Source organism: Saccharospirillum sp. MSK14-1, from assembly GCF_003054965.1.
Taxonomy (GTDB): domain Bacteria; phylum Pseudomonadota; class Gammaproteobacteria; order Pseudomonadales; family Natronospirillaceae; genus Saccharospirillum.
Window position 1 is genome coordinate 969,316 of the sequence record NZ_MIES01000026.1, and the last position, 57,671, is coordinate 1,026,986.

Below are 57,671 nucleotides of genomic sequence, written 5' to 3' on the forward strand. Positions count from 1 at the left end.
GCGTAATTGGCAGATGGTGATAAGGAACGCCATGCCAGTCGGCCAGGTGTTGCAGGTCCGGGTGATTGGAAATAATCAGCGGAATTTCGATGGCCAGTTCGCCGGTGCGATAGCGGTACAAAAGATCGTTCAGGCAGTGATCGTATTTCGATACCAAAATGGCAACGCGGGTACGATGCTCGGGTTCGGTGATCTGCCAGTCCATGTCAAAATCGGCCGCGCGGCTGCTAAACAGTTCACGCAGTTTTTGCAGCGAATCATCGCCTTTTTCCGGACGAAATTCGACGCGAATACTGAAGCTGTTAGTAGCGCGATCATCGAATGAGTTCATCGCTACTACATAGTTTTCAGTTTCCGCGAGACTGCGGGTCACCACATCGACTGTGCCCAAGCGGCTGGGGCATTGGGCGGTCAAAATCCAGAGTTTTTCTTTGCTGTTCATGCGTGTTCGCTCAGGCCGAATTCCTGGCCGGCATCCACCAGCCAACGCCAAATGTAGTCGGCAAAGCTGCGCCGCACGACCAGCTCCCATTCGTCGTCGCCAAGGCGGCTGATAATGGCCTGTGATTTAGCAAAAACCGTCGAGACCACTTTGCCAGCGGGGAAGTTGCGATCGTGCACATCGTAAGGGCAGCTTTTCATCAAGACAGCACGAGCGTTGGCGCCACTTAAGCGAACCAGGGTTTGGCCGCCACTGACATTAATGACCGCATAGTGACCACTGAGATTTTCGCGCAGCGCGGTTTCCATGGTGAAGGCGGCGTTAGCCGGGCCTGTGAGCAGCCATTCATCAGGCGCAATCCAGCGCAATCTCCAGTCGTTATTGGCCTCGCTTTGCAAGTTGCCAGGCAGCGCCAGACCGGTGGCTTTTGCCACGCCTTGAACAAAGCTGGCATCGTCGGTATTGCCACGAATAACAAGCTGTGTCGCCAGCGCGTTTTCTTGCAACTGCAGACCGTCACCACGCAGCGCGCTGTGTTGATACAGCGGGCTACGTGCAAGAACGTCAGCCGTTGGCAGTTGATCCATGACGGCAGTGAAGGTGTCAGACATTCTGGCGGTCTCCCTTGGGATCGAGGAAAATCGTGCTGCAGATTTCAGCTTCCACAACTTGGCCATTCGATAACGGATAGTAGATGGTGTCGCCATTGCGATTCAGGCCGTCCTTGATCAGGCCCATGGCGATTGAACGACCCAGGTTAGCGCTGTAATAGCTGGAGGTCACGTGACCCAGCATGGCCATCGGCAGTGGCTGTTTCGGATCGTCCACCGCCTGTGCGCCTTCGGGCAGCACCACTTTTGGATCTTTGGTTTTCAGACCCACTAACTGCTTCCGACCTTCGCGTACACAGTCTTCACGCTTCATGCCGCGTTTGCCAATAAAGCTGAAGGGTTTGTCTTCTTTCACGGCCCAGCCGTGATTCAGATCGTACGGATGTACGGATCCATCGGTGTCTTGACCGGCAATAATAAAGCCTTTCTCCGCACGCAAAATGTGCATGCTTTCTGTGCCGTACGGCGTCAGGTTGTATTTCTCACCGTGCTCGAACAATTTCTCCCAAACGTGCAGACCGTAGTTCGCCTGAACGTTGATCTCGTACGACAGCTCACCGGTAAAGGAAATGCGGAAGACGCGTGCGGGTACACCGGCCACGGTGCCCTGGCGCCAGTCCATAAACTTGAAGCTGTCTTTATCGAGGTCGATGTCATCGCACAATTCGGCCAACAGCTTGCGTGCGTTGGGACCGGCAATGGTCATCGTCGCCCAGTGGTCGGTGACGGTGTTCATAAACACCTCAAGCTCGGGCCACTCGGTTTGATGATACAGCTCCAGCCATTCCAGCACGCCTGCCGCGCCGCCGGTGGTGGTGGTCATCAGGAAATGATTTTCGCCCAGGCAGGAGGTGACACCGTCGTCGAATACCATGCCGTCTTCGTGGCACATTAAGCCATAGCGACATTTGCCGACCGCCAGCTTGGCCCAGGCATTGGTGTAGATGCGGCCGATAAATTCGCGCGCGTCTTTGCCCTGAATATCGATTTTGCCGAGTGTCGATGCATCGAGAATGCCGATGCTTTCGCGCGTCGCCAGACATTCACGATCGAGTGCCTGCTGCATGGTTTCACCCGCTTTGGGGTAATACCAGGGGCGCTTCCACTGGCCGACGTTTTCAAACTCGGCGCCATGCTGTACATGCCAGTCGTGCATGGCGGTGTAACGTTCCGGCTCGAACAGTTCGCCGCAATGACGACCGACGACAGCACCGAAAGTCACCGGCGTGTAATTGGGTCGGAAAATGGTGGTGCCGGTGTCGGGAATGCTCTGGCCCAACGACTTGGCAGCAATCGCCATGCCGTTGATGTTACCCAGCTTGCCCTGGTCGGTACCGAAACCCATGGCGGTGTAACGCTTCACGTGTTCAATCGATTCAAAGCCTTCACGCGTCGCCAGTTCGATGGCGGCAGCGGTGACGTCGTTTTGCAAATCGACAAACTGTTTCGGCGCGCGACTGTTCGGTTGCGTATGCGGAATGCTGTACAGCGCCATGGCTTTTGCTTCTGGCCAGCTGTCGACTTCTGGTGTGGTGGCCGGTGTGGCATCGAAACCCGCCAGCTTGGCCGCTTCGGCACCCTGTTCGGCGCCATCGCGCAGGCAGGCGACGAGGTCGTAACTGCCTTTGACGGCGCCGGCGGTTTTCATTTGCTGCAGCGTTTCGCCGGGCACAAATCCGAGAACGTCGTCGTTCCACACCGGACGGCTGCCGGTATGCGCCGACAGATGCACGACGGGACTCCAGCCACCCGAAGAGGCAATTAAGTCACAGCTGAGCGTGCGGCTGGCGCCAGCCACAGCCGAACCATCGGCATTCAGCGACGCGACAACAGCACCGGTGACCTTTTTGCTGCCACGCGCTTCAATAACGCCGTGACCCAATAGCACGGCAATGCCGCGACGCTTGGCTTCTTCCTGGTAGTGACCGCTCACATCGGCGCGGCTATCGACAATAGCTACCACGTCGCGACCGGCATCTTGCCAATCAAAAGCGGTGCGGTAGGCGTAATCGTTGGCGGTCATCAGCACCAGTTTATTACCAGGCGCGACGGCGTAACGATTGAGGTAGGTGGAAACGGCGGAGGCCAGCATGCAACCGGGCAGGTCGTTGTTGGCAAACACCAGCGGACGTTCGTGTGCACCGGTTGCCAACACCACCCAGCGAGCGCGAACCCGATGCAGGCGCTGACGACTCATGCCTTCCGGCGCGCGGTCGGCAATATGATCGGTACGGCGTTCGTGAATGGTCAGAAAATTATGATCGTGATAGCCGTTAACGGTTGAGCGCGGCAACAATAAAACATTATCGCGGCCGGCCAGTTCCGCCAAGGTATCGGCAACCCACTGCGTCGCCGGTTTGCCACCCATCAGATCGCGACTGTGCAATAAAGAGCCGCCCATTTCCGATTGTTCGTCGGCCAGAATCACACGGGCACCCGAGCGGGCTGCCGACAAGGCCGCAGCTAAACCGGCAGCGCCAGCACCGACGATCAACACATCCGCGTGCTGGTTTAAATGATCGTATTGATCGACGTCTTCAGCGCGCGGTGAGCGACCAAAGCCAGCCGCTTTACGGATGTATTTCTCGTACAGTTTCCAGCCGAAACGCGGAAACATAAAGGTCTTGTAGTAGAAACCCGGCGGCAGCAAAGAACCAAAGACCTTGCCGACCATGCCGAGCGCATCCGTGTTCAATGACGGCCAACCGGATGTCGGTTGCGCGACCAGACCATCGAACAATTCCTGCTGGGTCGCACGCACGTTGGGCACCTGGGTGGCTTCGGTGGCACCCAGTTGCAAAATGGCATTGGGCTCTTCGGCACCGGCGGCAACGATGCCGCGACGACGACCGTATTTAAAACTGCGGCCGACCAGATCGACACCGTTGGCGAGCATGGCTGAAGCCAACGTATCACCCTGGAAACCGCTGTAACGGCGACCGTTGAATTCAAACTGCATCGGCTGATCGCGATCGATGCGACCACCGGAGTTGAGACGATTAGGCTGTGTCATAGGGCGTCTCTCACGACTGGGACGTCACGCTGGGTTGTTCACCCAGGCGATAGGTTTCGAGGATGGCGTAAGTCTGGGTATCGCGGGTGATGTTAAAAAATTTGCGACAGCCAGCGGCGTGTACCCAGAGTTCATGGTGGATGCCTCTGGGGTTAGCGCGGAAGTACAAAAAGTTTCCCCACTCTTCGTCGGTGCACGCATCCGGGTCCAGCGGCCGGGCAATGTGTGCCTGGCCTTTGGCGTGGAACTCTTCCTCTTCGCGGTGTTCATCGCAATAAGGGCAATGGATATAAAACATCGATGCGCTCCTGAATCAGTGGGCAACGCCAGCGGCGCCGTGCTCGTCAACCAGAGCACCGTTGTGGAAACGGAACATGGAAAACGGTTTGGCCAAGGCGTTGGCTTCACCCTTAGCGAGGGTTTCGGCAAACACATGACCGGAACCCGGCGTGGCTTTAAAACCACCGGTGCCCCAACCGCAGTTGAAAAACAGATTGCCGATGGGCGTGTCGGAAATAATCGGACAGGCATCGGGCGTGGTGTCGACAATGCCACCCCATTGACGATTCATGCGCACCCGGCTGAAAATCGGGAACATCTCAACAATGGCCTGCAAGGTGTGTTCGATGGTCGGGTAGGAACCGCGCTGGCCGTAACCGTTATAGCCATCGATGCCGGCACCGATGACCAGGTCGCCTTTGTCGGACTGGGAAATATAACCGTGCACCTGATTCGACATCACCACTGTATCCAGAATCGGTCGGATCGGTTCCGATACCAACGCTTGCAGTGGATGCGATTCGACCGGTAATTCAAAGCCGGCCATCTTGGCGACGACACCGGAATTACCGGCGACCACACAACCGATGCGATCGGCGTGAATTTCGCCGTATTGTTTGGTGTTAACGCCAACGGCATTGCCGTTTTGCATCAGAATGTCGTCCACTTCGCATTGCTGAATCAGATCAACCCCCAGCGCATCGGCGGCGCGAGCAAAACCCCAGGCAACGGCATCGTGTCGGGCGACACCGGCGCGTGGTTGCCAGGAAGCGCCGAGAATTGGGTAACGCGCGCGGCTGGTGCAATCCATGATCGGCACGATTTTTTGCACGCCAGCGGTATCGAGCGCGACGCTGTCGATGCCGTTCAGTCGGTTAGCGTTAACGCGGCGCTCAATGTCCCGCATGTCTTGCAGGGTATGACCCAGATTGAGCACGCCGCGTTGAGAAAACATCAGGTTGTAGTTCAGATCCTGCGCCAGACCTTCCCACAATTTCATGGCGTGCTCGTACAAAAAGGCCGCTTCGTCCCACAAATAGTTCGAGCGCACGATGGTGGTGTTACGGGCTGTATTACCGCCACCGAGGTAACCCTTTTCGATCACCGCGACGTTGGTGACCTTATGCACCTTGGCCAGGTAATAAGCGGTTGCCAAACCGTGGCCGCCGCCACCCACAATGATGACGTCGTAGTGTTTTTTCGGTTTGGGGTTGCGCCAAACCCGTTGCCAGTTTTCGTGATGACTCAGGGCGTGTTTGAGCAATCCGAAGCCGGAATACTTCTGCATGATCTCGGGTCCTCTCCAGTGGCCGCTTGTCGACCCTAGCGGCTTGGTTAATGGGTAACAAGCCAAGCGGCAGGGTCGACGCAGTTTGAAGCGATGGTAGGCGGGCGCGCCGGTGACCAACTGCTTGGCGACGACACCCGAGTGTTGATTTGCGACAAGCCCCAAAAGACGAGGCCTGCGATTGGGATTGAGTTCAGCACTCGATGACGTTCACCGCCAGGCCACCGCGCGAGGTTTCTTTGTATTTATCGAGCATGTCGCGGCCGGTATCGCGCATGGTGCGAATCACTTTATCGAGCGACACAAAGTGCTCACCGTTGCCACGCATCGCCATCACCGCCGCGTTAATGGCTTTGACCGCACCGATGGCGTTGCGCTCAATGCACGGCACCTGCACCAGTCCGCCGATCGGGTCGCAGGTCAGGCCCAAATGATGTTCCATGCCGATTTCCGCAGCGTTTTCCACCTGTTCGGGCGTCGCCCCTGTCGCAGCGGCCAGGCCAGCGGCGGCCATGGCGCAGGCCGAACCCACCTCGCCCTGGCAGCCGACTTCGGCGCCGGATATCGAGGCGTTTTCTTTAAACAGAATGCCGATGGCGGCGGCGGTGAGCAGAAAACGAATCACACCTTCTTCGTCGGCGTTCGGGCACCAATGCCAGTAATAATGCAGTACCGCTGGAATGATGCCGGCAGCACCATTGGTGGGTGCCGTGACCATACGGCCACCGGCGGCATTTTCTTCATTCACCGCCAGGGCATAAAGATTAACCCAGTCCATGGCGCTCAAGGACGGCGAAATCAGATCGAGCCGGTCGTGCGCGGTTAAGGAGGCGTACAACACCGCCGCGCGCCGTTTCACTTTCAGTCCGCCGGGTAAAACGCCTTCGTTATGAATGCCGTTCTGCACGCATTCCTGCATCACCTGCCAGATGTGCAGAATACCGTCACGCACCTCGCTTTCACTGCGCCAGGCTTGCTCGTTGGCGAGCATGATTTGGGCGATGCTCAGTTGATGGGTGCGGCACAATTGCAGCAGATCATCGCCCGTCTTGAAGCGGTAAGGCAGCGGTGTTGTATCTTCGACAATGCGATCGGCGCCGGCGGCATCTTCGTCCACCACAAAGCCACCTCCCACGGAATAGTAGGTGCGCTCGCGCACGCAGTTGCCGTCCACATCGAAGGCAAAAAACGTCATGCCGTTGGGGTGATACGGCAGCGTCTCGCGTTTGTGATAGGTGAGGTCGTTGCGCTCGTTAAAGGCGATGGCGTGTTCGCCTCCGAGCCGTAACTCACCCTGTTCACGAATGCTGTCCGTGCGCGGGCCGACAATGGTCGGGTCGATTTGATCGGGCAGGTGACCTTCCAGTCCCATCAATACCGCAGGCCCGGTGCCATGGCCTTTGCCAGTGGCGCCGAGTGAGCCATACAGCTGGATGTCGATGCGTTGCACGCGTGTCAGATCGCCCGAGGCGGTCAGTCCTTCGGCAAAACGATAGGCGGCTGCCATCGGTCCGACGGTGTGCGAGCTGGACGGGCCGATGCCGATTTTCAACATGTCGAACAGGCTGATGGCCATGGCGGGTTCTCCGGATTTCGTTTGGGTTGGGTGATGGTCAGGTGGTGGAAATCCGCGCTGGCTGAGCGCGCCGTTTGTTAGAGGTCGGCGTGAACCCTTCCCTGGGGCCTTGGCCGCAGCATCCATGCTGCGGACATCCTCTAACAAACGGCGCGCTCATCCAGCGCTTACCATGGTGGCTTGAGCTAACTGTTCAGCCGTACGCCGGGAAATCTCGGCACAGCTGGCTGACTTTGGTGCGCACGTCGGCAATGGTGGCGCTGGCGTCACCGGCTTGCATGGCATCGAGAATGTCGGCTATCCAGCCGGCCAGTTCGGCCGACTCGGCTTGCTGCAAACCGCGGGTGGTGATCACCGGCGAGCCGATGCGCAAACCAGAGGTCACGAACGGCGACTGTGGGTCGTTCGGGACGGCGTTCTTATTCACGGTGATGTGCGCGTCGCCCAAGGCGGCATCGGCGTCTTTACCGGTCAGGCCTTGTTTGACCAGGCTGAGCAGGAACAGATGGTTGTCGGTACCGCCGGAGACCACGTCGTAACCGCGCTTCACAAAGACGTCGGCCATGGCCTGAGCGTTGCGTACCACCTGATGTTGGTAATCGCGAAAATCGCTTTCGGCGGCTTCTTTAAAAGCGACCGCTTTGGCGGCAATCACGTGCATCAACGGGCCGCCCTGACCAGCCGGGAAGACTGCTGAATTCAGTTTTTTTTCCAGTTCCGGCTGGCCTTTGGTCAGAATCAAACCGCCGCGTGGGCCGCGCAACGTTTTGTGCGTGGTGGTGGTAACGACATGAGCATGCGGAATCGGACTGGGGTAAGCACCCGCGGCGACCAGACCGGCGACGTGTGCCATGTCGACCATCAAATACGCGCCAACGAAGTCGGCAATCTGACGGAAGCGCGCCCAGTCAACGATGCGTGAGTAAGCCGAGAAGCCAGCAACGATCATCGCCGGTTTGTGTTCTTTGGCCAGGGCTTCGACCTGGTCGTAATCGATTTCGCCGGTGCTTTCATCCAGACCATATTGAATGGCGTTGTAGAGCTTGCCGGAGAAACTGACGTGGGCGCCATGCGTCAGATGACCGCCGTGCGCTAGGCTCATGCCGAGCACCGTCGCGCCGGGTTCACACAGCGCCATGTAAACAGCGGCGTTGGCCTGGGAGCCAGAATGCGGTTGGACGTTGGCGTAGTCGGCACCGAACAGGGCTTTGGCGCGGTCGATGGCCAATTCTTCGACCACATCGACGTGCTCGCAACCGCCGTAATAGCGTTTGCCCGGGTAGCCTTCCGCGTACTTATTGGTCAAAGCCGTGCCCTGGGCTTCCATCACCAGCGGACTGGTGTAGTTTTCCGAGGCGATCAGCTCCAGGTGATCTTCCTGACGTTCGGTTTCGGCGGTGATCGCCGACCAAAGTGCGGGGTCGGTGTCGGCCAGTTTGCGAGTGCGGCTGAACATGAGCGGCGTCCTGTGATGTGTGCGTTGATGCCGCTCATCTTAGGGCCGCCCTGTTCTGGCTAACTGCTCTGGCACGACACCCGGGCGTTGATTTGCGACAGCCCGGGGTGTCGAAACAAGCGTCGGTCAACAAGAGCCGGTCAGTCTTTCAGGTTCTTCTGCATGGATGAGCTGTACCAGTCGAGGAAATTAATCACGCCGAATTCGAAGGTCTTCGAATAAGGGCCCGGCTGGTAGGCCAGTGAATTAATGCCGCGCTGGTTTTGCTCCGCCAGAGTGCGATCCTGCTGGTTGGTCTGATCCCAGACGTACCGCAGTTTGCCCGGTGCGTAGTCGTGGTTTTCGACCGCGTCTTTGTGCACCAGCCATTTGGTGGTGACCAGCGTTTTCTGCGCGGAAATCGGCAGCACCTGAAACACGATGGCGTGATCGCTTTGCATGTGGTTCCAAGAATTCGGCAGATGCAGAATGCGCAACGAACCCAGCGTTTGGTTTTCAATTCGGCCCATGTTGATGCGGCACGCAGGCTTGCCATCCATGGTCATCACCGCGGTGCCTTCTTTTAATGGCATGCGCACCAGACGATTGCGTAACCCGAATTCGACGTGCTTGTGGGGAATGCCCTCGGCATCCCACTCGGCGGCCTGGGTTTCACACAAGGCCAGAAATTCTGGTGTGGCACGCGGGTCGTTGGTGTCGTCCCATTCCAGCAAGGTGCGCAACAGTTCCGGGTGTGAACCGGAGCAGTGGTAGCACTCACGGTTGTTCTCAATCACCAGTTTCCAGTTGGCGTTTTCTTCCAGCGTGGATTCGACGGCAACCTTGGCGTTCTCCATGTCATAAGGTTCCATGTAGGTCGCCAAGGCTTGCAGGTAGTCGTCGATTTCCGGTGGTTCGCCTTCGGCCAGGCTGATGTAGATAAAGCCGCCAGCGGTTTTGCAATGCGCCGGTTTTAACCCGTGTTGGGTTTTATCGAAGTCGTCACCCATTTCGGTGCCCGCGAACAACAGCTGACCTTTTAAGTCGTAGGTCCACTGGTGATACGGGCAGACCAGGTTGGCGACCTTGCCTTTGTCGCCCGTGCACACCCGTGAACCGCGGTGGCGGCAAACGTTGTGAAAAGCGCGTACTTCGCCATCGCGGTCGCGCACAATCAAGACCGGGTTCTGGCCAATCTCGATGGTGATGTAGCAACCCGGGTCGGGCACTTCACAGGTCATCCCGGCGAACAGCCATTCCTTCAGAAAGATTTCTTCCATGTCGACACGGAACAGCAGTGGATCGTTATAGAGCTCTCTGGGCAATGACAGATAACGCGAACGCTCTTTAAGCAGGCTGTCCATGGCCTGGCGGGCTTCATCGATGTTGGAGTAGCTGAGGTTTAGCAGGTCAGTTTCGGTCATGAGTGCGCTTCCAGTTAAGGACAACAGTGCCTGAGCGTGGCCGTGGGTACCTAGGCATCTATTACCTGCTATCGGGTTCGGCCACTGTTAATAAGTGCGCTCATTCTCGATAAGGCATGGCCGGGGTAATTATCCAATCGCGACATTCAAGGTTTTTTTTTCGACGCGGCGCCGGGCGATGTCGCGGACAGGCCCGAGCAGTGGACGACTTGATCAACAGAATGTCGCAATTGGTTAACTCGTCGTTTTCGGTTTTGTCGAGAATGCGAACATTGACCGTCGCCGACGGCCTTTGCCTTGCCGGAGAAAAAACCAGATGACCAGTGAAGTGCAGAGCACAGAATCCTCCCTGGCCCCATTCAACCCACTCAATACCCGAGTGTGGGCGAATGGTCGTCACCAGGTTCGTTGTGTGCGGGTGATTAGAGAAACCGCAGATGTGAAGACCTTCTGCTTTAACGCCGAGCAACCGGTGATGTTCTTCTTCAAACCGGGCCAGTTCGTCACGCTGGAACTGGAGATTGAAGGCGAGCAAGTGATGCGCTCTTACACCATCTCCAGTTCTCCCTCAGTGCCGTACAGTTTTTCGATCACGGTAAAGCGTGTTCCTGGCGGTCACGTATCGAACTGGTTGCACGACAATTTAAAAGAGCAGGATGAGTTGGCGGTGCATGGCCCGGTCGGGAACTTCAACTGCATTGACTATCCGGCGGATAAAGTTCTGCTGTTATCCGGTGGCGTCGGCATAACGCCATTGATGTCGATGGCTCGCTGGTTTTTCGATACCAACACCGATGTCGATATGGCATTCGTGCACAGCGCCCGTACACCGGACGACATCATCTTTTGGCGCGAGCTGGAGCACATGTGTTCCCGGGTGCAAGGTTTTGAGCTGTCGGTGATCTGTGAGCGCAAAGACGTGGGTCAGGCCTGGAACGGTTATCGCGGTTACCTGGATCTGCCCAAGCTCGAAATGATTGCGCCGGACTTTATGAGTCGCCGCATTTTCTGCTGCGGTCCAACGCCTTATATGCGCACCATTAGGGCGCTTTTAAAAGACGTCGGCTTCGATATGGAGCGTTATCACGAAGAATCCTTCGGTGCGACACCAGAAGCGGTGACCGAAGAAGCGCTCGAACAAGCGGAGATTGCGGTCAAAGAAGCCGAAGAAATTAAAGAAGGTGATCTGTTCACCGTCGAGTTTATTAATTCCGGTATGAGCGTTCAGGTACCGCCGGGTGAGACGGTCCATGTGGCCGCCAGCCGCCTTGGTTTGAACATCCCCAAAGCCTGTGGTGTCGGTATTTGCGGCACCTGTAAGGTGATGAAGAAATCGGGCAAGGTCGACATTCAACACAACGGTGGTATTACCGAAGATGACCTGGCCGAAGGCTACATACTTTCCTGTTGCAGCACACCGCTGTCGGATTTGAGCATCGAAGGCTGAACGCATTAATGATTAATTGATGGGATGTTGAACAGCGTTAATGCATTGAATTCATCAGTGGGAACACAGCAGTAACAACCGCGCAAGCCGTGTGTCGTTTGTGGACGGTTTGCGTCCCCTTTGGTGACGTTTTTAGATAACTTCCCCGCCTGTGGCCGTCATACCATGGGCTCATCCGTCGCGGCTGTTTCTGGCCGAGGCCGGAGCTGTGCCGCCTGTCTAGCATGCGGCTTTCCGGGTAATTACCAAATAAAAAAATGGCCCGGGACTTGCTATGCGAAATCACAGTAGCGGCGCTGCCAAATGACGCTAACAGTCATCTGCGAAACGCCGGCTCCTACGTTCAATAGAGGCACCATGTGTAACCCGTGATGGGGTAACCGACCCGGCGTTATGGCTGTGGCGATCCCTGAGTTCAAACACCAAACAGTCGCATAAAACCGGCGACTGGGCTTACGAAGACAGAGGGGTAAGTCCATGAATGCAAATGCTGCAGCTCCCACTGGTGTGATGAGCACCGCGCCCTATCGCGTGGGTTTTCTGCTGATCGATAATTTCACCATGGTGGCGCTGGCTTCGGCCATCGATCCATTACGCATGGCCAATCAGTTGACCGGTCGCGAACTCTACACCTGGCGATTAATCTCTGCCGATGGAGGCATTACCAAGGCCAGTGACGGCATTGCCATCGCGCCCGATGGTTCGATTGCCGACGCCGATGCGTTCGATATCGTCATTGTCGTCGGTGGTGTCGACATTACCCGCTCTTACAAACCGGCTCAGGTCAGCTGGCTGCAATCTCAGGCGCACAAAAAAGTGCTGATGGGGGCGGTCTGTACCGGCGCTTATGTGCTGGCCGCCGCTGGTTTACTCGACGGCTATAACTGCAGTGCGCATTGGGAATGTCTGGCCTCGTTGCAGGAACGCTTTCCGCGGGTGAACTGCACCAATCATCTGTATTCACTCGATCGCGATCGCATGACCTGCACCGGTGGCGGCGTCCCGATGGACATGATGCTGTCAATGATCAGCCGTCAGCATGGCAAAGCGCTTACATCCGCTATTTGCGATATGTTCCTGTGCGACCGCGTACGCGCCGACAGCGAACAGCAACGTGCGCCGCTGCGGCGTCTGTTGACCAGCGCTCAGCCTAAGCTGGCGGAAGTCACCGAGCTGATGGAATCCAACATCGAAGAGCCCATTGAGCTGGAAGAGCTGGCGGCCTATGTGGGGATTTCCCGTCGCCAGTTGGAACGCCTGTTCCTGAAACACCTTAACTGCACACCGTCGCGTTATTACCTGAAACTGCGTCTGGACCGTGCCCGTCAACTGCTCAAACAAACCAGCTGCTCGATCATTGAAGTGGCCGCCATGTGTGGCTTTGTTTCAGCGCCGCACTTCAGTCGTTGCTACCGTAAATACATCGGCGTGTCGCCCAAAGAAGAGCGCCTGGCAATCTGGGCGATTGGCCCATTGGAGTCCGCCACTGCCGACAGCAGCGTGGCTGAATTGCCGTCGTCTTCTGTCAATGCCTTGCGCTTGGCGCAGGCGGAGCCAACCTATGGGGCGGTTAATTTCGCGGCCAATCCATTGAAGCCGGAAACCGCACTGGCCGTTACGGGCTAGATTCAATCCTCCGCCTGCTGAGCCCGCCTTTATGGCGGGTTTTTTATGGCTGGGTGTTATTGAGGTGTGTTCGGGGTGAGCCAAGCGCCGCCATGCCGATTTTGGGTTTGCCGTTGTCGCTTCCAGTGACCCTGACCCCAAACACGCTGGATACACTGCCAGCCATACCCGTACTTTCAGTTGCCAGAGGTTCGCCATGACTGCTGCCACCCTGCACCAGGATTCCATCATTATCGACGGCCTGATCATCGCCAAATGGGGCCGTGAGCTGTTCGAAGACATGCACAAAGGTCAGCTGACTGCGGCCAACTGTACCGTTTCCGTCTGGGAAGATTTTCAGGCCACCGTCGACAATATTGTTCAGGTCAACCGCCTGATCGAAGACAACAGCGATCTGGTGATGAAAGTCGAAACCACCGCCGATATCCGGAAAGCCAAAGAGCTCGGTAAAACCGGCATCATTCTCGGCTTTCAAAATGCTCACGCCTTTGAAGACCGCCTCGGTTACGTGCAGATCTTTAAAGACCTGGGCGTTGGCGTGGTACAGATGTGCTACAACACCCAAAACCTGATCGGCACCGGCTGCTACGAGCGCGATGGCGGTTTGTCTGGTTTTGGCCGCGAAGTGGTCGCCGAAATGAACCGCGTTGGCATCATGTGCGACCTGTCGCACGTGGGCAGCAAAACATCCGAAGAAGTGATCCTCGAATCAAAAAAACCGGTCTGTTATTCACACTGCTTACCGTCCGGTTTGAAAGAACACCCGCGTAACAAGTCTGACGAAGAACTGAAGTTTATTGCTGATCATGGCGGCTTTGTTGGCGTCACTATGTTCACGCCGTTTTTGGCCAAAGGACCGGATGCCACCATCGACGATTACGTCGAAGCCATTGCCTATATTCTCGACATCGTTGGCGAAGACCAGATCGGCATCGGCACCGACTTTACCCAGGGCCAGGACAAAGCCTTCTTTGACTACCTGGTACACGACAAAGGCTACGCCCGCGAACTGACTCAGTTCGGCAAAATCGTTAACCCTGAAGGCATTCGCACCGTTGGTGAATTCCCCAACCTGACCGAAGCCTTGCTCCGTAATGGTTTCTCCGAGCAGGTTACGAAAAAAATCATGGGTGAAAACTGGCTGCGGGTTTTGGGTGACGTCTGGGGTGAGTCCTGATTCATCTCAGCGTCTTCCGTTAAGCGTCTCCCGTTATTAAGGAATTCAAATGTCTTACCATGCTCCTGAAATGCCCATCCAGGTCGACGACGAAACCGGCGTCTGGACGACCGATGCACTGCCGATGCTCTATGTGCCGCGGCATTTTTTTATTAACAATCATCAGGCGATTGAAGAAGAAATTGGTGCTGATCGTTACGCCGATATTCTTTACAAGGCTGGCTATAAATCTGCCTGGCACTGGTGTGAAAAAGAAGCCGAACTGCATGGTATGAAAGGCGCTGAAGTGTTCGAACACTATATGCGCCGACTGTCGCAACGCGGTTGGGGTTTGTTCAGCATTGAGCAACTCGATATCGCTGCCGGGACTGCCCAGGTGCGACTGGATCACTCAGCGTTTGTTTACTTCTACGGCAAGGTGGATCGCAAGGTTGATTATATGTTCACCGGTTGGTTCGCCGGTGCCATGGATCAGATCGCGCAAGCCGAAGGCCTGACGATAAAAACGCACGCCAAACAAACTCAGTGTGCCGCTGAAACAGGTGTCGATTACGGCCTGTTTGAAGTGACGCCCCTGTAACCTTTTTGAATCGCCATCAACCGGCTCAGTTCGCCCTGAGTCCGGTTCGCCGGGAGCCGTGTTATGTCCCAGTTTGAAAAACTGTTCACGCCGCTGAAGATCAATCAGCTCACCATTCGTAACCGAGTTGTCAGCACGGCTCATGCCGAGGTGTACGCCACCGATGGCGGCATGACGACCGATCGCTACGTTAAATACTACGAAGAAAAAGCCAAAGGCGGGTGTGGCCTATGCATCTGTGGCGGTTCCAGCGTGGTCTCAATCGACAGCCCGCAAAGCTGGTGGAGCTCGGTTAATTTATCGACTGATCGCATCATTCCGCACTTTCAGAATCTCGCCGATGCCGTTCATAAACACGGCGGCAAGATCATGATTCAGATTACTCACATGGGCCGTCGTTCACGCTGGGATGGTGAGAACTGGCCGAACCTGATGTCGCCTTCTGGTATTCGTGAGCCGGTCCATCGCGCCACCTGTAAGACCATCGAGGAAGAAGAAATCTGGCGGGTGATTGGTGACTTCGCTCAGGCGGCGCGCCGTGCCAAAGAAGGTGGCTTGGATGGCGTCGAACTGTCGGCTGTGCACCAGCATATGATCGATCAGTTTTGGTCACCGCGTGTAAACAAACGGACCGATCAGTGGGGCGGTACTTTTGAAAACCGCATGCGCTTTGGCATGGAAGTGTTGAAGGCCGTACGCGCCGAAGTCGGCCGGGATTTTGTTGTCGGGCTGCGCATCTGTGGTGACGAATTCCACCCTGATGGTCTGTCGCACGACGACATGAAAGAAATCGCCCAATATTACAACGCGACCGGACAGCTCGACTTCTTCGGTGTCGTCGGTTCCGGTTGCGATACCCACAATACGCTGGCGAACGTGATTCCCAATATGTCTTATCCGCCCGAGCCGTTTTTGCATTTGGCAGCCGGAATTAAGGAAGTGGTCGATGTACCGGTGATTCACGCCCAGAACATCAAAGACCCGAATCAGGCTGAGCGAATTCTGGAAGCCGGTTATGTCGATTTTGTGGGTATGACGCGTGCGCACATTGCCGACCCGCATTTTATCGCCAAGATCAAAATGGATCAGGTCGACCAAATTCGTCAGTGCGTTGGTGCCAACTATTGCATCGACCGTCAGTACCAGGGGCTGGATGTGTTGTGCATTCAGAATGCCGCGACCTCACGTGAATACATGGGTCTGCCGCACATCATTGAAAAAACCACCGGTCCGGTTCGCAAGGTGGTCGTTATCGGTGGTGGGCCGGGTGGTATGGAAGCAGCGCGGGTGGCCGCCGAACGTGGTCACAACGTTACTTTAATTGAAAAAGGCTCAGAGCTGGGTGGTCAAATTACCCTGGCAGCCAAAGCACCGCAGCGCGATCAAATTGCCGGTATTACGCGTTGGTATGCGCTGGAACTGGCCCGTTTGAATGTTGAGCTGCGCTTTGACACCGCCGCTGATGCCGCCTTGGTTCGCGATCTGAATCCGGATGTATGCATCCTGGCAACCGGTGGTACACCTTTCTTAGAACAGAATCCGGAATGGGGTTTTGACGAGGGACTGGTGGTTTCTACCTGGGATATTCTCAGCGGCGCTGTTGAACCGGGCGAAAACGTGCTGGTCTACGACACCATCTGTGAATTCTCCGGTATGTCGGCGGCCGATTATTTGGCCAGCAAAGGCAGCCTGGTGGAATTAGTTACCGATGACATCAAACCCGGTGTCGGCATCGGCGGCACGACCTTCCCAACCTATTACCGCAGCTTGTATGAGCGCGAAGTGGTGATGACGTCTGACATGATGTTGGAAAAAGTCTACGCCGAAGGCGACAAAAAAGTCGCGGTGCTGGAAAACGAATACACCGGTCAGAAAGAAGAGCGGGTGGTTGATCAGATCGTCGTTGAAAACGGCACGCGCCCCAACGAAGCGCTCTATTACGAACTGAAAGCCGACTCGGTCAATAAGGGCCAGATCGACGTGGAAGCCTTGTTCGACAGTGCGGCTCAGCCGGTTTTAAGCGAAGGCAAAGACGGCATGATTCTGTGGCGTCTGGGCGATTGCGTATCGCAACGCAACACCCACGCGGCCATCTATGATGCTTTGCGCTTGTGCAAAGATCTTTGAGTGAAGGCGCGACGCTGAACGGGAGACGGGTGACGCTGTTTTAGGTGTTGCGTCTTCCATCTCCCATCGAGCATCTCCCACTTGGAGCAAAGCGAGAAACCAATGCTTGATCGTGTGTTACCAACCTTACTTATAACGGCGTTATTACTGCTGCTGATCGGCGCCTTGCGTCGCATCAGCTTGTGGCGCGTCGGTCAGGCAGAGCCGGTTAATTTACTGGCCGGTTTGCTGGCCATGCCGCGTCGTTATCTGGTTGATCTGCATCATGTGGTCGACCGCGATAAAGCCATGTCGCGCACCCACGTCGCTACGGCCGGTGGCTACGTGTTGGCCATGCTGTTGATTCTGCCGGTCTATTTATTCGATCTGCGCAGTCCGTTTTTATTAGTGCCGCTGTTGTTTGCAACGGCCTTAATGTTTGTCGGTGCGCTTTTTGTAACGCGTCGCCGCATCAATCCGCCGGAGCGTTTATCCAAAGGCCCTTGGATGCGCTTGCCGAAAAACCTGCTGGCGTTCTCCGCGTCGTTTTTCTTACTCACCTTAATTGCATCCGGCTGGCTGCCTGAGAATGTTGGCGGCACGGTGTTAACCGTTGTCTTGCTAATTGGCGTGGCTTTTGGCCTGGCCGAGTTAATGTTCGGCATGGGCTGGGGCGGCCCGATGAAACACGCCTTTGCCGGTGCTTTGCATCTGGCGTTTCATCGTCGTCCGGAACGCTTTGGTGGCGGTCTTTCAACCGGTTTAAAAGCGGTGAATCTGGATGGCGCTTTAGGCGTTGCCGAACCCAAAGATTTTAAATGGAACCAGCTGCTCGGTTTTGATGCCTGTGTGCAGTGCGGTCGTTGTCAGGCAGTGTGTCCGGCCTTTGCGGCGGGCCAACCGCTGAACCCGAAGAAACTGATTCAGGATATGGTAGTTGGTTTGGCCGGTGGATCCGATGCCAGCTACGCCGGGACGCCATATCCGGGCAAGCCGGTGGGCGAAGCCCAGGGCGGGCCGGGGCAGGTGATTGTCGATGGCCTGGTCAGCGCCGAAACCCTGTGGTCGTGCACCACTTGCCGGGCGTGCGTAGAAGAGTGCCCGATGATGATCGAGCACGTCGATGCCATCGTCGATATGCGTCGGTATTTAACGCTCGAGCGTGGCGAAACACCGAACAAAGGTGCTGAGGTTCTGGAGAACCTGATCGCCACCGATAACCCCAACGGTTTCGATCCCGCCAGCCGCACTAACTGGTCAGCGGATTTGGATTTGCCGTTGATGGCAGAGAAACAAAAAACCGACGTTTTATTCTGGGTCAGCGACGGCGCTTTCGACATGCGCAGTCAACGAATTTTGCGTGCCTTCGTTAAAGTATTGCGCGCTGCGAATGTCGATGTCGCGGTGCTGGGCAATGAAGAAAAAGACAGCGGTGATGTTGCGCGTCGTCTTGGCGATGACGCGACGTTTCAATCCTTAGCAAAACAAAATATTGAAACGCTGAACCGTTACCAGTTTAACCGCATCGTCACCACCGATCCGCACGCCTTTCATGTACTGCGTAATGAGTACGGTGATCTGGGTGGTCACTATGAGGTGTTGCATCATTCGATGTTTATTAACGAATTGATCGAAAAAGGTCAGTTGAAACTCGATGGTTTTGACGGTGGAACCGTCACTTATCACGACCCGTGTTATCTGGGGCGTTATAACGGCGAGTACGAATCACCCCGGGCGGTATTGAACGCGCTCGGCATCGAAGTCAGCGAAATGCAGCGCTCGGGTTATCGTTCACGTTGCTGTGGCGGTGGCGGCGGTGCTCCAATTACCGACGTGCCCGGCGAACGCCGCATTGCCGATATGCGCGTCGACGATGCTCGTGACGTTCAGGCCGAAACCATTGCCGTGGCCTGTCAGCAATGCACCGCCATGCTCGAAGGCGTGGTGGAGCCACGACCGCAGATTCGCGATCTGGCTGAGTTGGTGGCCGACCATATTGTGGAGGTGCACTGATGGCCGATGTGATTCGTCGCGACCCGCGCATCGAACGCATAGCGCGTAATCGACTGCACCCACAACATGCGGCCGTCACCGCCGTTGGTGACGTGCGCGGCCCGACCGGTTTGCTGCGTAAGAATCCACACGCGGTGGGATTTATCGGCCCCAATGGCATCAAGCGCATTGATCGCAGTACCAAGGGGTCTGCCAATGTATTGATGCGTCGTACAGGTCAGCAGGCTGCAACACAAACCTTGGAGTTGCCCCTGCATACAGTCGAAACACCGGATTATTTAATCGCCGTGGTGGTCGACTTAGCCGCCGGTCGTTTAAGCGGTCACGACAAAGACGTGCTGGGACAGGCCCATCAACTGATGGCTGAATTAGATGGGCAGGGCGCCATTCTTGCCATTGCCTTTGGTGAAAGTCGCGATGTCGATTTTGGCGCTGCCGGTGCCGACCGCGTACTGCATCTTTCCGACTACACCGGCTATTGCCCGGAACAAAAACTCGCCGTGCTCGAAGCGATAGAAGCCGAACATGTGATTCGTTTTTGGCTGTTCCCCGATTCAGTACAGGGTGGCGCTGATTTAGGCCGACGACTCTCCGCCCGCTTGGACATTCGCGCGGCAACTCACGCCTGGCAGGTGGATGCCAACACCACGCTTTGCCGTGGTGGACGTGACCGCATCGATTGGCAACGGTCCACGCCGCGGTTGATCCTCTTGGCAGAAGAGTGCGCCATGCCCATCAGCGACTCCCGACACGAAGCCAGGCCGATTGCAGTGCCCGTTATTGAGTCAAGATTGACGCTGATAGAAGACCTGGGTCCGGTGGATGTCGACCCCAGCCAGATTGCACTGGGCGAAGCTGAATTTATTGTTTCGGCGGGCAACGGTGTTCGCGACTGGGATCAGTTCCATGAAGTTGCCCGCGCACTGGGGGCGACCGAAGGCGCCAGCCGCGTCGCCGTCGACGATGGCAATATGCCGAGATTCCGGCAGGTGGGCGCTACCGGTACCTGGGTGACGGCGCGGGTCTATATCGCCGTCGGTATTTCCGGAGCGATTCAACACCTGCAGGGCATTGGTCAATGCGACAAAGTCATCGCCATCAATATGGATCCGGGTTGCGATATGGTGAAGCGTGCGGATTTATCGGTGATTGGCGACAGCCAGGCTATTCTGGCGGAGCTATTAAATTTGCTGGGCGCAGACGAACAAGCGTCGCTTGCTGCAACGGAGGCGCGCCATGTCGCTTAATGCATCCTTGAAGGTGACGACGCTGATCAGCATCGGCCAGCATGAAAAATCCGGCCGCGAACAACGGGCCAGTCAGGATGCCCGCGCTGTTGAACTAGGTCTGAAACTGGTTGGTACTGACGTTAGATTATTGCATGTCGGCGCTGAGCAAAATATTGCGCTTAACCAATACCTGGGTATGGGCCTGCCCGAATTAACTCTGTTAGAAACAGCCGAAAATTCAGATGCGACGGCTGTGTTGTTGGATCATTTAAAAACAACGCCAACGGATATTCTGTTAACCGGAATCCGCGCTGAAAATGGTGAAGCTTCCGGCTTACTGCCCTATCAACTTGCCGAAAAACTCGGCTGGCCCATCGTCGACCGCATCGCCGATATTCAAAAAATTGCCGACGGTAAAGCCGAAGTTCTACAAGCCTTACCACGCGGCCAGCGCCGCCTGCTGCGCGTACCTCTGCCGTTCGTCGCCAGCGTCGACAACGCCGCAGCCACCCCTCGTCAATCCGCCTTCGGCGCCGCCCGTCGCGCCACCATCACCGAGCAAACCATTGATGCTCCGGTCGATGAAGCCCGCCAGGATTGGCAACAAAGCCCCGCCAAAGCCAAACCCAAACGCCTGAACGTCGTCAAAACCACCAATGCCGCCGACCGCTTCAAAGCCGCCACCGCCAAGCCACAAGGGCAGGGTGGGCAGGTGATGAAGGATGGGACGGATCGAGAGAAGGCCGAGGCGGTTATTCGCATGCTGAAAGAAGAAGGCATTCTGTCCAGTTCTGAATAGGTGTCGGATGTGTCCGTACTAGAGCTGTTTTCAGTGATATAAAGGGAGGGTTCATATAGCCGCCATATAGATGGGTTGATCAATGCTGCCTTGTTCAAACCATCAGATAACTAAGTTGGTTTTACAATGCCTTATATTGTTAATGCTGAGCGGCTTAGGCCTTAACTCGAGAGGCGATGACTGCATTCATGATTTCGATGCAACGAAGCCGGCGCCCAGAATAGTTTTCGATGATGTATATGTGCCCATTTTAGATGATTTCTTACAAGTGCTCGCAGGTTCAGAAAAATATAGTGATGAGACCTGCCCTTGAATAATGAGAGTCTATTCATGCGATGGAAAATTATGCGATCAGCTGCGGCCCTTGGTTTAGTTGTGCTTCAAAGTTTCGTTAATTCCTTCTCGGGTTCATTAAGTCCGATTGATACAAGTATTAATGGAATTGAGCTAGGAGACTCATCAAAGAAAGTTCTCAATGAATTTGGGGCGCCGGAAACAATATGGATTGCCAAAGACTATTTAGAAGCAGCAGCCCAGAACCATGATATGCATTTTATATATCCTGGAGTGGCGTTTTATTTTGAAGACGGCGTATTGGAGTGGTTTGAATTATTTTCTGATGGTTATTCAATTGAAAGTGGTTTAGAAGTCGGTTCAACATACAGTGATGAAGATTTTTTTCGTATTGAAGGAAGCGATTGTGGCGTCCAGGTTTATATTTCGGATGAGGTTGTCGAGAGGATCAAGGTTTTTTGTTTTTATTAGCTTTGATTCTGCAGTTAATAGGGCGCCCGCTTGGCTTACACGTCGACTTCTATATCCAAAATTCTGACAGTGGGTTAATTTAGTTCATAAGTTAGTGGTTTTATATTACTAAAGCGGATCGTGATCTAGCTTACTGGCTAAATGAGTTGTCTTTAATGGCTTGCTAACCAGTTATCTAGTGTCAAATCTTCGGTGAGCGGAGATTAAAGATGTTAATACACAAAAAAGTTGCTTACAAAAAACCGGATTGATAGACCTCGATTCCCGCAGGTGCAACCCCCAAACCTAACGTTTTATACAACCGGACCTGCGGAACTTCCTAAATACCGACCTGCCGATGGCGGTGCATCATGAGTTGATGGGTTTACGGGTTTGGATACCGCTCAGTTGCTGCGTGATCCTGGGCAGCAAATGAGGTATGGGTATGTATCAAGTCGGGCCTTAGTTTACACCGATCCTATGGGTTTATTTATTGCAAATGTTATTGGTGCAGCAGTTGGAGTAGCGTTAGACGCTGCCGTACAAGCTGTTGAAATAAATGTGACTAAAACAAGGGATAGTTTTAGTTTCAAGCAATCAGCTTTAGCAGCAGGAGCCGGGTTTGTTGGTGCAGGGGTTGGAACTTCCGCAGCGAAGTTAGCAACTTCGGTTGGGGGTTCATTTAGTGGCGTCGCATCACAAAGGGTTGCTGCGACAACAACTTTTTACACTGCAAATGCAGTTGGGAACGGGGCTATTTCTGCCGGTGCAGGCTACACTTCAGCTAGAGTGCAGGGACAGGATTACCCTGTTGATCGTGCACTTCGTGATGCGGCAGCCGGTGCAATACTAGGGACTATGGCTAATAAAGTTGTTCCTGCCAATAATGGAGTACTTGACGATACTTGGGGCGGAGTTAGCAGCAATATTGAAAAGGACTGGTACCGACCTACTCCCGGTGATGTATTCGCAGGTGCATTGGTTGCAGGTTCTGCGACGAGTAATGCGGCTGGAGTTACTTCAACAATTATTGGTTCAAATTCTGGTGGTAGCTGTCCTAAATGAAGCAAGAAATATTTAATAGAATCAAATCATTTATTATCCAAGCAGTTTTATGGGGCCTAGTACTTTTAGTGCTAGGCTATTTTTTTGATTTCGTTACAGTCGGTATGGTTGTAGTAATTTATATAGGGTGGTTTGCATTATTAGTTGTATCTATTCTTATTGTTCTAATAGGAAGGAGACCTTAGTTTTTTCTAACGCCTCCTTCTAGATCGCCAGGAAGTCGGCCAATGGCGTGAACGCGAAGACTGGGAAGAAGGCGACGAAACCTGGTCGGAATACCGTTCACTGACCGGCCTGCCGATGGACGACGGCATGGATGCCGGAGGTAGAACACTGTCGGGAACAGGTGTCGAATAAGATGGGTTGCCCTACGACCAAATCCTGCATCAGGAACTGGACGAACCTTATCGCTGGGAACTTAAAGCCGGCGGCATGCGCGGCACCGACCCTCGCCACCTGTTCCTCTATGGCGATCATATCGGCAGCACAGTGTAAGTACACGACGCCGATGGCAAAGGCGCATTGCGCCTGGGCTACAGCCCCTTCGGTAAGGTCTTCCTGAAACACAGCGACTACTACCACTGGTCGCCAGCCGACGGCAGCGCGTCAGCCCTGGAGCAGCTCGGCAACCTGATGCCCTACTAATACACCGGCCTCTACACCGAAGCGACCACCGGCTTGGTGCACTTGGATGCCCGCTGGTACAACCCCCAAACCCAGAGCTTTGTGCACCGGACTTGTATGTAAACAGGACACCTAACCTACTGTAGTAACACGGGTTTGCTGCTGGCTGACTTGTTACAGTGCCTACTCACGTTTAGCCTGCCTCTATCGGTATCAGTACAGTTGGTCGCCATCAATAATTACCCGGCAATCCAGTTGCTGTTACGCCACTGACCCAAATTCTACCGGCCAAAGAAGGAGCGCTCTCTTGCTGAACCCTGACAGCTGGACCCTGATGCAGGGGTTACTGGTCTTTGCTGGCTGCGCTCTGGTTATTGCTCTGGCCGGTACTCGTATTACCGGGGTGGTTGACCAACTGGCGGATCGTACCGGTATCGGTGAAGCGGCAGCGGGGGCGGTGTTACTTGGTTTTAGTACTTCTATTGGTGGGTCGGTTTTGTCGGTCACCGCGGCGTGGAACGGCAATGCGGATCTGGCGGTCAGTAACGCCTTGGGCGGTATTGCCGTGCAGACGTTCTTTCTGGCTGTCGCCGATATGGTTTACCGTCGAGCCAATCTGGAACACGCGGCGGCTTCGGTCCCTAACATGATTCAGAATGCGTTGCTGATCATGTTGCTGGCGTTAATTATGATGACGCCGCTGCTGCCCGAGTTCACTCTGTGGCACGTGCATATCGCTTCCCCATTGCTGTTTGTTTTTTATGTCTATGGGATTCATCTGGCGCAGAACGCCCATAACAAACCGATGTGGACGCCGACTCAAACGCGGGAAACGCGTGAAGACCAGCCGGACGATACCAGCCGTATGCCGTCAACGTGGCGGCTGTGGGTTGAGTTCACGCTTTTATTTGTGGTGCTCGGATTGGCGGGATGGACGCTCGAGCCGGCAGCGACTGTGATTGCAGCAAAGACTGGCTTAACCCAGACCGTTGTTGGCGTCATGCTAACGGCCATTTCTACGTCCATACCGGAATTGGTGACGTCGATAGCGGCGGTTAGACGAGGCGCCCTGACCCTGGCTGTTGGTGGCATTATCGGCGGTAACGCCTTTGATACCCTGTTTATGGCCGCCTCGGACATTGCCTATCGTGATGGCTCGATCTATCACACCATGACCCAGTCGGCTCAGCTTTGGGTTTCTTTGACGCTGCTGATGTCTGCGGTATTGATGATGGGTTTGCTCCGCCGCGAACGTGTGGGGCCGGGCAGAATTGGGGTTGAGAGTGTGGTGTTGATATTGCTTTACATCAGCGGCGCAGCGCTGCTGCTCAGTGCGCTCTAGCGGTCGGCCTGATCGACCGTCAATGCACGACTTAACCCAGATTCGCCACTCTTTCCCCAGCTCCAAAAGATGCAATCAATGTCTCCAAACGCTTCACCCGAGTCACTTCTCGCTTCGCACTCATTACCCAATAAATGGACTGTCGTCGATAAGACGGTGCCAGCGCCTCAAAAAACTCCCAGGCTTTTTGATTGGCTTTGAGGCGATCTTCGTAGTCTTTTGCCAGTTCTAAATTCATGGTTTCAACGGAGTAACCCTCAGCGTCTTTGCGAGCGTTAAACAGTCTTAGACCCTCGGGTTTCATCTCACCTTTTTTGATTAGTTCCTCAACCTTTTTAACATTAACCGCACTCCAGACGCTGCCTTCTTTTCTTGACGTAAAACGAATTTTATAGCGTTCTTCATCGACGGTTTTTCGAATGCCATCGATCCATCCAATGCACAGTGCGGCATCGACCGAATCGGACCAGGTGAGAGTGGCGCGGCCGGTGCTTTTCTTGAAATAGCCGACCCAGATTTCCGTTTCGCTTTGGTGGTGTTGTTCCAGCCATTGGCTGAATTCGTCCTGGCTGGCGAAGAAAATGGCGTCTTCCAAAGCGGGATTTCCTTATTAAAACAGAATGAAATAAATGGTTGAGGCGCTCTCTGCGAATGAGAGTGCCTCAACTTTTAGCGAGGGTTGTTGCGATGAGGGGTTAGTTTTTTGCCAACCAGCTAACGATGGTCTCGTTAGTCTCTTCGGGTTTTTCCTGGCTGATCCAGTGGCCGCAATCCAACGTCACCACGTCAACCTGGGGGACAGAATTCGCCAGTGTCGGCGAGGGCTGAACCATATCGCGAGCGCCGTAAATCATCAGCGCCGGTTTTTGGATGATGGGGTCGACATTGGCCAGCAAATGCCAGTTGCGGTCGAGGTTTCGGTACCAGTTGATGTTGCTGGTAAAGCCCGATTTTTCGAACGCTTTAACAAACACTGCCAGGTCTTCTTCATTCAATAACGGTTCACCGGCCGGGCTATCGGACTGAGCCAGATTACTCATCATATTGCCCGGTGCCGGGGCGGCCATAGGTTCGTTTTTGCGATAGAGGTTGCGCAGGAAGTTTTCGGTGTTGGCTTCCAGAATGGCATCGGCCACACCCGGCTTGCGGTTGAAGTCGACCATGTAGTAGTCGGGGCCGATGATGGCTTCGAGCATGTCGATCCAGGGCATCTCGCCACGGTCCATATAAGGCACGCTCAGATTGACGATCTTGCTGACGCGGCTCGGGTGCAATAACGCCAAGCCCCACACCACCATAGCGCCCCAGTCGTGACCAATAAAAGCGGCGTCTTTGTAGTCGTAGTGGTCGAGCAGAGCGACGAGATCGCCGGTCAGGTGTTCCAGGTCGTAAGCGGTGACGTCGCTTGGGCAGGAGGAGTTGCCAAAGCCGCGCTGGTTAGGAGCGATGACGTGGTAGCCCGCGGCGACCAACGCCGGGATTTGTTCTTTCCAGGTGTAAGCCAGTTCCGGCCAGCCGTGGCACAGCACGACGGGGTTACCGGCGTTTTCCTGGCCGGCTTCGAAAACTTCGAGTTCCACGCCATTAATAGAAACAAAAGTGGGTTTGGGGAAGTGGGTCGTATTGCTCATGGATGACTAGCTCTTGATGGTTGAGCCACGACTGTAATGCTCAATCAGGCCAGAAGCTGTCCTAATAAAAATCCACTCAGCCCAGCACTTCAAACGGTGGTCATGATGCCGGCCGATTCCGGTGATTGGCTGGTTTTCTCCGCCCTTGAAAATGGCCGTTTGCGGCGATGACGTTTACGGGAATAAAACGACGCTGGAATGTCGTTTGCGGAATCTTCGCGGCCACTCAACGTTCTAGTATGCAGCTTCGGTGTTTGATCCCGGCACCCGTTCAGGCTCGATACGCCGACAACAACAATAATGAAAGGAGATCACAACGATGAGTGTTCAATCATCCAATCGCGGTGTTGTTTACCAGGGTCCGGGCCAGGTCTCGGTCGAATCCATTGCGTTTCCAGAACTCGCTATCGGTAAGCGCCGGTGCGATCACGGCGTTATTTTGAAAGTGCTCACCACCAATATCTGCGGCTCCGATCAGCACATGGTGCGCGGTCGCACAACGGCGCCTCAGGGGCTGGTGCTGGGCCATGAAATTACCGGCCAGATCATCGAGTGCGGTCGTGATGTGGAGTTTCTGCAAGCCGGCGATATTGTCTCTGTGCCCTTTAATATTGCCTGCGGTCGTTGCCGTAACTGCAAGGAAGGTAAAACCGGTATTTGTCTGAACGTGAATCCGGCGCGTCCGGGTGCGGCCTATGGTTACGTTGATATGGGTGGCTGGGTCGGCGGTCAGACCGAATATGTGATGGTGCCTTATGCCGACTTTAACCTGTTGAAATTCCCCGACCCGAATCAGGCCATGGAAAAAATCCGCGACCTGACGTTGCTGTCCGATATTTTCCCGACCGGTTTTCACGGCTGTGTCACGGCCGGCGTCGGTCCGGGTTCGACGGTCTACATTGCTGGCGCGGGCCCGGTCGGTTTGGCCGCAGCGGCGGGTGCGCAATTGCTCGGCGCGGCCTGTGTGATCGTTGGCGATATGATCGACGAGCGTTTGGCGCAGGCGCGTAGTTTCGGCTGTGCCACCATCGACCTGAAACAGGACGCTGAACTGCCCGATATGCTGGAGCAGATTCTTGGTGAACCGGAGGTCGATTGTTTTGTCGATTGCGTGGGTTTCGAAGCGCACGCTTGCGGTCATCACCACCACGTCGAGCAACCGGCGACGGTGTTGAATTCGGCCATGCAGGTCACCCGTGCCGGTGGTGAGATTGGTATTCCGGGCTTGTACGTGACCGAAGACCCGGGCGCCGCTGAAGCCGCGGCGCAACAAGGTTCGCTGAGCATGCGCTTTGGGTTGGGTTGGGCGAAATCGCACTCGTTCCACACCGGTCAATGCCCGGTGATGAAGTATCACCGCGCCTTGATGCAGGCGATTTTGTTTGATCGGGTGAAGATCGCCGATGCTGTGAATGTGCAGATGATCAGTCTGGATCAGGCACCGCAAGGCTACGCCGATTTCGACGGCGGTGCGGCTAAGAAGTTTGTGATCGACCCGCACGGTTCAGTGGCTGCCTAACGCTGCAACCGGAGCATTCAGGCTGCGGTGGCACGCCTGGATGCTCAGCACCGACGCTATTCTGTCTATTTGCGGCTGGGGTCGGGCTTTGCCGAAGGCTTCGGACCACAATAGCGCCTTGCCTGATGCGTCGATGGCGTCGCACACTGTTGCGTTATCGGGAAGACGAACCGGCCAGCGTTACCGCCGGTTCCATAACAACAACGACCGTGCAGTTAAAAAAACGACTATGCCAAACGCCACACCGAATGCGTCCGCTGAAGCGGATCACACGCTGGACTGGTTGCCCGCCGAAGTGGCGGCGTTCAAAACCCAGCCCGGTCCGCTGCTGCCCCTGCTGCACCATATCCGTGATCGATTGGGGCATATCCCTCAGCGTGCGGTCGCCATCATTGCCGAGGGTTTGCAGATCACTCGCGCCGAAGTGCATGGCGTGATCAGTTTCTATCACGATTTCAACATCCAGCCGACGGGCCGCAACCGCCTGCAAATCTGTCGCGCTGAAGCCTGCCAGGCGCGTGATGGCCGGTCGCTGGAAGCCTATGCTCAGCAAACGCTGGGCATCGACTATCATCAAACCACCGCCGATGGCGAATTCACGCTGGAGCCCGTCTATTGCCTGGGCAATTGCGCGACCGGTCCGGCGGTACGATTGAACAATCACATTCATGGCCGGGTGACCAATAGTCGGCTGGATGCGTTACTGGACCAAGCGGCCACTCGTCCGCTGATCATTCAGGAGCCGGACGCATGACGCGCATTTTTATTCCGCGAGATACCACGGCTTTATCGCTAGGTGCCGATGACGTGGCAGCGGCCTTGTTGCGCAGTGGCGCCGAGTTCGAACTGGTGCGCAATGGCTCGCGCGGTTTGTTCTGGCTAGAGCCTTTGGTGGAAGTTGAAACCGCTAACGGTCGTGTCGCCTATGGCCCGGTGACGCCGGACGATATTCCGGCCTTACTCGACAGTGGTTTGCTGGAAGGTAACGCCGATCATCCATTGTATCTTGGCCCGATTGAGCAGCATCCTTACCTGAAAAATCAGCAACGTCTGACCTTTACCCGAGCGGGCATTACTGACCCGGTATCGCTGGACGATTACTGCCAGTTCGGTGGTTATGTCGGCTTGCGACAGGCGCTGGAGAAAACCGAACAACAGATCGTCGACGAGGTGAAAACCTCTGGCTTGCGCGGCCGGGGTGGGGCGGCTTTTCCTGCGGGTATTAAATGGCAGACAGTGCTGGACGCTGACGCCAGTCGCGAACACAGCCGCTTTTCCGGTCGCAAGTTTATTGTCTGCAACGCCGATGAGGGCGACTCCGGCACCTTCGCCGACCGACTGGTGATGGAAGCCGATCCGTTTATGCTGATCGAAGGCATGACCATCGCGGGTTTGGCGGTGGGGGCCGACACCGGCTTTATTTATCTGCGCTCGGAATACCCGGTCGCCTACGAGATTTTGAACGAAGCCATCGCCGTTGCCGAAGAGGCCGGTTATCTCGGCGACAACGTGTTGAATTCCGGTCGCGCGTTTCATCTGCAAGTACGGCTCGGCGCCGGGGCTTATATCTGTGGCGAAGAAACCTCCTTGCTGGAAAGCCTGGAAGGCAAACGTGGCCAGGTGCGAGTGAAGCCGCCGTTGCCAGCGCTGCATGGCGCTTTTGGTCAGCCGACGGTGGTCAATAATGTGCTCACCTTTGCCGCGGTGCCCTTTATTTTGGCCGAGGGCGGCCAGGCGTATGCCGACTATGGCATGGGGCGGTCGCGCGGGACCTTGCCGTTTCAGTTGGCCGGAAACATCGAGCGCGGTGGTCTGGTTGAACTGGCGTTTGGCGTCACGCTGCGTGAACTTCTGGAAGACTACGGCGGTGGTAGCGCCAGCGGCCGGCCGATGCGCGCGGTGCAGGTGGGCGGTCCGCTCGGTGCGTACATGCCGGAAAACCAGTGGGACACTCCGCTCGATTACGAAGCCTTTGCGGACGTCGGCGCGGTGGTTGGTCACGGCGGTATTGTTGTGTTCGACGACAGCGTCGACATGCTCGAACAGGCGCGGTTTGCCATGGAATTTTGCGCCGAAGAATCGTGCGGTAAATGCACACCCTGCCGCATCGGTTCAACGCGTGGTGTGGAAGTGATCGACCGCATTCGCGCCAACGACGAACGCGACAGAAACCTCATTTTGCTTCGCGATTTATGCGACACCCTTGAAGACGGTTCGCTTTGCGCCATGGGCGGTATGACGCCGAACCCAGTGCGCAGTGCACTCAATCATTTCCCTGACGACTTCTATTTGGAAGACAGTCACCGCAATTCTGCTCACCCGAAGCAGGAGGCCTGAACATGCTGCATATTTATGACCCGGGCACCCGTACCGATCGCGATATGGGCACGCCGCCGCCGGTGGCAACCGGTCAGAGCGTTGCGCTCACCATCGATGGGCAAACGATATCGGTGCCCGAAGGCACTTCAGTGATGCGCGCGGCGGCCATCGCCGGCATTCAGATTCCCAAACTCTGCGCCACCGATAACCTCGACGCTTTCGGGTCGTGCCGATTGTGCGCGGTGGAAATAGAAGGCTGGCGCGGCTTACCCGCGTCGTGCACCACGCCGGTGGCCGAGGGCATGAGCGTCACCACCCAGAACGAGCGCATCGCCAAACTGCGTCGCAACGTGATGGAACTCTATATCTCCGATCACCCGCTGGATTGCCTGACCTGCAGCGCCAATGGCGATTGCGAATTGCAGGATATGGCCGGGGCGGTTGGCCTGCGCGAAGTGCGTTATGGCTATGAAGGCGACAATCATCTCGATGCGGCCAAAGACACCAGCAACCCCTATTTCACTTTCGATGCCAGCAAATGCATCGTCTGTTCGCGCTGCGTGCGCGCCTGTGAAGAAGTGCAGGGCACCTTCGCGCTGACCATCGATGGCCGCGGTTTCGACTCGCACGTCTCTGCCAGTCAAAACGAAGAGTTTATGGATTCCGAATGCGTCTCCTGCGGCGCTTGCGTACAGGCGTGTCCAACCGCAACGCTGATGGAAAATTCGGTCATTGAACAAGGCCAGCCAGACCGTTCGGTCGTCACCACCTGCGCCTACTGCGGCGTGGGCTGTTCGTTCAAGGCTGAATTGAAAGGCAATACCGTGGTGCGCATGGTGCCGTTCAAAGATGGCCAGGCAAACCACGGTCATTCGTGTGTGAAAGGTCGTTTTGCGTTCGGGTATGCGACCCATCCGGACCGTCTGACCACACCGATGATCCGCGATCATATCGATGAACCTTGGCGCCCGGTCAGCTGGAACGATGCCATTCAGTTCGCCGCCGACCGCATCAAAGCCATCCAGGCCAAACACGGGCGCAACAGCGTGGGCGGCATTACCAGTTCGCGTTGCACCAATGAAGAAGCTTATTTAGTGCAGAAACTGGTGCGCACCGCCTTTGGCAACAACAACACCGACACCTGCGCGCGCGTCTGCCATTCGCCGACCGGTTATGGATTGAAACAAACCCTGGGCGAAAGCGCGGGAACTCAGACGTTCGATTCGGTGATGAAAGCCGATTGCATCATTGTGATTGGCGCGAACCCGACCGACGCCCATCCGGTGTTCGGTTCGCAATTGCGTCGTCGTCTGCGCCAGGGCGCGCAATTAATTGTCGCCGATCCACGCGCTATTGATTTGCTGAAAACTCCGCACGGCACCGAAGGTTTGCATTTGCCGTTGCGGCCGGGCACCAACGTCGCTTTGGTGAACGCCCTGGCGCACGTGGTGGTCAGTGAAGGGTTGGAAGATCGCGGCTTTATTGCTGAGCGTTGCGATGCCGATGAATACGCTGCGTGGAACGCTTTTATCCGCGAAGCACGCCATTCACCGGAAGCGACCGAAAGCATCACCGGCGTGCCAGCCGAGCGCGTGCGTGAAGCCGCGCGGCGCTATGCCAAAGCCGGTAATGGTGCCATCTATTATGGTTTGGGTGTGACCGAACACAGCCAGGGTTCGACCATGGTGATGGGCATTGCCAACCTGGCGCTGGCGACCGGCAACATTGGTCGCGAAGGCGTTGGCGTGAACCCATTGCGCGGTCAGAACAATGTGCAGGGCAGTTGCGACATGGGCAGTTTCCCGCATGAATTGCCGGGTTATCAGCATGTGTCGCAAGACGATTCGCGTCAGCGGTTTGAAGCCGCCTGGGGCGTTGCCATCGACCACGAGCCCGGCTTGCGCATTCCTAACATGTTCGACGCCGCCATCGATGGCAGTTTTAAGGGGCTATATGTTCAGGGCGAAGACATCGCTCAATCCGACCCCAATACCCAGCATGTTGAGCAGGCGCTCGGTTCACTCGAATGTCTGATCGTGCAGGATATTTTCCTGAACGAGACCGCCAAGTTTGCGCACGTTTTATTGCCCGGCTCGTCCTTCCTGGAAAAAGACGGCACCTTCACCAATGCGGAGCGGCGCATCAACCGCGTGCGCAAAGTGATGCCACCACTGGCCGGTAAAGGTGACTGGGAAATTACCCAGGATCTGGCCAATGCGCTGGGCTATGACATGGCGTATCAGCATCCGCAAGACATCATGGCCGAAATTGCCAGCCTGACGCCGAGTTTTAAAAACGTCACTTACCAAAAGCTCGACGAATTGGGCAGCATTCAATGGCCATGCAATGACGACCATCCGAGCGGCACGCCGATCATGCACGAGCAGGATTTTCCCATCGGCAAAGGTCGCTTTGTGGTTACCGATTATGTACCAACGACCGAACGCACTAACCGCCGTTTTCCGTTGTTGCTGACCACCGGTCGTATTCTCAGCCAATACAACGTTGGCGCTCAGACCCGACGCACCGAAAACCAAAACTGGCACGATCAGGACTGGTTCGAGATTCATCCGCACGACGCCACTGAGCGGGGCATTAACGACGGCGACTGGGTCGGCATTACCAGCCGCAGCGGCAACACCGTGCTGCAAGCCAAAGTCAGTGAGCGCATGCAACCGGGTGTGGTGTACACCACCTTCCACCACCCGGTCAGCGGTGCCAACGTGATCACCACCGATAACTCCGACTGGGCCACCAACTGCCCGGAATACAAAGTCACGGCGGTGCAGTGTGAGAAGGTAGCCAACCCCAGTGCCTGGCAGCAACGGCATCGCGAACACCATAAAAAACAGTGGGGTTTTTTGAAAACGGCTGTTGAGACCGACACGGCCGCTGTGAAATAACGATGGCGATTAAAGCTCTGAAAGAGACCGGCCACAGCGGCTATCGCATTGCGAAGGTCGCGGTGCGACGACGCGGTCAAACAGGCTGGCAGGAAACGCAGCAAGACGACAGCCTGGCCGAAGAGCTGCCCGTGGCGTTTAGTTACAACGGCCAGACGCACGCCGTGATGATGGCAACCCCGACCGATCTGGAAAACTTCGCGCTCGGGTTCAGCCTGAGCGAGGGCATTATCGAGCACACCAGCGAGCTCTATGATTTGAACATTGTTGATCATGGCGAACGCGGTATTGAACTCGACTTGCGCATTCATGGCACGCGTCTGGATGCATTAAAACAGCAGCGCCGAACGATGGCCGGGCCCAGTGGCTGTGGTTTGTGTGGTAAGGACTCGCTGGATCAGGTGATGCGCGATCTGCCGCAGGTAACTCCCAGGTCGTTACCGTCTGCTGAGGCGGTTGAAACTGCGTTAACTCAATTGCAATCGTATCAGCCGTTGCAGCAACTGACCGGTGCGATACACGCCGCCGCCTGGTGTGATGAGGCCGGACACATTCAGCAGGTGCGCGAAGACGTCGGTCGTCACAATGCGCTGGATAAATTATTGGGTGCGATTTACAGCGAAACCCTGAGCACCGACAGCGGGTTTTTATTGCTGTCGAGCCGCGCCAGTTTTGAATTAATTGCCAAAGCCGCACAGTGCGATTTGGGGGCCATGGTGACCGTCAGTGGCGCATCGAATTTGGCGGCGCAACAGGCAAAACGCTACGGCATCCGCTTGGTTGGTTTTGCCCGCGACGGGCGTCACCTGGTGTATTGCTGATGCAACAGCGTCGGTTTTAAAGCGAGTAAATTGTATGAGTCATCGCACCCAGAATTTGATCAAGATGATCAATCAGATCGCCGATCACACACCCTTGAAAGACGGCGACGAAAAAGCCGCCGAGGTGGTGGCCGCACACATCCAGAAATTTTGGGCACAACCGATGCGGGCGGATATCAAACATTACCTGGAAACCGATGGCAGCGAATTAAATGTGTTGGCGGCTAAAGCGGTGCGCTTGTTATAACGGTTGCTCTTTCAAAGCCTGTAAAAATGCCTGCCAATCTTCCGGTGTATTCACATTGAGTTGTTCATCGTCACTGAGCGACGCTTCCAGCCAATAACCGTCAAAGGTGGTCATTAACGCGCGAATCGATCTGGGCCCGTCCGACTGACTGAGCCAGGTTTCCAGCGTCTCGGTAATCCGCTCTGTGGCCGGTACGGCCAGTGGTAAAGGTGACCCCTGAAATGCCACCGGTACGCCTTTATCAGCAACGCACACCGCCAACTGACGCAACCGTCCAACCGGCAGGTTGGGCATGTCGACTGGCATCAGCAGCCAGAACTCAACGTTTGGCTGTTGTCGCAACGCACTGTGTAACCCGGCCAAAGGCCCTTGAAAATCGGGCCACTGATCCACGATGCCATCCGGCCCGCTGTGCCAGATCGGCAAATCCAGAGCGCGCAAGCGTTGGCGTTGCCAGTTCAGTAAGGTCGTGCCGGCTATCGCTAGCTGGGCTTTATCGCTGCCCATGCGGCGACTGCGGCCACCGGCGAGTAGCAATAGAGCGCCTGTCTTAATGTTCACGGCGTTGGCTCATTTCAATGGCGTTATTGGTTTGAAAATTACCGTTTGGTATGCCCTTCAACACCGGTGGGAGTTTGCTTTAAATTCAGTCTGTCTGGAAGCCGCTGAGCGCTCAGTGCCATTAAAAAATGAATGCTAACGCTGGTATGAATGAGCGGAGGCGGTAAGGTACTGGTGGGCGCTTGAATAATAGGGATGTCGACAGCATGGGCCGAGATCGTTTATCGAACAGTGACCCTCAAACGGCGATATGGCAACGAGGCGGGGTGCATTTTCTGATCCAGTTGCCGCCCACCTTTTACGTACTGTTCGTCACCTTGCCGTTTTCACACTTGCTCAGCGTCGTTCTGTTTTTGCTGGGTCTGTTTTTCTTTAATGCTCTCTACGTCGTGGTCCTTATAGAACGTCCAGGCGTCTTTAAAGAATATAGAAATGCACGATTGCTGGTGACGTATATCGTTATCGCCACCGCTATCTTGCTGCTTATCACCTGTGCACTGTGGCTGGCTGCTGTTGTGTGTAAATCGTCGGGGGCATTATGACAAGACGCTATAGAATAATTGGCAAAGTGGGGTTGTTGGCGCTGTTGATCGCACTGGCAGGGCCGGTACTGACCTACGCCAGTGATGACACCGCGCTGGTCAGGGCAGCGATAGAGCACTACGCCGCTGCGGTTCGAACGCACGATGTTGATGCCATCATGGCCCTGGTGCCAGAACGCGGGTTGTCAGACGCCGATCAATACATTGCTAAGGAAAGAATTGATTCGGCCCTGCAGGATGAGACGTCTTATTTGTCTCGAAACCTCTTTGCACGTGACCCCATAGAGTGTCGGCAAACGGGTGGTTTTGCGCCGGCTTCCGATGCAACTTACTTCGATCATCTGGACGATTTCAGCCAGATTAAAGTCACTCAACACGATGTCTTTGACTTTTACTCGATCGCCTTTCCGCGGCTGATGGTCGAGGGCTGTGAAATATGGCGCTTCTACACGGCGATCTTTGTTGAGGACGGTCGCGCCTATTTCCACAGCTATTTTGCCCGCTAGGGCGGCCATAGCGCCGTTCCCGATTGTCATAACTCCCTGAAATTGCGACACTTCTGCCTGAATTGCCGGGCGGGGCCCTGTTGGCCGCCCCGGGCTCTTGTCTTCTGAGGCGCGTGAATGACCGATCAAAGCACCGAATACACTGAAACCCTCTCGTTAAGCCAGTTCACCGAGAAGGCGTATCTGGACTATTCCATGTACGTCATTCTGGATCGGGCATTGCCGAACATCGGCGATGGTCTGAAACCGGTGCAGCGGCGCATTGTCTATGCAATGAGCGAGCTGGGCCTGCGTGCCTCGGCCAAGTATAAGAAGTCGGCGCGGACCGTCGGTGATGTGCTGGGTAAATACCATCCGCACGGCGACAGCGCCTGTTACGAAGCCATGGTGCTGATGGCGCAGTCGTTCTCTTACCGGTATCCGTTGGTGGACGGCCAGGGTAACTGGGGTTCGCCGGACGATCCCAAATCGTTCGCTGCCATGCGTTATACCGAATCGCGTCTGCACGCCCACGCGGCGTTGCTGCTCGAGGAACTCGGCCAGGGCACGGTCGATTGGGTGCCGAACTTCGATGGCACCATGGAAGAACCGGCGGTGCTGCCTGCGCGGTTGCCGCACATTCTGCTCAATGGCACCACCGGTATTGCGGTGGGTATGGCCACCGACATTCCGCCGCACAACATTCGCGAAGTGGCTGCGGCCTGTGTGCACCTGCTCGATGAGCCAAAAGCCTCGGTGCAGGATTTGATGCTGCACATCAAAGGCCCGGATTTCCCCACCGGTGGCGAGCTGATCAGCCCGCGCGAAGACATTCGCAAAATCTACGAAGGCGGTCGTGGCACGGTGAAGATGCGCGCCCGCTATCAGGTTGAAAACGGCGATATCGTCATTCATGAACTGCCGTACCAGGTGTCCGGTTCCAAGGTGATCGAGCAGATCGCCCAGCAGATGCAGAACAAAAAGCTGCCGATGGTCTCGGATTTGCGCGATGAGTCGGACCACGAAAATCCGACGCGTCTGGTCATCGAGCCGCGCTCGAATCGCATCGATGTCGATGATCTGATGAACCATCTGTTCGCCACCACCGACCTGGAAAAAACCATCCGCATCAACCTGAATATGATCGGCATCGATGGCCGGCCTCAGGTGAAATCGCTCGACCACATTCTGCGTGAGTGGCTGGAGTTCCGCACCACCACGGTGACGCGTCGTCTGCAGCACCGGCTCGATAAAATTCTGGCTCGGTTGCACATTCTTGATGGTTTGTTGATCGCTTATCTGAACATCGATGAAGTGATTCACATCATCCGCACCGAAGACGAGCCTAAGCAGGAAATGATCAAGCGTTTTGGTCTGAGCGAAATTCAGGCCGAAGCGATTCTGGAAATCCGCTTGCGCCAGTTGGCGAAGCTGGAAGAAATTAAAATTCGCGGTGAGCAGGATGAGCTGTCGGCCGAGCGTGATCGCATTGAGAAAACGCTGGGCTCCAAGGCGCGTCTGCGCACGCTGATTAAGAAAGAAATCCTCGCCGATGCCGACCAGTTTGGCGACGACCGCCGCACCCGCCTGATTGTGCGCGAAGAGGCCCAGGCCTTTAACGAAAATCAGATTCTGCCGTCTGAACCGGTCACCGTCGTGCTGTCGAAAAAAGGCTGGATTCGCGCCGCCAAAGGCCACGATATTGATCCGCAAGGCCTGAGCTACAAAGCCGGTGATGGTTTCGCCTTTGCCGGCCCGGGTAAGAGCAATCAGCCGACTGTGCTGCTCGATTCCACTGGCCGCACCTACACTTTGCCAACGCATACGCTGCCGTCGGCGCGCGGTCAGGGTGAACCGATTTCCAAGACGGTCAACCCGCCGCCGGGCGCCGAAATGAAAGGTTTGCTGATTGGTGAACCCGACAATCAATATCTGCTCGCGTCAGACGCAGGCTATGGTTTTGTGGGCAAACTGAGCGATCTGACCGGTAACAAGAAAGCCGGTAAAGCCGTGCTGACCTTGCCAGCCAACGCTCAGGTGTTGCCACCGTCGCCGATTGCTCAGTTGGCCAGCGACTACCTGGCGGCCGTCACCAACGAAGGCCGCTTGCTGGTGTTCCCGGTGCGTGACTTGCCGGAACTGGCTAAGGGCAAAGGCAACAAAATCATCAATGTGCCGGCCTCGCGTGCGGCTGAGCATGAAGAATATATGGTGTCGGTGGTGGTGCTCGGCGCCGATGACACCCTGGTCGTCCACTCGGGCAAACGCAAACTGAAACTCAAAGGTGCGGATCTTGAGCACTATCTGGGTGAGCGCGGTCGCCGGGGGAATAAGTTGCCGCGCGGGTTCCAGAGCGTGGCGAGTATGGATGTCGAACGCTAAGCTGAACGGGTGTCGCCCACGCGGTGCCCTCTAATTAGGCCGTCTTAACAGCATGGAGAAGGCGCAATGAGCCTGGACAGTCAGATTGCCAATTATTATGAAAAACTGGTGGTAGAAGACCTGCTGAAGCGCCCGGAAGCGCGTTCGCTCGATGAAGATACATTGGCCGATATAGCCTGTTTGGCGCTCAGTAATTTGCCCGCGCGCTATTATCGCCATTCGGTGGATATGGCGTTTTTCCTGACCGTCAGCGCGTTGGCGAAGATGGAAGACGAAACCCGCGCTGCGGTCAGCGATGCGCTGAATCGGGTGACCAGCGGCAGCCGGGACGCCGATTAACGCAACTGCTCATCGCACTGGTCGGGCATTCGCTCGGCCAGAAAATCAATAAAGGTCCGCACCTTGGACGACAGCAAACGCCGACTGGTGTAGACCGCATACAACTGGCCCGGTGTGGGTGAGTAAGCGGGCAATACCTCTTCCAGCCGACCGCTTTCCAACTCGCGCCGCGCCATTTCCCGCGGCAACAATGCCAAGCCCATGCCCGCCTGAGCGGCCGCCAGCAGAAGGTTTTCGTTGTTGCTGGTCAGTACCGGTTGTAACGGCGCCTTCACCTGACCTTCCGGCCCTTCCAGACTCCAAACGTCGCTTTGTTTGACCAATGAATAGGTCAGCGCATCGTGCTCGCTCAGTTGCTCGGCGTTGTTTGGGCGGCCGCGTTGGTCGAGATAACCCGGCGCGCCGACCAGCGTAAAGCCCAGCGTCGTTAAGGGTCGGGCAATCAGGTTGGGGCTTAAGTCATTGCTGGCGCGCAATGCCAGATCGAAGCCTTCTTCGACGATGTCGCTGAAGCGACCGCTGATGTCCAGATCAAAGGTCACTTCCGGGTACTGTCGTCGGTAATCCGCCAGCAGGCTGGTGAAACGCGTATTGGCCAGCCAGATGGGCGCGGTCAGTCGGATCGTGCCACTGGGTGTCACTGCTGAGCGACTGACGATGGCGTCCATTTCATCGAGGTCTTCCAGCAGCGTCTGACAGCGTTCGTAGTACAGCCGGCCCGACTCAGTCAGGCTCAGATGACGACTGTTGCGGTTCAGCAAGCGCGCGTTCAAGCGCTGTTCCAGATGCATGACGTGCTTGCTCGCCATCGCTTTCGACAGCCCCATTTGCCGTGCGGCCGCGGCATAGGTGCCGGCTTCGACCACGTTGGCGAAGACTTTCATGCTGGTCAGGGTATCCATAAAGGTTTCCTGTCAGGAAATATTGCGTACATTTTAGTGGTATTGATTGCTTTCTGGTAGCCGTCATATTGGCGAGCATCGAAACGATTAACTGGGCAACGCCAACCCTAGGCGGGCCAAAAGGAGCGTAATGATGTTGAAGATCGCCGTCATTCTGGGCAGTACTCGCCCAGGTCGTAATGCCAAAGCCGTCGCCGACTGGGTGTTGGCAGAAGCCAGCAAGCGCAGCGATGCGGAATTCAAACTGGTCGATATTGCCGACTTTAATCTGCCCCTGCTCGATGAGCCGGCGCCGGCCATGATGCAGCAGTACACTCAGGAACACACCAAAGTCTGGTCGGCGGAAATCGCCCAGTACGATGGCTATGTGTTTGTCACCCCCGAATACAACCACACCGTGCCGGGTGCGCTGAAAAATGCGCTCGATTACCTGAACGCCGAGTGGAACAACAAGGCCGCGGGTTTTGTCGGTTTCGGCAGTGCCGGTGGTGTTCGCGCCGTTGAACATCTGCGTCAGATCGCGTCAGAACTGCGCATGGCGCACGTACGCGATCAGGTGCAACTGAGCTTGTTTACCGATTTTGAAAACTTCAGCGACTTCAAACCGGCCGACATGCAGCTGGATGCGCTGACCGCCATGCTCAACGAGCTGGTGGCCTGGACGGGCGCCATGAAAACGCTGCGCGACTGAGGTTGATCAGGACCAGATTTGATCAGGCCCAAGCCTGACAGAGGGACGCTGCCATTGCGCAGCAAAGCCGGCCATGTGCCGGCTTTTTTATGCGATCGGTCCGCACCCGCCGGGCGCGAATTTGTTACACTGCGCGCCTTGTTCAAAGGAGCCGTTTTCATGTCCGATATCTTGCGCATCGCCACCCGTCAAAGCCCGCTTGCTCTGTGGCAGGCCGAATACGTGCAACAGGCTTTGGAGCGACTGCACAGTGATCTGAGCATTGAGTTGGTCAAGCTGACCACCCGCGGCGATCAGATTCTCGACCAGCCATTGGCCAAGGTCGGCGGTAAAGGGCTGTTCATTAAAGAACTGGAGCGCGCCATCGAAAACGGTGAGGCCGACATCGCTGTTCACTCCATGAAAGACGTGCCCATGGTGATGCCTGACGGCTTCGAATTGGCGGTCATCTGCGAACGCGAAGACCCGACCGACGCCTTTGTCTCCAATCACTACAAACACCTGAACGATTTGCCACAGGGCGCCATCGTTGGCACCTCCTCGCTGCGGCGCCAGTCGCAATTACTGGCGGCGCGACCGGATCTGGAAATCCGCTTCCTGCGCGGCAACGTGGGCACCCGTCTGGGCAAACTCGATAACGGCGATTACGACGCCATCGTGCTCGCCTCAGCGGGCTTGCGTCGTTTGGAACTGGACGATCGCATTCGTCATACCATCGATACCGATCTCAGTTTGCCGGCGGTTGGTCAGGGCGCGGTCGGCATTGAAATTCGCGCCGGTGATGACGCTGTGCGTGAGCGTTTACTGCCGCTGATGCACGCCGATACGCGCTTGCGTGTGACCGCAGAGCGCGCCATGAACCGTCGCCTGGAAGGCAGTTGCTCGGTGCCTATTGCGGGTTTTGCGGTGCTTGAGGGGGATCGTTTGCAAATGGAAGGCCGAGTCGGTCGCCCCGATGGCCAAACGCTGCTGCGCGCTCAGGGTGACATCGCCTTGGCGGCCACCGAAGCCGAGCGCCTGGATCAGGCGTCACAACTTGGCTTGTCGTTGGCCGAAGAACTCATTCAACAAGGCGCCGATGCCATTTTGGCGGAACTGGCGGACTGATGCGTCTGCTGTTGCCCAAGCCGGAAACCGACTGGTCGCGCTGGCGCGACGGTCTGGCGGGGTTGGACATCGACCTTCATCTGGTCGATCCGTGGCGACTGACGACGCTGGAAGAAACGCCCGCTCAGCGCAGCCTTTGGCTGGAGTTGGACCAGTTTTCTGGCGTCATTTGCGTCAGCCGTCGCGCTGCCGAGGCGTTGACCGACGCGCTCGATCGCTACTGGCCGATGCCGCCGGTGCGCTTGCACTGGTTGTGCAACGGCCCAGCCACCGCCTCGGTACTGGCCCAGGCCCACTTATCCGCCGAATTCCCGGTAACCGCCAACACCGCTGAAGCCGTTTTAACACTGCCATCCACGCGCGAGGTGGCCGGTCAGAAATGGCTGGTGGTGAAAGGTGAGGGCGGCCGTTCGGTGTTTGCGCAAACACTGCAAAGCAGAGGCGCGGACGTCACTGAGATGACCGTGTACCGGCGCGCTTTAAACCTTGACGTTATTGAGCAGCTGAGTGCGCAACGCGATCAGGCAGACGCTATGCTGGTGTCTTCTCTGACGCTCGCCGAAGGGCTGTTGGCGCACGATGCTGATTGGCGATCCTGGCGCGGGCGCTGGTTGTTCAGTTCGGCGCGACTGCTGGCCTGGGCGCAGGCGCAGGGAATCGATGGCGAAGACACCGGCGGCGCTGCCTTGGATGTTGTTGCTCGCTATTTGCAAGCAAACCTCTGAGGTGACGACTTACCACCGAACCTCGTACACTGTGCCAGTGCCCGGCCCAGCGGAGATTGAAGCGAGCCCATGACCGATCAAGACAAGCAGACAACGACCCCTGACACGCCCGAGTCAGGGGCGTCCAAACCTTCGGAAACTCAGGCTGCCTCAGCGCCGTCCAAAGCCAAGCCGCGTAAAGCGAGCAACAGCGCCACCGGCAAGCGCCGTGGTCGCGGCTGGCGCATTCTGCTGGTGCTGCTGATTGTGATCGGCCTGTTGGTAGCGGCGGGCTATTACTGGGGTCGGCCTTATTATCAGCAAGCGCTGGCACAGTGGTCCGCCTGGAGCAGTTTGCCGCAGCAGCAGGCCGGATTGGCCGCGGAAGTCTCTCGCCTGAACGACGAATTGAGCCGGGCCGAACAAGCGCGCGACACCCTGCGTAACGAATTAAATAATGCGCGCGTCGAGCTGGAGAAGATGGTGGTGGACACCGCCCAGCGACTGTCCCGGCGTGAAGATCTCGACGCCGATCAATGGCCATTGGAAGAAGCGCTGGCGTTATTGCGGTTGGCCGAACGCCGTCTGCAACTGGATGGCAATGCTCAGGTGGCGCTGAACCTGCTCGATGCGGCCGATCAGATTCTCGCGGATTTAACCGCCGCAGCGGTGTTGCCCGTGCGTCGGCAGATTGCCGATGATCGATTGGCGCTGCAGTCCATCGACGCGCCGGACATCAACGGGCTGTATTTCCGCCTGGATGCCATCGATGACCGTCTGGTCGCGCTGCAATGGACGCCAGCCCAGCGGTTAGCGCCGCAGGAACAATCGGAAACCGACGCAGAAACGTCACCCTGGGCGGCTTTCCGCAACAGCCTGGGCAGCCTGGTGACCATCAGCCGACTGGAGGTTGATCATCAGGCCTCGCCCTTGCTGGACGATTTTGAGCGCTGGCGCCAACACAGCCGCTTGTTGCTTGAAGAGGTTCAGTTGGCGGTGTTATCACGGGATCAGGCGCTCTTTGATGCGGCTCTGGATCAGCTCAGTGAGCAGTTGGAACCGATGCGTCAGGAAGTGACCATACAGCCGTTGCTCGATCAACTGGCTGAACTGAGCGGCACCGCGCTCAACCCGGACCTGCCTGACATCAACACCAGTGTGCAGGCGCTGGAAAATTATCTGAGCCGTGCAGCGCAGACGGAGGGTGAGCAATGAGCCGTCTGGTCATTAAAGTCATGCTCTGGTTTTTGTTATTACTGGCCGCCGGTGTGCTTGCGCATTTTATGGTGCGTCACCCCGGTTACGTCATGCTCGCCTGGGGGCAGTGGATGGTGGAAATCACCCTTTGGGCGGCGGTCGGTCTGTTGGTTGTTGGTGTGCTGGCGCTGTGGTTGGTGCTGCGTCTATGGCGCGGGGTGAACCCGGTGCGCTGGGTGCGGCGTTATCGCGATCACCGCGATCGCCGCGCCGCTCGGGTTGAAACCGAACGCGCCGTTCGTGCCTGGCTGACCGGTGATGACAACACCGCGCTGTCGGCGCTCAATAAGGTTGTGAAGGCTGGCGGGTCAGAGCGCTTGCCGCGGTTATTAACCTTGGTGCCCGATCGCAATAACCCCAGTTGGTCCGAGCGGTTGGCCGACTATATTGAAGCCGACCCGGGCATGGCGCTGGCCGCCTGGTCGCTGCAGGCCAATCAGCTGATTCAACACGGCAACAGCCAAGCGTTGGTCGATCTGGTGGAGCGTCAGCCGGAACTGGCAACGGTGCGTTTTATACAGCCACCGTATTGGCGCGCTCTGATCGATGAAGGTCAGGCCGACAAGGCGCTGCGTCGTATTGAAGCGGCGCCCACGCTCAACCCGGATGATCGTGAACAGTGGCAGCGCCTGGCCGGGCGTGCCCTGGTTGAGCAAGCCTATGCCGGCGGCGAAGCCAAGACGTCACTGCTCAAAGCGTTGCCGCGTGGCATGCGGCAGAAGCCGAGTGTGGTTGCAACCGAAGTGCGTTGCCTGGCGCGAAACGAGCGTCTGGCTGATGCCTATGACCGGTTGAAAAAAGCGCTCGAGCGCTCCCCGTCCGACGAGCTGTGGCAGTTGCTTGTCGAGCTGCCGTTTAACAACAGCGATGCGTTGCGGTTGGGGGAATCCATTCTTACCCGTGTGCGACAGCCGTCGGCGGTTGCCCAAACCGTGCTCGGTTTGCTCAGTGAGCGCGAAGCCTTGTGGGGCCAGGCCGAGAACTATTTGCAGGCCGCCTGGCAACAAGCACCCTCGGTTCAGGCGGGCCAGGCACTGGCTGCCTTGTACGAGCGACGGGGCGACAAAGACCGCGCGCTGACTCTCTATAAACAACTGGCAGCGCAAGCTGCAACATCTGGAGCCCGGACCCTTGGCTGAAACTCTCGACATCAATGCCAATGCTGATCGTCAGCAGCAATACACCGATCTGTTGCCGCAATTGCGCGGCCTGATCAGTGGTGAACCCAACCTGACCGCCAATTTGGCGAACCTGGCTGCTGCACTGCGCCAGAGCTTTGGGTTTTTCTGGGTGGGGTTCTATCTGGTGGATGGCGATGAACTGGTGCTCGGGCCGTTCCAGGGCGACATTGCTTGCACCCGCATCGGTTTCGGTCAGGGTGTGTGCGGCGCGGCCTGGCAGGAAGCCACCACTCAGTGGGTGCCGGATGTCGATGCGTTCCCGGGTCACATTGCCTGCAGCAGTCAGTCACGCTCGGAAGTTGTGGTTCCCGTGCTGGTCGACGACGAGGTCGTCGCCGTGCTGGACATCGACAGCGACCAACTGGATGACTTCACTGAGGCCGACGTTGAAGGCCTGCAAGCCATTGCCAGCCTGTGCAGTGAGCTGTTTTTAACTCCTGCAGTGTAACAACCTTGTTACATAAGGCCGGTAACCATCGTTACCGGCTGTTACCCTCCGCGACGATTCTCTCTGCCAGTAACCACACAATGCTGCGCCCGCCGACGATACCCGAACAGTGTGTCACTCACAGTAACACCGGTAACACTTAGCAAAGCCGCAGCGCTGTTAGCCTTTGTTACGCTCGGTTGCCTTTTTAGACGTGTCATTGACCTTCGCTGCAACTAGAGTCCCGGTGTTGGAAGGCGTATGTACCGAGTCCGAACGATGCCCTTTCCAAGCGGTGGACCGGCAATTCCGGTTCGGTTTGCCTCAAAAAAAAACTAGTCACAACAGCTAGTCACAACAACAACAGAAGGACTGAGCGATATGTTTAAGAAAACTCTGATGGCAATGGCTATGGGTGGCACCCTGGCTGCTGGCGCCCAAGCCGGTGAAATCGAAGTCATGCACTGGTGGACTTCCGGCGGTGAAGCGCGCGCTATTTCTGTATTGAAAGAAATGGTTGAAGACGAAGGCCACACCTGGATCGACTTCGCAGTCGCCGGTGGCGGTGGTGAAAACGCCTACACCGTTCTGCGTTCACGCGCTGTTTCTGGTAACCCGCCGGCAGCGGCTCAGATCAAAGGTCTGGAAATTCAGGAGTGGGGCGACCTCGGCTTCCTGGCGAACCTGGATGACGTGGCTGACGCTAACAACTGGGACGCGCAACTGCCGACCGTTGTTGCTGATTTCATGAAGCACGACGGCGAATACGTTGCGACTCCGGTTAACGTACACCGCGTCAACTGGATGTGGGCGAACCCGGCTGTATTTGAAAGCGCCGGTGTTGAAATCCCGACCACGATGGATGAGCTGTGGGAAGCGGCTGACGCTCTGAAAGCGGCTGGCGTTACTCCGATCGCTCACGGCGGTCAGGCTTGGCAGGACGCGACCACCTTCGAAAGCATCGTACTGGCAGTTGGCGGCGCGGACTTCTTCGAAGACGTTTTCGTTGAGCACGATCAGGACGCGCTGCAAAGCGACACCATGATCGAGTCTCTGGAACAGTTCAAACGCGTCAGCAACTACATCGACCAAGGCGCTCCGGGTCGTGACTGGAACGTGGCGACTGGCATGGTTATCCGTGGCGAAGCCGCTATGCAGTTCATGGGCGACTGGGCCAAGGGTGAATTCACTGCCGCTGGTCTGGAGCCGGGCTCTGACTACATCTGCGCCCCGTTCCCGGGCACTGAAGATGCGTTCACTTTCAACATCGACTCTCTGGCGATGTTTAAGCAGCCGAATGCTTCCAGCACTGAAGCGCAAATGGCGATGGCCGGTCTGGTTCTGTCGGATGAATTCCAGCAGACCTTCAACCTGAACAAAGGCTCTATCCCGGTTCGTACCGACATGGACATGAGCGCTTTCGACAGCTGCGCCGTTGAAGCCATGGACACCTTCAAGTCCACGGCTGCTAACGGTGGTCTGGTACCTTCCATGGCGCACGGTATGTCTACGACCTCCAGCGTTCAGGGTGCGATCTACGACACCGTGACTGAGTTCTTTAACTCTCGCAGCATGACTGCTGAGCAAGCGGCTACTCAGATGGCTCGCGCTATCCGCGCTGCTCAGTAAGTGACATAACACTGCCATAATGCAGTGATAAAAGGCGGCGCATCCGCGCCGCCTTTTTATACCCAGACTGTTTCAAAAAGGGCTCGGTCGGCCAGCACTGAACTGCGCCGGTGAACCACTTTTTGAATCTGCTTTGTGTGAACGGACGGAAGACTTATGTCGGTAACAAGCAAAAAGGGGTTGGACTACTGGCTTCCCAAGCTGGTGTTGTCGCCCACGGTGGCTATCGCCATCATCTTTATCTACGGCTTTATTATTTGGACCAGCGTGATTTCGCTGACCGATTCCACCATTTTGCCGCGCTATGACTTCGTTGGTTTCGAACAGTACGTCAAGCTGTTCCAAAACCCGCGCTGGTTATCGTCGCTGTGGAATTTGGTGGTATTCGGCACACTCTTCATTGGTGTTTGTATGGTCGTGGGTTTGGTACTCGCCATCCTGCTTGATCAACAGATTCGCGCTGAAGGTGCGCTGCGTACGGTGTATCTGTACCCGATGGCGCTGTCGTTCATCGTTACCGGTACCGTCTGGAAATGGTTGCTCAACCCGACGGTGGGTATTGAGCGCTTTATTCACAACCTCGGTTGGGAAAGCTTCCAGTTCGACTGGATTGTGAACCCGGATATGGCCATTTATACCGTGGTGATTGCCGGCGTCTGGCAATCCAGTGGTTTTGTTATGGCGATCTTCCTTGCCGGTTTGCGTGGTATTGATACCTCCATCATCAAGGCGGCCCAGCTCGACGGTGCCAGCCTGTTCTCGGTGTATTCGCGCATCATTATTCCGTCCATGCGTCCGGTGTTTTTCTCTGCTTTTATCATGCTGGCGCACCTGGCGATTAAGAGCTTCGACTTGATTGTCGCTCTGACCGGTGGCGGTCCGGGTAATGCCACGGACGTTCCGGCCATCTTTATGTACCAGTTCTCCTTCCAGCGTGGACGCCTGGGTATTGGTGCAGCGTCGGCGGTCATTATGTTGATGACCATCCTGGCCATTCTGATTCCTTATCTGTACTCCGAATTGAGGAAGCCAAAAGATGCGTGATACCAGCAAGCGTTACCAACCCGTTACCGGGCGCGCCATCCTCTACGGTGTCCTGATGATTGTGGCGGCTTATTATTTGTTGCCCCTGATTCTGATGATTCTGACGTCGGTGCGGTCGATGGAAGATATCCGTATGGGGCAATTAATTGCCTGGCCGGAATCGTTCAGCCTCGAAGCCTGGCGTCAGGCCTGGAGTGAAGTGCAGATCGGAGCGCGCAGCGAAACCGGTCTGAAACCTTACTTTATTAACTCCATTAAAATCGTGATTCCGGCGGTGGCGATTTCCACCATCCTGGGTGCGTTGAATGGTTATGTATTGAGCTTCTTCAAATTCCGCGGCAGCGATTTCTTCTTTGCTGCGTTGCTGCTGGGTTGTTTTGTTCCCTTCCAGGCGATTCTGTTGCCGCAGTCTCAGCTGCTGGGCTGGCTGAACCTGGGTGGCACCATTCCCGGTCTGGTGTTGACGCACGTGGCCTACGGGGTGAGTTTTACCACGCTCTTCTTCCGTAACTACTACGTCAACCTGCCGCACGAATTGGTGAAAGCCGCCAAGCTCGACGGCGCCGGTTTCTGGACCATTTTCTTCCGCATCATTCTGCCGATCTCGACGCCGATTCTGGTGGTTACCGTGATCTGGCAGTTCACTCAAATCTGGAATGACTTCCTGTTTGGGGTGGTGTTCTCTGACCCGTCATCGCAGCCGGTGACCGTTGGTCTGAACAACATGGTCAACAGCACCACCGGTGAGACGCGTTACAACGTGGACATGGCCGGCGCCATCATCGCTGCGCTGCCCACCATCATTGTCTATGTCGTTGCCGGCAAGTATTTCGTACGCGGCCTGACGGCCGGGTCTGTTAAAGGTTAATGGAGTTCCCTCATGGCTGAACTGAACATCAAGAACGTCAACAAAAGTTTTGGCACCACCGACGTGCTCAAGGGCATCAACCTGGATATCCAGGACGGTGAATTCATCATCCTGGTCGGCCCGTCTGGCTGTGGTAAATCGACGCTGCTGAACTGCATCGCCGGTCTGGAAGATGTCACCTCGGGCGACATCATGATCGGTGACGACAACGTCACCTACGCCGCGCCGAAAGATCGCGACATCGCCATGGTGTTCCAGAGCTACGCGCTCTACCCGAACATGAACGTGCGTAAGAACATCGCTTTCGGTCTGGAAATCCGCAAGATGCCGAAGGACGAGATCGCCGCCGAAGTTGAGCGCGTTGCCAAGTTGTTGCAAATCGAAAACCTGCTCGACCGCAAACCGTCGCAACTGTCCGGTGGTCAGCGTCAGCGTGTGGCCATGGGCCGTGCTTTGGCGCGTCGTCCGAAGACCTATTTGTTCGACGAACCACTGTCGAACCTGGACGCCAAACTGCGTGTTGAAATGCGCACCGAAATGAAAAAGCTGCACCAGCGTCTGGGCACCACCATCGTGTACGTAACACACGATCAGATCGAAGCCATGACCCTGGCCGATCGCATCGCTGTAATGAAAGACGGCATCGTTCAGCAGTTTGGTACGCCGCAGCAGGTGTATGACGATCCGGCGAACATCTTCGTGGCAGGTTTTATGGGCTCACCGTCCATGAACTTCCTGGAGTGCTCCGTGGTTAAAACAGCCGATGGCTTTGGCGTGCAGATCGAATCGCAAGGCAAAACCTTTGAGCTTGCGGCCGATCCGGCGCAGGCTGATTTGTCAGCTTACGAAGGCAAAAACGTGGTGTTGGGTATTCGCCCGGAACAGATCACTCACGTGATGCCGCACGTCGAATCCCAGCCGTTTGTTACCCGCGTGCCGGTGAAGATTGAAGTCACCGAGCCGACGGGCGCCGACACCCTGGTGCTGACCCACATTAACGGTCAGGAATGCGAATGCCGGGTTCACCCGACTGAAGCCGGCAATCCAGGTGAGCAAATGGACCTGTTGTTCAATATGAGTAAGGCCGTCTTCTTCGACGCTCAAACAGAAAACCGCATTTAAGCATCAACGAACACCGCTTCGGTGTTCGTGCCGAATGATAGGCAAACCCTTAGCGTGGCTTCTGGCCACGCTTTTTTTATGTCCGGGCTTTACAAAAAGTCGGCAAGTGAGTCAATAACTCGCTAGACTTTGAGGCTACAGGATGTGGGTAAACCGTACGGACAGGCATGACACAGAGGTCAGAACACGCGAATAACAGCGACCCACAGGGCGAGCTATCACCCTGGTTGAGGCAGTTGCCGCTGGTGGTGTACGAGGCTGTGCCGTCAGAACACAACCCGGATTTGTGGCGCTTGCTGAATGTGAGTGAGGCCATTGAAGATCTGACCGGTTACCCCGCTGCCGATTTTCTCGGCGATAAACCCCGCCATTTTCTCTACGAAATGATTCATCCGGATGATCGGGTCCGCATTGGTGCGGAATACGATCGCAGCCGTATTACCGAAAGCCCGATGAACCTGCACTATCGCATTCGGCACCGGCAGTATGGGTATCGTACGGTGGAAGAGCGTTCGTCGTTCAGGCGCGACGCCAACGGCACCATGCATTCCTATGGCGCCTTGCTGGACAGCAAACAGTCGCAGCGCACATCGCGTCGCCATTCGCGATTGGACACAGCGCTTGAGAGCCTGAATGCCGATGTTGCTGTCGCGACCGGTCAGGCATTTCTGGAGAGCTTATGTCGGCGCCTGGCGTACCTGCTGAATGTTCGACAGGTGGCCATTATGCGCGTGGTCGACGGTCAGAACCTGGAATCGCTGGCACGGGTTCACGATGGTCTGTTGATCGCGCCCTACACCGTGCTGACCGATAACACCGAATTGAGTGTGCTGCGGACCCAAAGCCGCGCTGAATTGAGTTTCGACGAAGCACTGGGCCATGGCCTGAGCAACCTGGATGACATCCGCCACGTCATCGTGATTCGCCTTGATAATCATCAGGGCGAATGGCTGGGGGCTCTGGTGCTGTGTCATGACGAGCCTTTTTCCACCAGTAAAACGTTGGATCGGGCGCTGGAACTCTATACCGATCGAGCCGTCACCGAAATCGAACGACTCGGGCTTGAACGGCAACTGCAGGAAAGTGACGCTCGTTACCGCGCCTTTTTTGATACAGCGGTGCAGCCGGCGCTGGTGATCAATCCTAAAGGCCGGGTGACGAATTTTAATCAGGCCGCGCGCCGATTGTTTGAAGTGGGTGACAGCAGCGATCTGCAACTCATCGACCTGTTGCCCAAGCACCAACCGGATGGTCGCAGTTCACTCTACGGTCTGCTGCGGCTGGTGAAAGAAGCCCACTATAAGGGTGTACCACCCAGTCATTGGCAGATGCATACGCTCAGTGGTCGTGAGCGCAGCGTTATTGTGCATGTGTCGCCGACCATGATGAATCAGACCGAGCGCGCGTTGCTGACCATTGAAGACATCACGGATCAGTTGAAATCTGAAGCGGCGCTGGCGGAACAAAACCGGCTGATGAGCGAGCGTCAAAGCCGGTTGCGGGGCCTGGTTCGGTTAGCGACCGAACTTGAACGGCAAGGCGATCTGACCGAGTTTCTCGAAGCCTGTTTACAGGAATTGCTGTATCAGGATGGCTCGCGTGAAGTGGCCTATTTTCGGGTGAAACAGCGGCAGTGGCGTCAGACGGTTGCCGATGTTGATGAACCCGTCCACCCATTGGATTACCACGCCAAGGCCATCGATAACGCCATCAATGGCGGTACGCTGTCGATTGTCGAAACGGACGGCCCCTGGGTCTATTTACCGCTGTTCGATAATCAGCAGCCGGTCGCCGTTCTGGTTATTGGCAGTCGCGAAGCCGGCTTCCGCGATCGGGAATTTGTCGAACTGCTGCACCAGACCATCAGCCTGGCGTTCGACAATTTAATGCAACGCCTGACGCTGCATCGCCAAGCCATGTGCGACAGCTTGACCGCCTTGGGGAACCGGGCGCAATTACACGAGTGGGTCGGCGATGCTCTGGAGCAGAATCCCGATCAAACCGCTTCCTTGCTGCTGTTCGACCTGAACCGTTTCAAAGAGATCAACGATACGCTGGGCCACCATTTTGGTGACCGGTTGTTGTGTGAAATCGGGCCACGAATTGTCGATGTATTAGGGCGGGAAGATTCCTGGGGCATCGCCCGATTAGGCGGCGATGAATTCGCCGTTTTCCTGCCCGAGCAAAGCGTCGCTCAGGCGTTGGCGTTGGCTGAACTCATTGGTGAGGCGCTGCGTCAGCCGTATTTAATCGACAACATGAAGTTGCAGGTGGAAGCCAGCATCGGTGTGTCGCATTACCCGAGTCAGGGCAAAGACGGCCATGAATTACTGCGCTGTGCTGATGTCGCCATGTACGCCGCGAAAAGCAAAGGCCAGACGGTAGTGGTCTTCAATGCCGATTTGGATGCCAGCACCCCCCAACGCATTGCCGTGCTGTCGGAACTCGACCAGGGTTTGCAGGCGGGCGATTTGTGGGTGGCCTATCAGCCAGTGATCTGTGCCAGCGATGGTCATGTGACGGGTCTGGAAGCGCTGGTGCGCTGGCGCCATCCGGAACTCGGCGAGCTGTCTCCGGCCGATTTTATTCCCATCGCCGAAATGGGGCAGGGTATTCGGCAGATTACGGACTTTGTCTTGCGCACCAGTCTGGCGATGGTGGCTGATTGCCGCAAACGGGTAAAACCCGATCTGTATATGGCGGTTAACTTATCGTCGCGTGTGTTGCTGGATCACGCTTTGCCACAGCAGGTTGCGCAGTTGCTCGCTGAATTTAAATTGCCCGGGTCGGCGTTGGTGCTGGAATTAACCGAAAGCACCCTGTTGTCTGACCCACTGCGCGCAGTCGATATTATCGAACAACTGTCTGAGCTGGATGTGCAACTGGAAGTCGATGATTTTGGCACCGGCTATTCGTCGCTGGCGTATTTAAAATCGCTGCCCATTCATGCGTTGAAAATCGATAAGAGTTTTATCGCCGATTTACTCAAAGATGCACAGGACCGAATCATCGTTGAATCGACCGTTAAAATGGCGCACAACCTCGGCTTGGAAATTGTGGCTGAAGGCGTTGAAGACGAAGCAACGTTGGTGGAATTGGTGAAAATGAAGTGCGATGCCATACAGGGATTTTATTTTTCCAAGCCACTGGCGGCGGATGATTTAATGGTGTGGTTGCAACGGAATCTGTAGTGCTCCGGCGGGAGATGCTAGTCGGGAGACGCCGGACGCAAAAGAGCGTCTCCCGTCTCCCGTTAGGCGTCGAGCCGCGCCAAAGCGCGCTGCGCTGCGGCGCGCACCTGGTTCGGCGCGGTGCCACCGAAGTGATCACGAGCGGCGACCGAACCTTCCAGCGTTAATACCTCGAACACATCCTCGCCAATGGTATCGCTGAATGGCTGTAATTCCGCCAGTGACATTTCGCTCAAATCTTTGCCGGTTTGCAGACCATAAGCGACACTTTTGCCCACCACTTCGTGCGCATCGCGAAACGCCATGCCTTTTTTCACCAGATAGTCAGCCAGGTCCGTGGCCGTGCTGTATCCGCGCAAAGCGGCGGCGCGCATGCTGTCTTTTTTCGGTTCGATGTGCGGCACCATGTCGGCGAAAGCGCGCAGACTGCCGGCGAGCGTATCGACGGTATCGAATAAGGGTTCTTTGTCTTCCTGATTGTCTTTGTTATACGCCAGGGGCTGACTTTTCATCAGTGTCAGCAGACTCATAAGATGACCATAAACCCGACCGGTTTTGCCGCGCACTAATTCTGGCACGTCTGGGTTTTTCTTCTGCGGCATGATCGACGAGCCGGTGCAGAAGCGGTCGGGTAAATCGATGAAGTCGAATTGCGCCGAGGTCCACAACACGAGCTCTTCCGACATGCGCGACAGGTGCATCATCAGCAGCGAACCGGCGTGCGTGAATTCGATGGCAAAATCGCGGTCTGACACCGAATCCAGAGAGTTTTCGGTGGGCTTGTCGAAACCGAGCAATTCAGCACTGCGCGCGCGGTTGATTGGGTAGGTGGTGCCCGCTAGTGCCGCCGCACCCAGCGGCAGAACATTGACCCGTTTGCGGCAATCCATTAAACGCTCGGCGTCACGTTGCAGCATTTCATTCCAGGCCAGCAAGTGATGGCCGAAAGTGACCGGCTGCGCGGTCTGCAAATGCGTGAAGCCGGGCATGATGGTGTCGGCCTGTTGTTCGGCCTGGGTAATCAGGCCGCGCTGCAAACGCTGTAATTCACTCACCAGGCCATCGATGGCTTCGCGCAAATACAGGCGAATGTCCGTCGCAATTTGGTCGTTGCGCGAACGCCCGGTGTGCAGTTTCTTACCGACCGCGCCGATCTTGGCGGTCAGGGCCGCTTCAACATTCATGTGCACGTCTTCCAATGCCACCGACCACTGCTGACGAGCGGCCTCAATGTCGGCTTCCACCGCTTTTAACCCTTCGACAATGGTGCGGCCTTCGTCGTCGGTCAGCACGCCCACCTCGGTCAGCATGGTGGCGTGAGCGATCGACCCGGCGATGTCGTGGCGATACAGACGCTGGTCAAAACCGATGGAGGCAGTGAATTCGGCAACAAAGGCATCGGTTGCTTCGCTGAAGCGTCCGCCCCAGGCCGCATTGGTGTCGTTATGGTTGGTGTCAGACATGACAAAGACATTCCGGCAAAAGATTCAGTGCGCATTATATAGGCACGGCTGCCGCTGGCTACGGTGGGTGCCGCAAAACTGCCTTGCAGTTTCGGGAACCGCTAGCAAGGCGCGCCGGATTTGCTGTGACATTGGGTAAAATTATGTAGTGTTTTTGATGGCGAATTGGTGTCTATGGTCTATAAAGAAGGGATCATCCACTGGTGTGTTCAGGAGAACTGAGAATGAGCACCGACACGACGTCGAAAACCCAAGTCCAGAAGGACAGTGGCCAAGCCCCGCAAAGCCGTGATGAACTCCGCGCCAAAGTTGCCAACGATGTAGAAGCCTTTCTGGCCGCCGGCGGAGAAGTCAAAGAAGTCGAGCGCGGTAAACGGGCAGATCCGCCCAAGGCACCCTCCAATCAATACGGCAGCCGACCGATTTAACCAACGCAAACAGCGCTCAGTGCCGGTTTAAAGGCAGTGTTTCAATAATTGCATCATTGAAATTCCCTTACCAAAATCGGCGCTGGGAGCGGCGAATCTTGTAACATAACAACAAATGGCTGTTTGCCGCTGACAACTGTATCCGCTTTCAGGCTGGGTGTTTTTTCGTGGTGGACACTGTCGCAGAGGTTGTCTGGGTGGTTCGTCTGCTTTCGGCGCTTTTATGGTGCGCTTTTTCACGGTTACCCGAGCTTGCCCCAGAACAGAGCCCTTGGCTTGCACTGTGGTTTTCTTTCAGATGATTCCGGCGTTTATCTAATTGTCAAAAATATATTGACGTTTTGTTGTTTCAAGACAAGCTCGATTGCGGCTTAGACTGGTTGGGCCTAACACGCTGGACCAACCCTGGAGTCGAAACCGTCATGGCCGCTTTTCCCCCTAATGCCCATCTTGATCTGGGCACACCTGTGTTGCTCGAATTCGCCGTTCGTCGTGAAGAAGGCGAATTCGCCCGTAACGGCGCATTTGTCGCTCGTACCGGTGAGCGCACCGGACGCTCACCCAAAGACCGCTTTATCGTCGATGCGCCCGGCAGTCGCGATGAAATTGAATGGGGCAAGGTGAACCAGCCGTATCCGGCTGACCAGTTCGGTGCGCTGTGGCAGCGCGTCAGCGACTATCTGGCCGACCGCGAACACTTTGTCAGTCACCTGGAAGTGGGGTCGGCTGCCGAACATTCGTTACCGATTACGGTGACCACGGAACTCGCCTGGCATCAGGTATTTGCACGCAATCTGTTTATCGTGCCTGAGCATTGGAATGAGCGCGGCAAGAATGTCTGGCAGGTGCTGAACGTGCCGTCCTTCGTGTGCGACCCTGAGCGCGACGGTACCAACAGCGATGCCGCCGTTATCATCAATTTCGAAGAGCGCCGCGTGCTGATCGCGGGCATGTACTACGCCGGTGAAATGAAGAAGGCGTTGTTCTCGGTGCAGAATTTTCTGTTGCCGGCGAGCGAGACGCTGCCGATGCATTGCTCGGCCAATGTCGGTGACGATGGTAAAACCACGCTGTTTTTTGGTTTGTCGGGCACCGGTAAGACCACCCTCAGCGCCGACCCGGATCGCTTCTTGATTGGCGATGACGAACACGGCTGGGGCCCGGGTGTGGTGTTCAACATTGAAGGCGGCTGCTACGCCAAGTGCATCGATTTGTCGGCCGAAAACGAACCGGTCATCTGGAACGCCATTCGCTTTGGCACCATCTTGGAAAACGTGGTGCTCGACGCCGACCGTGATCCGGATTACCGCGACGACAGCCTGACGCAGAACTCACGCGCGGCTTATCCGCTGGAGCACATCGACAAACGTCAGCCAACCAACCAGGGTGAAGAACCCAGCGCCGTGGTGTTCCTGACCTGCGACCTGAACGGTGTCTTGCCGCCGGTATCGAAACTAACGAAAGAAGCCGCCGCTTATCATTTCCTCAGTGGTTACACCGCCTTGGTCGGTTCCACAGAAATGGGCGCGGGTTCGGGCATCAAAACGACGTTCTCGACTTGCTTCGGCGCACCATTCTTCCCGCGCCCGGCCGGTGTTTATGCCGACCTGTTGATGAAGCGTATCGAAGCGGCGGGCACCGATGTGTACCTGGTGAACACCGGCTGGACCGGCGGTGCTTACGGTGAAGGCAAGCGCTTCAGCATTCCGGTGACGCGCGCGGTGATCAGCGCCATCACCAGCGGCGCCTTGTCGGGCGTGGAAACCCGTCATCTCGATGGCTTGAATCTGGATGTGCCGGTCGCCGTACCGGGCGTTGATGACCAGTTGCTCGATCCACGTCAAACCTGGGCGGATGGTGCGGCTTACGATGCCCGCGCTGCGGCGCTGGTGGCGGAGTTCAAAGAGAACTTTGCCAAGTACGATGTGGCCGATGCCATTGTTGCGGCTGGCCCACAAAGCTGATCGCTCAACCGCAACCTGAAAACCGACGAGCCTTGCCTTCGCCCAGGCGGCTCGTCAAACTTCGATCATGACTGAATTTGAACTGATCGAATCCTGCTTCCGAAGCGGCACCGTGCGCGACGCCAGTCTGATGGTCGGCAATGGCGACGATTGTCTGGTCTGGCACGATGCCGCCCCGTTAGCGATGTCCATCGACACCGCGGTGGCGGGTCGTCACTTTCCTGAAGACGCATCCCCCGAGCGCGTTGCCCAACGCGCTTTTTTGCCTGCGCTGAGTGACCTGGCCGCCATGGGTGCCACACCCGCGTTTTTTACACTCGCGCTGACGCTGCCCACGCCCATCGATGAACACTGGACCCGGCGCTTTGCGCAGCGGCTTGTGACCTTGGCCGATCACTACGGTCTGGTGCTGGCCGGGGGGGACACCACCTCGGGCCCGGCGCGCGTGATCAGTCTGCAAATGCATGGGCGCATTGCCCAGCCTTTGACGCGCAGCGGCGTTTTGGTGGGGGATGAGGTCTGGGTGTCCGGTCAGCCCGGTCGTGCGGCGGCGGCGTTGCCCGCCATTCTGGACGGACGCGAAGCGGACGTTCCAGGCGACTGGCTGGACGCCTACTGGCAACCGCAGCCGCGTTTGTCGCTGGGTCAGCAATTAGTGGGCATCGCCAACGCAGCCATCGATGTCTCCGATGGCCTGGTCGCCGATCTCACCCATCTGGCCCGCGCCAGCCATCTCAACATCGAACTGGCGGTGGAACACTTGCCGGTAGCGCCAAGCCTCAGTGAACGGCTGGGTTTTGACGACGCCATCGCCAAGGTACTCGCCGGTGGCGACGATTACGAACTGGCTTTTACCGCCCCCGCCGAACGCCATAACGAACTGCTCGAATTGAGCCAACAGCTGGCTCTGCCACTGACCTGCATCGGTCGCGCCCAGGCAGGCGACGCGACGGTTTCGATTCGGCATAATGGCAAAGACTATCGGTCGTCCTGGCCGGGCTTTACCCATTTTTAATTTGAGGAAGACCATGATCGAACCCGGTCAACGTCGTTGGTATAACCACTGGGCTCACTTTCTGGCATTTGGCCTGGGCAGTGGTGGCTTTCCCAAAGCGCCCGGCACC

Annotated in this window: 50 protein-coding genes (2 of these 50 only partly in view); 37 read left to right on the forward strand and 13 right to left on the reverse strand. The window is 56.3% G+C overall.

Annotation, left to right across the window (positions count from 1 at the left end; all coding sequences use genetic code 11):
- The 8 genes from purU to BGP77_RS08430 all read right to left on the reverse strand — a co-directional run.
- Nucleotides 1–442, reverse strand: the 5' portion of a protein-coding gene (gene purU / locus BGP77_RS08395) for a formyltetrahydrofolate deformylase (RefSeq protein WP_108164253.1). It extends 425 nt beyond the left edge of the window; the window shows 442 of its 867 coding nt (coding positions 1–442); the start codon lies at nt 440–442; its stop codon lies off the left edge, out of view.
- Nucleotides 439–1,053: a sarcosine oxidase subunit gamma gene (locus BGP77_RS08400; protein ID WP_108164254.1), complete on the reverse strand. Its 615-nt coding sequence runs from the start codon at nt 1,051–1,053 to the stop codon at nt 439–441. The genes purU and BGP77_RS08400 overlap by 4 nt, the downstream gene beginning before the upstream one ends.
- Nucleotides 1,046–4,066: a sarcosine oxidase subunit alpha gene (locus BGP77_RS08405; protein WP_108164255.1), complete on the reverse strand. Its 3,021-nt coding sequence runs from the start codon at nt 4,064–4,066 to the stop codon at nt 1,046–1,048. Before BGP77_RS08405 ends, BGP77_RS08400 begins: the two co-directional genes overlap by 8 nt.
- A 10-nt stretch (nt 4,067–4,076) precedes the next feature.
- Nucleotides 4,077–4,364, reverse strand: coding sequence for a sarcosine oxidase subunit delta (locus BGP77_RS08410; RefSeq protein WP_108164256.1), 288 nt, complete (start codon nt 4,362–4,364; stop codon nt 4,077–4,079).
- A 15-nt stretch (nt 4,365–4,379) separates the two neighbouring features.
- Nucleotides 4,380–5,633, reverse strand: coding sequence for a sarcosine oxidase subunit beta family protein (locus tag BGP77_RS08415; protein ID WP_108164257.1), 1,254 nt, complete (start codon nt 5,631–5,633; stop codon nt 4,380–4,382).
- 193 nt (nt 5,634–5,826) lie between these two features.
- Nucleotides 5,827–7,209, reverse strand: a complete 1,383-nt coding sequence (locus BGP77_RS08420; protein WP_108164258.1) for an L-serine ammonia-lyase — start codon at nt 7,207–7,209, stop codon at nt 5,827–5,829.
- Between the two features lie 193 nt (nt 7,210–7,402).
- A complete protein-coding gene (gene glyA / locus BGP77_RS08425; protein ID WP_108164259.1) occupies nt 7,403–8,665 on the reverse strand; it encodes a serine hydroxymethyltransferase in 1,263 nt (420 codons plus the stop codon).
- Between the two features lie 140 nt (nt 8,666–8,805).
- On the reverse strand, nt 8,806–10,068 hold the full coding sequence (locus tag BGP77_RS08430) for an aromatic ring-hydroxylating dioxygenase subunit alpha (protein WP_108164260.1): 1,263 nt from the start codon (nt 10,066–10,068) through the stop codon (nt 8,806–8,808).
- Between the two features lie 316 nt (nt 10,069–10,384).
- Between BGP77_RS08430 and BGP77_RS08435 the strand changes: the two genes are divergently transcribed.
- The 12 genes from BGP77_RS08435 (at nt 10,385) to BGP77_RS08490 (ending at nt 24,820) form a co-directional block, all read left to right on the forward strand.
- Entirely contained in the window at nt 10,385–11,515 is a 1,131-nt protein-coding gene (locus BGP77_RS08435; RefSeq protein ID WP_108164261.1) for a hybrid-cluster NAD(P)-dependent oxidoreductase, read from the forward strand.
- Nucleotides 11,516–11,992: 477 nt separating this feature from the next.
- Entirely contained in the window at nt 11,993–13,141 is a 1,149-nt protein-coding gene (locus BGP77_RS08440) for a GlxA family transcriptional regulator (RefSeq protein WP_108164262.1), read from the forward strand.
- A 196-nt stretch (nt 13,142–13,337) separates the two neighbouring features.
- Entirely contained in the window at nt 13,338–14,318 is a 981-nt protein-coding gene (locus tag BGP77_RS08445) for a dipeptidase (protein WP_108164263.1), read from the forward strand.
- Between the two features lie 49 nt (nt 14,319–14,367).
- Nucleotides 14,368–14,898 (forward strand): 4-vinyl reductase, encoded by a 531-nt coding sequence (locus BGP77_RS08450; RefSeq protein WP_108164264.1) that lies wholly within the window; start codon nt 14,368–14,370, stop codon nt 14,896–14,898.
- A 63-nt stretch (nt 14,899–14,961) separates the two neighbouring features.
- On the forward strand, nt 14,962–17,025 hold the full coding sequence (gene dgcA / locus BGP77_RS08455; RefSeq protein WP_108164265.1) for a dimethylglycine demethylation protein DgcA: 2,064 nt from the start codon (nt 14,962–14,964) through the stop codon (nt 17,023–17,025).
- 102 nt (nt 17,026–17,127) lie between these two features.
- Nucleotides 17,128–19,017: a (Fe-S)-binding protein gene (locus BGP77_RS08460; protein ID WP_108164266.1), complete on the forward strand. Its 1,890-nt coding sequence runs from the start codon at nt 17,128–17,130 to the stop codon at nt 19,015–19,017.
- Nucleotides 19,017–20,264 (forward strand): electron transfer flavoprotein subunit alpha/FixB family protein, encoded by a 1,248-nt coding sequence (locus tag BGP77_RS08465; protein ID WP_108164267.1) that lies wholly within the window; start codon nt 19,017–19,019, stop codon nt 20,262–20,264. Before BGP77_RS08460 ends, BGP77_RS08465 begins: the two co-directional genes overlap by 1 nt.
- Nucleotides 20,254–21,045: an electron transfer flavoprotein subunit beta gene (locus tag BGP77_RS08470; RefSeq protein ID WP_199224218.1), complete on the forward strand. Its 792-nt coding sequence runs from the start codon at nt 20,254–20,256 to the stop codon at nt 21,043–21,045. Before BGP77_RS08465 ends, BGP77_RS08470 begins: the two co-directional genes overlap by 11 nt.
- 330 nt (nt 21,046–21,375) lie before the next feature.
- Complete coding sequence (locus tag BGP77_RS08475; RefSeq protein WP_108164269.1) at nt 21,376–21,810, forward strand: hypothetical protein; 435 nt, start codon at nt 21,376–21,378, stop codon at nt 21,808–21,810.
- A 372-nt stretch (nt 21,811–22,182) separates the two neighbouring features.
- On the forward strand, nt 22,183–22,854 hold the full coding sequence (locus tag BGP77_RS17930) for a hypothetical protein (RefSeq protein WP_158269320.1): 672 nt from the start codon (nt 22,183–22,185) through the stop codon (nt 22,852–22,854).
- Between the two features lie 363 nt (nt 22,855–23,217).
- Entirely contained in the window at nt 23,218–23,349 is a 132-nt protein-coding gene (locus BGP77_RS18285) for a hypothetical protein (RefSeq protein ID WP_255414348.1), read from the forward strand.
- Nucleotides 23,350–23,785: 436 nt separating this feature from the next.
- Nucleotides 23,786–24,820, forward strand: coding sequence for a sodium:calcium antiporter (locus BGP77_RS08490; RefSeq protein WP_233252324.1), 1,035 nt, complete (start codon nt 23,786–23,788; stop codon nt 24,818–24,820).
- 31 nt (nt 24,821–24,851) lie between these two features.
- Here the strand turns inward: BGP77_RS08490 and BGP77_RS08495 are convergent, their stop codons facing one another.
- Both BGP77_RS08495 and BGP77_RS08500 read right to left on the reverse strand, forming a co-directional pair.
- Nucleotides 24,852–25,415, reverse strand: coding sequence for a YdeI family protein (locus BGP77_RS08495; protein WP_108164272.1), 564 nt, complete (start codon nt 25,413–25,415; stop codon nt 24,852–24,854).
- A 100-nt stretch (nt 25,416–25,515) separates the two neighbouring features.
- Nucleotides 25,516–26,451: an alpha/beta fold hydrolase gene (locus tag BGP77_RS08500; protein WP_108164273.1), complete on the reverse strand. Its 936-nt coding sequence runs from the start codon at nt 26,449–26,451 to the stop codon at nt 25,516–25,518.
- Between the two features lie 319 nt (nt 26,452–26,770).
- Here BGP77_RS08500 and fdhA point away from each other — a divergent pair, with 319 nt between their 5' ends.
- The 6 genes from fdhA to BGP77_RS08530 all read left to right on the forward strand — a co-directional run bounded on the left by fdhA (nt 26,771) and on the right by BGP77_RS08530 (nt 34,260).
- Nucleotides 26,771–27,970 carry a formaldehyde dehydrogenase, glutathione-independent gene (gene fdhA, locus BGP77_RS08505; protein ID WP_108164274.1) on the forward strand — a complete coding sequence of 400 codons (1,200 nt, stop codon included), beginning with the start codon at nt 26,771–26,773 and terminating at the stop codon, nt 27,968–27,970.
- Nucleotides 27,971–28,199: 229 nt separating this feature from the next.
- Nucleotides 28,200–28,724, forward strand: a complete 525-nt coding sequence (locus tag BGP77_RS08510; RefSeq protein ID WP_108164409.1) for a formate dehydrogenase subunit gamma — start codon at nt 28,200–28,202, stop codon at nt 28,722–28,724.
- On the forward strand, nt 28,721–30,307 hold the full coding sequence (locus tag BGP77_RS08515) for an NADH-quinone oxidoreductase subunit NuoF (protein WP_108164275.1): 1,587 nt from the start codon (nt 28,721–28,723) through the stop codon (nt 30,305–30,307). Before BGP77_RS08510 ends, BGP77_RS08515 begins: the two co-directional genes overlap by 4 nt.
- A gap of 2 nt (nt 30,308–30,309) precedes the next feature.
- Nucleotides 30,310–33,192: a formate dehydrogenase subunit alpha gene (fdhF, locus tag BGP77_RS08520; RefSeq protein WP_108164276.1), complete on the forward strand. Its 2,883-nt coding sequence runs from the start codon at nt 30,310–30,312 to the stop codon at nt 33,190–33,192.
- 2 nt (nt 33,193–33,194) lie between these two features.
- Nucleotides 33,195–34,013: a formate dehydrogenase accessory sulfurtransferase FdhD gene (gene fdhD, locus BGP77_RS08525; protein ID WP_108164277.1), complete on the forward strand. Its 819-nt coding sequence runs from the start codon at nt 33,195–33,197 to the stop codon at nt 34,011–34,013.
- A gap of 34 nt (nt 34,014–34,047) precedes the next feature.
- Complete coding sequence (locus BGP77_RS08530; RefSeq protein ID WP_108164278.1) at nt 34,048–34,260, forward strand: formate dehydrogenase subunit delta; 213 nt, start codon at nt 34,048–34,050, stop codon at nt 34,258–34,260.
- Here the strand turns inward: BGP77_RS08530 and BGP77_RS08535 are convergent.
- Complete coding sequence (locus BGP77_RS08535) at nt 34,255–34,821, reverse strand: molybdenum cofactor guanylyltransferase (RefSeq protein ID WP_108164279.1); 567 nt, start codon at nt 34,819–34,821, stop codon at nt 34,255–34,257. The two genes, BGP77_RS08530 and BGP77_RS08535, sit on opposite strands and share 6 nt — an antisense overlap.
- Nucleotides 34,822–35,087: 266 nt before the next feature.
- On the opposite strand from BGP77_RS08535, the gene BGP77_RS08540 reads away from it, so the two are divergent.
- The 4 genes from BGP77_RS08540 to BGP77_RS08555 all read left to right on the forward strand — a co-directional run bounded on the left by BGP77_RS08540 (nt 35,088) and on the right by BGP77_RS08555 (nt 38,569).
- Nucleotides 35,088–35,363, forward strand: a complete 276-nt coding sequence (locus tag BGP77_RS08540; RefSeq protein WP_108164280.1) for a hypothetical protein — start codon at nt 35,088–35,090, stop codon at nt 35,361–35,363.
- The gene (locus tag BGP77_RS08545) at nt 35,360–35,869 is read left to right on the forward strand and encodes a hypothetical protein (protein ID WP_146171223.1); all 510 of its coding nucleotides are present in this window, start codon (nt 35,360–35,362) and stop codon (nt 35,867–35,869) included. The genes BGP77_RS08540 and BGP77_RS08545 overlap by 4 nt, the downstream gene beginning before the upstream one ends.
- Nucleotides 35,870–35,986: 117 nt before the next feature.
- Entirely contained in the window at nt 35,987–38,230 is a 2,244-nt protein-coding gene (gene parC, locus BGP77_RS08550; protein ID WP_108164282.1) for a DNA topoisomerase IV subunit A, read from the forward strand.
- A 66-nt stretch (nt 38,231–38,296) separates the two neighbouring features.
- On the forward strand, nt 38,297–38,569 hold the full coding sequence (locus tag BGP77_RS08555; protein WP_108164283.1) for a late competence development ComFB family protein: 273 nt from the start codon (nt 38,297–38,299) through the stop codon (nt 38,567–38,569).
- Here BGP77_RS08555 and BGP77_RS08560 read toward each other — a convergent pair.
- A complete protein-coding gene (locus BGP77_RS08560; protein WP_108164284.1) occupies nt 38,566–39,471 on the reverse strand; it encodes a LysR family transcriptional regulator in 906 nt (301 codons plus the stop codon). The genes BGP77_RS08555 and BGP77_RS08560 overlap by 4 nt on opposite strands.
- Nucleotides 39,472–39,601: 130 nt before the next feature.
- On the opposite strand from BGP77_RS08560, the gene BGP77_RS08565 reads away from it, so the two are divergent.
- The 11 genes from BGP77_RS08565 (at nt 39,602) to BGP77_RS08615 (ending at nt 52,692) form a co-directional block, all read left to right on the forward strand.
- Nucleotides 39,602–40,162: an NADPH-dependent FMN reductase gene (locus BGP77_RS08565; protein ID WP_304572203.1), complete on the forward strand. Its 561-nt coding sequence runs from the start codon at nt 39,602–39,604 to the stop codon at nt 40,160–40,162.
- A gap of 159 nt (nt 40,163–40,321) precedes the next feature.
- Nucleotides 40,322–41,269 (forward strand): hydroxymethylbilane synthase, encoded by a 948-nt coding sequence (hemC, locus tag BGP77_RS08570; RefSeq protein WP_108164410.1) that lies wholly within the window; start codon nt 40,322–40,324, stop codon nt 41,267–41,269.
- A complete protein-coding gene (locus BGP77_RS08575; protein ID WP_108164286.1) occupies nt 41,269–41,994 on the forward strand; it encodes a uroporphyrinogen-III synthase in 726 nt (241 codons plus the stop codon). Before hemC ends, BGP77_RS08575 begins: the two co-directional genes overlap by 1 nt.
- A 69-nt stretch (nt 41,995–42,063) precedes the next feature.
- A complete protein-coding gene (locus BGP77_RS08580; protein ID WP_108164287.1) occupies nt 42,064–43,188 on the forward strand; it encodes a uroporphyrinogen-III C-methyltransferase in 1,125 nt (374 codons plus the stop codon).
- Nucleotides 43,185–44,369, forward strand: a complete 1,185-nt coding sequence (locus tag BGP77_RS08585) for a heme biosynthesis HemY N-terminal domain-containing protein (RefSeq protein WP_108164288.1) — start codon at nt 43,185–43,187, stop codon at nt 44,367–44,369. The genes BGP77_RS08580 and BGP77_RS08585 overlap by 4 nt, the downstream gene beginning before the upstream one ends.
- Nucleotides 44,362–44,859 carry a GAF domain-containing protein gene (locus BGP77_RS08590; RefSeq protein ID WP_108164289.1) on the forward strand — a complete coding sequence of 166 codons (498 nt, stop codon included), beginning with the start codon at nt 44,362–44,364 and terminating at the stop codon, nt 44,857–44,859. The genes BGP77_RS08585 and BGP77_RS08590 overlap by 8 nt, the downstream gene beginning before the upstream one ends.
- A 360-nt stretch (nt 44,860–45,219) precedes the next feature.
- Nucleotides 45,220–46,467 (forward strand): ABC transporter substrate-binding protein, encoded by a 1,248-nt coding sequence (locus BGP77_RS08595; protein ID WP_108164290.1) that lies wholly within the window; start codon nt 45,220–45,222, stop codon nt 46,465–46,467.
- Nucleotides 46,468–46,623: 156 nt separating this feature from the next.
- On the forward strand, nt 46,624–47,511 hold the full coding sequence (locus BGP77_RS08600; RefSeq protein WP_108164291.1) for a carbohydrate ABC transporter permease: 888 nt from the start codon (nt 46,624–46,626) through the stop codon (nt 47,509–47,511).
- Entirely contained in the window at nt 47,504–48,379 is an 876-nt protein-coding gene (locus BGP77_RS08605) for a carbohydrate ABC transporter permease (RefSeq protein WP_108164292.1), read from the forward strand. The genes BGP77_RS08600 and BGP77_RS08605 overlap by 8 nt, the downstream gene beginning before the upstream one ends.
- Before the next feature lie 12 nt (nt 48,380–48,391).
- Nucleotides 48,392–49,501, forward strand: a complete 1,110-nt coding sequence (locus BGP77_RS08610) for an ABC transporter ATP-binding protein (RefSeq protein WP_108164293.1) — start codon at nt 48,392–48,394, stop codon at nt 49,499–49,501.
- Nucleotides 49,502–49,668: 167 nt separating this feature from the next.
- Nucleotides 49,669–52,692, forward strand: coding sequence for an EAL domain-containing protein (locus BGP77_RS08615; protein ID WP_108164294.1), 3,024 nt, complete (start codon nt 49,669–49,671; stop codon nt 52,690–52,692).
- Between the two features lie 62 nt (nt 52,693–52,754).
- Here BGP77_RS08615 and argH read toward each other — a convergent pair whose 3' ends face one another.
- Nucleotides 52,755–54,155, reverse strand: coding sequence for an argininosuccinate lyase (gene argH, locus BGP77_RS08620; RefSeq protein WP_108164295.1), 1,401 nt, complete (start codon nt 54,153–54,155; stop codon nt 52,755–52,757).
- A gap of 224 nt (nt 54,156–54,379) precedes the next feature.
- Here argH and BGP77_RS08625 point away from each other — a divergent pair, with 224 nt between their 5' ends.
- From BGP77_RS08625 to BGP77_RS08640, 4 genes are all read left to right on the forward strand, one after another.
- Nucleotides 54,380–54,583, forward strand: coding sequence for a hypothetical protein (locus BGP77_RS08625; RefSeq protein ID WP_108164296.1), 204 nt, complete (start codon nt 54,380–54,382; stop codon nt 54,581–54,583).
- Nucleotides 54,584–55,005: 422 nt separating this feature from the next.
- Nucleotides 55,006–56,547 carry a phosphoenolpyruvate carboxykinase gene (locus tag BGP77_RS08630; protein ID WP_108164297.1) on the forward strand — a complete coding sequence of 514 codons (1,542 nt, stop codon included), beginning with the start codon at nt 55,006–55,008 and terminating at the stop codon, nt 56,545–56,547.
- Between the two features lie 67 nt (nt 56,548–56,614).
- Nucleotides 56,615–57,562, forward strand: a complete 948-nt coding sequence (gene thiL / locus BGP77_RS08635) for a thiamine-phosphate kinase (protein WP_108164298.1) — start codon at nt 56,615–56,617, stop codon at nt 57,560–57,562.
- Nucleotides 57,563–57,575: 13 nt separating this feature from the next.
- Nucleotides 57,576–57,671, forward strand: partial view of a phosphatidylglycerophosphatase A gene (locus BGP77_RS08640; RefSeq protein ID WP_108164299.1) — the beginning only. The gene runs 381 nt beyond the window's last position; 96 of the gene's 477 nt are visible here — the first part of the coding sequence; its start codon is at nt 57,576–57,578; its stop codon lies beyond the right edge, outside the window.

Coding starts and splice junctions, on each gene's coding strand:
- BGP77_RS08400 (WP_108164254.1), bottom strand. CDS start 1,053: ATGTCTGACACCTTCACTGCCGTCATGGATCAACTGCCAACGGCTGAC.
- BGP77_RS08510 (WP_108164409.1), top strand. CDS start 28,200: ATGCCAAACGCCACACCGAATGCGTCCGCTGAAGCGGATCACACGCTG.
- fdhD (WP_108164277.1), top strand. CDS start 33,195: ATGGCGATTAAAGCTCTGAAAGAGACCGGCCACAGCGGCTATCGCATT.
- glyA (WP_108164259.1), bottom strand. CDS start 8,665: ATGTTCAGCCGCACTCGCAAACTGGCCGACACCGACCCCGCACTTTGG.
- BGP77_RS08460 (WP_108164266.1), top strand. CDS start 17,128: ATGCTTGATCGTGTGTTACCAACCTTACTTATAACGGCGTTATTACTG.
- BGP77_RS08605 (WP_108164292.1), top strand. CDS start 47,504: ATGCGTGATACCAGCAAGCGTTACCAACCCGTTACCGGGCGCGCCATC.
- BGP77_RS08405 (WP_108164255.1), bottom strand. CDS start 4,066: ATGACACAGCCTAATCGTCTCAACTCCGGTGGTCGCATCGATCGCGAT.
- BGP77_RS08440 (WP_108164262.1), top strand. CDS start 11,993: ATGAATGCAAATGCTGCAGCTCCCACTGGTGTGATGAGCACCGCGCCC.
- BGP77_RS08435 (WP_108164261.1), top strand. CDS start 10,385: ATGACCAGTGAAGTGCAGAGCACAGAATCCTCCCTGGCCCCATTCAAC.
- parC (WP_108164282.1), top strand. CDS start 35,987: ATGACCGATCAAAGCACCGAATACACTGAAACCCTCTCGTTAAGCCAG.
- BGP77_RS08450 (WP_108164264.1), top strand. CDS start 14,368: ATGTCTTACCATGCTCCTGAAATGCCCATCCAGGTCGACGACGAAACC.
- BGP77_RS08430 (WP_108164260.1), bottom strand. CDS start 10,068: ATGACCGAAACTGACCTGCTAAACCTCAGCTACTCCAACATCGATGAA.
- fdhF (WP_108164276.1), top strand. CDS start 30,310: ATGCTGCATATTTATGACCCGGGCACCCGTACCGATCGCGATATGGGC.
- BGP77_RS08585 (WP_108164288.1), top strand. CDS start 43,185: ATGAGCCGTCTGGTCATTAAAGTCATGCTCTGGTTTTTGTTATTACTG.
- BGP77_RS08500 (WP_108164273.1), bottom strand. CDS start 26,451: ATGAGCAATACGACCCACTTCCCCAAACCCACTTTTGTTTCTATTAAT.
- fdhA (WP_108164274.1), top strand. CDS start 26,771: ATGAGTGTTCAATCATCCAATCGCGGTGTTGTTTACCAGGGTCCGGGC.
- BGP77_RS08415 (WP_108164257.1), bottom strand. CDS start 5,633: ATGCAGAAGTATTCCGGCTTCGGATTGCTCAAACACGCCCTGAGTCAT.
- BGP77_RS08575 (WP_108164286.1), top strand. CDS start 41,269: ATGCGTCTGCTGTTGCCCAAGCCGGAAACCGACTGGTCGCGCTGGCGC.
- BGP77_RS08565 (WP_304572203.1), top strand. CDS start 39,602: ATGATGTTGAAGATCGCCGTCATTCTGGGCAGTACTCGCCCAGGTCGT.
- BGP77_RS08625 (WP_108164296.1), top strand. CDS start 54,380: ATGAGCACCGACACGACGTCGAAAACCCAAGTCCAGAAGGACAGTGGC.
- BGP77_RS08595 (WP_108164290.1), top strand. CDS start 45,220: ATGTTTAAGAAAACTCTGATGGCAATGGCTATGGGTGGCACCCTGGCT.
- BGP77_RS08580 (WP_108164287.1), top strand. CDS start 42,064: ATGACCGATCAAGACAAGCAGACAACGACCCCTGACACGCCCGAGTCA.
- BGP77_RS08555 (WP_108164283.1), top strand. CDS start 38,297: ATGAGCCTGGACAGTCAGATTGCCAATTATTATGAAAAACTGGTGGTA.
- BGP77_RS08475 (WP_108164269.1), top strand. CDS start 21,376: ATGCGATGGAAAATTATGCGATCAGCTGCGGCCCTTGGTTTAGTTGTG.
- BGP77_RS08420 (WP_108164258.1), bottom strand. CDS start 7,209: ATGGCCATCAGCCTGTTCGACATGTTGAAAATCGGCATCGGCCCGTCC.
- BGP77_RS08600 (WP_108164291.1), top strand. CDS start 46,624: ATGTCGGTAACAAGCAAAAAGGGGTTGGACTACTGGCTTCCCAAGCTG.
- argH (WP_108164295.1), bottom strand. CDS start 54,155: ATGTCTGACACCAACCATAACGACACCAATGCGGCCTGGGGCGGACGC.
- BGP77_RS08445 (WP_108164263.1), top strand. CDS start 13,338: ATGACTGCTGCCACCCTGCACCAGGATTCCATCATTATCGACGGCCTG.
- BGP77_RS08515 (WP_108164275.1), top strand. CDS start 28,721: ATGACGCGCATTTTTATTCCGCGAGATACCACGGCTTTATCGCTAGGT.
- BGP77_RS08610 (WP_108164293.1), top strand. CDS start 48,392: ATGGCTGAACTGAACATCAAGAACGTCAACAAAAGTTTTGGCACCACC.
- dgcA (WP_108164265.1), top strand. CDS start 14,962: ATGTCCCAGTTTGAAAAACTGTTCACGCCGCTGAAGATCAATCAGCTC.
- hemC (WP_108164410.1), top strand. CDS start 40,322: ATGTCCGATATCTTGCGCATCGCCACCCGTCAAAGCCCGCTTGCTCTG.
- BGP77_RS08560 (WP_108164284.1), bottom strand. CDS start 39,471: ATGGATACCCTGACCAGCATGAAAGTCTTCGCCAACGTGGTCGAAGCC.
- BGP77_RS08530 (WP_108164278.1), top strand. CDS start 34,048: ATGAGTCATCGCACCCAGAATTTGATCAAGATGATCAATCAGATCGCC.
- BGP77_RS08630 (WP_108164297.1), top strand. CDS start 55,006: ATGGCCGCTTTTCCCCCTAATGCCCATCTTGATCTGGGCACACCTGTG.
- BGP77_RS08615 (WP_108164294.1), top strand. CDS start 49,669: ATGACACAGAGGTCAGAACACGCGAATAACAGCGACCCACAGGGCGAG.
- BGP77_RS08470 (WP_199224218.1), top strand. CDS start 20,254: ATGTCGCTTAATGCATCCTTGAAGGTGACGACGCTGATCAGCATCGGC.
- thiL (WP_108164298.1), top strand. CDS start 56,615: ATGACTGAATTTGAACTGATCGAATCCTGCTTCCGAAGCGGCACCGTG.
- BGP77_RS08465 (WP_108164267.1), top strand. CDS start 19,017: ATGGCCGATGTGATTCGTCGCGACCCGCGCATCGAACGCATAGCGCGT.
- BGP77_RS08545 (WP_146171223.1), top strand. CDS start 35,360: ATGACAAGACGCTATAGAATAATTGGCAAAGTGGGGTTGTTGGCGCTG.
- BGP77_RS08410 (WP_108164256.1), bottom strand. CDS start 4,364: ATGTTTTATATCCATTGCCCTTATTGCGATGAACACCGCGAAGAGGAA.